The sequence below is a fragment of the Micromonospora sp. NBRC 101691 genome (genome assembly GCF_030269285.1).
Classification (GTDB): Bacteria; Actinomycetota; Actinomycetes; order Mycobacteriales; family Micromonosporaceae; genus Micromonospora; species Micromonospora echinospora.
In genome coordinates this window covers 1-57,671 of record NZ_BSTB01000001.1, presented here as the reverse complement: position 1 = coordinate 57,671, position 57,671 = coordinate 1, and the positions used below count along the sequence as shown (strand labels likewise).

Sequence of the window (57,671 nt, the reverse complement as noted above, 5' to 3'; positions counted from 1 at the left end):
TGGCGGCGGCCGGCGGAGCGGGCGACCTCTACGCCGCCCTGGCCCGGGACGCCTTCGGCGGTGACCGGGCCCGCGCCAAGCTCGCCCTGCTCGGGGCGATGTACGGGCAGACCGGCGGGTCGGCGGTGCCGGCGCTGGCCGTCCTGCGCCGGCACTATCCCACCGCGTTCGGGTACGTCGAGGCGGCGGCCCGTACCGGGGAGGCCGGCGGGCTGGTCCGCTCCTGGTTGGGCCGGACGTGCCCGCCCGGCTCGGTCGGCTTCGGCGACGATCCGGCGGGGGAGGAGGGCGGCGGAGACCCGCAGGGCCCCCGGGCCCGGGCGGCCCGTTCCCGGGGGCGGTTCACCCGCAACTTCGTCATCCAGGCGACCGCCGCCGAGTGGGCGTCCACGCTGCTCGCCACGCTGCGGACGGGCCTGGCCGGCACCGACGCGGAGCTGGTCTTCTTCCAGCACGACGAGGTGGTCGTGCACTGCCCGGCGGGGCAGGCGGAGGCGGTGACCGGGGCGGTGGGCGACGCGGGCACCCGGGCGGCGGCGCTGCTGTTCGGTGACACCCCGGTCCGGTTCCCGCTGGACCTGTCGGTGGTCGACTGCTACGCCGACGCCGACTGACGGTCAGGTCGGATGCGTCTGGGTTGTACTAAATATCCGATTCGCCCCCGCCACCGATCAGGGGCGGTGGTCGTTGCACCCGGTGTGCGAATCGCAGGAATGATCATCGCCGCGGGTGGCGGCCGGCGGATCGGCGGCCCCGAGGCGCTGCTGCGCCTCGGGGAGCGCCCCCTGGTGGACCGGATGGTCGCCACGATGATCGAGGCGGGCTGTGACCCGACCGTGGTCGTCCTCGGCGCGGCCGCCGACGAGGTGCGTCGGACCGCTGAGCTGGACGGGGCGACGGTGGTGGTCAACCAGGCCTGGGGCACCGGCGTCGGCTCGTCCATCCGGGCCGGTCTCGCCGCACTCACCGACGACGCCATCGAGGCCGTCGTGGTGGTCCCGGTGGACATGCCCGGCCTCACCGTCGAGGCGGTCCGCCGGGTCGTCGCGCTGCCGTACCCGGACGTGCTGGTCTGCGCCACCTACGGCGGGCTGCGCGGCTACCCGATGCTCTTCGGCCGCCGGCACTGGGCCGGCATCGCCACGCTGGCCCGCGCCGACGTCGGCGCGCGGCCGTACCTGCTGGCCCACAAGGACCTGATCGTCGACATCGCCTGCGACGCGGTGGCCGACGGCAGCCGGGTCGACTCCCCGGAGCTGATGACGCTCTACGGGCTCAGCGTCCCGCCGCAGCGGATCGGCGCCTGAGCGGGGGCGGGGTACGGGTCGACACGGACGCGACGGTGTGAACGGGGTGGGGCGGGACGAGGCGGGTGGTCCGCCGGATCCGACGGTCGAGTTCTTCCAGCGGATCGGCCAGGGCCGCCCCGCCATGCTCTCGGACACGGTCACGGCGACCCTGCGCATCGAACTCGACGACGGGGGGAGAACCACCAACTGGTTCGTGTCCGTCGACCGGGGAACCGTCCGGGTGGCGGCGGAGCGGCGTGCCGCCGACGCCGTGGTGCGGACCAGCAAGGAGTTCTTCGACCGGCTCGTCCGGGGCGAGGCGAACCTCTTCGCGGCGCTGGTGCGCAACGCGGTCGTCAACGAGGGCGACGTCACGGTGCTGGCGCATCTGCGGAAGCTGCTCACCGGGATGGCGCACATGCAGGACCCGCCCTGGGTCAACTCCGGCGGGCGTGGGCGGGGATGAACGGATTCGTCAACAACCTGGACGGCATCAACTTCGTCGTCAGCGACGGCAACGGAGACATCCACCCGTCCCGGACCTACCCGACCGGTCTCTTCTCGTACGACACCCGGTTTCTGTCGACCTGGCGGCTGAGCATCAACGGCGAGTCGTTGAACGCCCTGTCCAAGGACGATCTGCAGTACTTCGAGTCGCGGTTCTTCCTCGTCCCCGGGGCGCCGACCCACTACGTCGACTCCACGATCTCGGTGGTCCGGCACCGCCTGCTCGGTGGCAGTTTCAGCGAGAAGCTGATCATCCTCAACCACGGCGGCGAGCCGGCGGACCTGACCGTCTTCATGGAGGTCGGTTGCGACTTCGCGGACCTCTTCGAGATCAAGGACGTCCGGCCGAAGGTCGGCCGGGTGGTCACCTACGTCCAGGACGACCGCCTGCACTTCCGTTACGAACGGGAGGGCTTCCGGCGGGAGACGGTCATCTCGACCAGCGAGCCGGCCAAGCTGGACGGTCGCGGGATCACCTTCGAGATCCGGGTGCCCCGCCGCAGCACCTGGAGCACCCGCCTGCACGTGGAGGCGCTCGTGCAGCCTCCGCCGGTGTGGTCCGGCACCAGAGCCTCCCTCCAGGTGCACGCCGGGCGGGTCGGCAGGCGGATGCGGGAGGAACTCGACGAGTGGATCGCCCGGGCGCCGCGCCTGGTGGGTGGGTGGAAGGACCTGGACGAGGCGTACCAGCGGAGCCTGGTGGACCTGGCCGCGTTGCGCTACCCGCCGTGGGGGCTGCCGGGGAGCGTCCCGGCGGCCGGGCTGCCCTGGTTCATGTCCGCCTTCGGCCGGGACAGCATCTTCACCTCCCTCCAGACGCTGCCGTTCGCACCGGAACTCGCCTCCGCGACCCTGCGCGTGCTGGCGGTCACCCAGGGCGCGGCCTTCGACGACTTCCGCGAGGAGGACCCGGGAAAGACCATCCACGAGGTGCGGTTCGGGGAGTCGACGGCGTTCGAGGAACAACCCCACTCGCTCTACTACGGATCGGCCGACTCGACCCCGCTGTTCCTCGTCCTCCTCGACGAGTACGAACGCTGGTCCGGTGACGCCGACCTGGTGCGCGAGTTCGAGTTCGAGGCACGGCTGGCCCTGAACTGGATGGACACCCACGCCGACCTGGTCGGCAACGGCTACATCTGGTACGAGCGGCGGAACACCGTGAACGGCCTGGAGAACCACTGCTGGAAGGACTCCTGGGACGCCGTCTCCTACCGCGACGGCACGATACCGGCGCCGCCCCGGGCCACCTGCGAACTCCAGGGCTACGCCTACGACGCGAAGCGCCGCGCCGCCCGCCTCGCCCGGGAGTTCTGGGGCGACCCGGCGTACGCCGACGCGCTCGACGCGCAGGCGGCCGACCTCCGGCGACGCTTCAACCGCGACTTCTGGGTGGCGGACGGCGAGTACTACGCCCTCGCCCTCGACCCCGAGGGGCGGCCCGTCGACGCGCTCTCCTCGAACATCGGTCACCTGCTCTGGAGCGGCATCGTCGAGCCGGACCGGGCCGCAACGGTCGTCCAGCACCTGCTCGGCCCGGACCTCTTCTCCGGCTGGGGGGTGCGCACCCTCGCCCGGAGCGCGGAGCGGTACAACCCGATCGGCTACCACGTCGGCACGGTGTGGCCGTTCGACAACTCGGTCATCGCCTGGGGCCTGTGGCGCTACGGTTTCCGCCGGGAGGCGGCCCGCGTCGCGAAGGCGGTCATCGACGCCGCCCGGTACTTCGACGGCCGGCTCCCGGAGGCCTTCGCGGGCTACGACCGGGAACTCACCCGCTACCCGGTCCAGTATCCGACCGCCTGTAGCCCGCAGGCCTGGTCCACCGGGGCGCCCCTGCTGTTCCTCCGGACGATGCTCGGCCTCGAACCGGACGGCGAGCGGCTGACCTCCGATCCGGTGCTGCCCGAGGGGATCGGCCCGCTCGGTCTGCTCGGCGTTCCCGGCCGGTGGGGCCGGGTCGACGTCGTCCCGGCCGGCAGGTGACCTCGCCGGGACGGTACGGCGGCGGCACCGACGGCCAGCTTCGACGGTTGATCCTCGCGCTGGCCCTGCTGTCCGCGCTGGCGCTGTCGGCCTGCACCCGGCCGGCGCCACCCCCGGCTCCGCCGTCGCCCACCCCGCCCGCCTTCGCCAGCGAGATCCGGCCGGTGACCGAGGCGGACGTGGCGGGCAGTTGGCGGCCGGGCTGCCCGGTGGGCCCGGAGCGGCTGCGGCTCGTCCGGCTGACCCACTGGGACTTCGCGGGGCAGCCGCGCACCGGCGTCCTGGTCGTGCACGAGGCGGTCACCGCCGACGTGGTCACCGTCTTCGACGCCCTGTTCCGGCAGCGGTTCCCGATCCGGCAGATGCGACCGGTGGACGTCTACGGCGGTGACGACGCCGCGTCGATGGCCGCCGACAACACCTCCGGGTTCAACTGCCGCCGTGCGGTGACCGAGGGGGCGGCGAGCTGGTCGACCCACGCGTACGGGCGGGCGATCGACGTCAACCCGGTGGAGAACCCGTACCTTTTCGGCGGTCGGGTGCTCCCGCCGGCCGGCGCGGCGTACGTCGACCGTGGCGCGTACCGGCCGGGGATGGCGGTGCCGGACGGCGTCCTCGTCCGGGCGTTCGCGGCGGTCGGCTGGTCCTGGGGTGGGGTCTGGTCCAACCCCGACTACCAGCACTTCACCACCGAGCGCTGACGCCGCAGCCGCGCCCGCCCGCCCTTCCCCACGGGCGCGACGGATCGAGAGCTGTCGGCGTTGCTCTTGACATTGATGAATGAATTCGCCAGTATCCGAAAATGTTGTAAGCGCTTTCAGTCTGCGCCCGTCCCGGCCTGTCGACGCAAATGGCCGAACGCGGGCCGGTTGCATTGGAGGTTGTCCCATGGCGACGTGGACGCGGCCCCTGGCCGCGCTCGGACTCGCCACTGTCCTGCTGGTCGCCGGCTGCGGCCGGGACGAGGACGGTGGCGCGGAGGGCCCCGGTAGGAGCATCGGCGAGGGCAAGGCGACCGGCGAGGTCACCGTCTGGGCGATGGGCACCGAGGGCGAGAAACTGGGCGTCCTCGCCGACGCCTTCATGAAGGAGAACCCGGACGCCACGGTCAAGGTGACCCCGATCCCGTGGGACGGAGCGCACGACAAGATCGCCACCGCGATCGCCGGCCGGCAGACCCCCGACGTCAGCCTGGTCGGCACCACCTGGATGGGGGAGTTCGCCAAGACCGGAGGGCTCGACCCGACCCCGGCCGACCTGGTCGCCAAGGACGACTTCTTCCCCGGCGCCTGGGAGACCACCGTGGTCGACGGCACCTCCTACGGCGTCCCCTGGTACGTCGAGACCCGCCTGCTCTACGTCAACAAGGCGGTCGCGGCGAAGGCCGGGATCACCACCGCCCCGCAGACCTGGGAGGACCTGAAGACCGCGATCACCCCGTTGAAGACCAGGGGCGGCGCGAAGTGGGGCGTCTCCTTCCCGGCCGGCGGCCCCGGCTCCTGGCAGGCGGTGCTCCCGTTCGTCTGGCAGAACGGCGGGGACGTCCTCTCCGGCGACACGTTCGCCCTCGACAGTCCCGCCACCGTCGAGGCGCTCGGCTACTACCAGTCCTACTTCACCGAGGGCCTGAGCCCGAAGGACCTACCCCAGGGCACCCTCGAACCGGAGTTCGTCAAGGGGAACCTCGGGGCGTTCGTCTCCGGCCCCTGGCACATCAACCTGCTCTCCGAACAGGGCGCGGCCGACAACTTCCAGCTCTGGCACATGCCGAAGCGGCAGGCGGCCACCTCGTTCGTCGGCGGCGGCAACCTCGCGGTCTTCAAGGACGCCAAGAACCGCGACGCGGCCTGGAAGTTCGTCGAGTACCTGTCCCGCCCGGACGTGCAGATCACCTGGTACCGGACGGCGTCGGACCTGCCATCGGTGACGAAGGCGTGGGACGACCCGGTGCTGGCCGGCGACCCGCACCTGGCCCTGTTCGGCAAGCAACTGGAGGACGCCAAGTCGCCCCCGGCGATCGCCACCTGGGAGCAGGTCGCGGTCGGCATGGAAGCCGAGGTGGAGAAGCTCACCAAGACCGGTGCCAGCCCGCAGGACGCGGCCCGCGCGATCCAGCAGAAGGCCACCTCGATCGGGACGGGAGCCTGACGTGACCGCACCGGGCCGCCACGCCGGGCGGGGCGGCGCGACCCACCGGGGGCTCACCGGCTGGATGTTCGCGCTGCCGTTCGCCGTACCGTTTGCGATCTTCCTGGTCGGCCCGGTGCTCGTCTCGCTGCTGATGAGTTTCACCGACATCCGCCTGGCCGACCTGCGCACCCCGCTGGCGGTCGAGTTCGTCGGACTCGACAACTACCTGCGCCTGGCCGACGACGAGGTGTTCCTGAAGTCGATCCGGAACACCGCGCTGGTGGTGCTCCTCGGCATCCCGCTCACCCTGGGGCTCGGCCTGGCCGTGGCCCTCGGGCTGAACTCCGGGCTGACCCGGTTCAGGGCGCTGTTCCGGGTCGGCTACTACCTGCCGGTGGTGACCAGCATCGTCGCCGTCTCGGTGGTCTGGCGGTTCGTCTACCAGAAGGACTCCGGCCTGGTGAACGGCTTCCTCGGGCTGTTCGGGGTCACCGGCCCGAACTGGCTGGAGAGCACCCACCTGGCCCTGCCCGCGCTGATCGTGATGATCGTCTGGCGGGGCCTCGGCTTCCAGATGGTGATCTTCCTGGCCGGGCTCCAGGCCATCCCCGAGCAGCTCTACGAGGCCGCCCGGATCGACGGGGCCAGCGCCTGGCAGCAGTTCCGGCACATCACCCTGCCGATGCTCAAGCCCACCCTGCTGCTCTCCACCGTCATCGGCACGGTCGGCCTGATGCTGGTCTTCGAGGAACCCTTCGTGATGACCCAGGGCGGGCCGCTGCACTCCACCGTCTCCGTCTCGCAGTACGTCTACAGCCAGTTCGGGTTCGGCAACTACGGCTACGCCTCCGCGATGAGCTACGTGCTCTTCCTGGCCGTCGCGGCGCTCGGCGTGGGCTGGTTCCGCCTGCTCAAGTCGGACTCCTGAGGAGCGGCGCATGGCCACCCCCGTGATCGACGACACCACCGTCCGGCCGGCTCCGGCAGCGGGCCGGACCCGCCGTTCCCGCGACCGGGTCGCCGCGACCGTCCTGCACCTGCTGCTCGGCGGCGGGCTGCTGCTGATGGTCGGCCCGTTCCTGTGGATGCTGGTCTCGTCGCTGAAACCCGAGGGCGAGGTCCGCCGGGTGCCGCCGACCTGGTGGCCGGAGGCGGCCACGCTGGAGAACTACCGGGAACTGTTCGGCCGGCTGGACTTCCCGCAGTACTTCACCAACTCGGCGGTCGTCGCCACCCTGGTCACCGTCGGCAACGTGCTGATCTGCGCGGCCACCGGGTACGCCCTGGCCAAGCTGCCGTTCCGGGGCCGGCGCGGGCTCTTCGCCGCCGTGGTCGGGACGATCATGGTGCCGCCGGTGGTCTGGTTCATCCCGGTCTTCGTGCTGGTCAGCAACCTCGGCCTGGTCAACACGTACGCGGGCCTGGTCCTGCCGAACATCGCCCAGGCGATCAACGTCTTCCTGATGCGGCAGTTCATGCTCTCCGTACCCGACGAACTGCTGGAGTCGGCGCGGATCGACGGGGCCGGCGAGTGGCGGATCTTCTGGCGGATCGTGCTGCCGCTGTCCCGGCCGGCCATGGCGACCGTCGGCATCCTCACTTTCCTCGGCTCCTGGAACAACTTCCTCTGGCCGCTCGCGGTCGCCACCACCGAGGACAGGTACACCCTGCCGGTGGCGCTCGCGCTCTACAGCGTCGGGCAGAACGAGGCCCGGTACGGGCTGCTGCTGGCCGGTTCGGTCGTCGTGGTGCTGCCGATCCTGCTCGTCTTCCTGGTCCTGCAACGCCACTTCGTACGGGGTATCGCCACCACCGGTCTCAAGTGACCCACACCCGCAGGAGGTTCCGATGAAACGCAGGTCCGTGCTGACGCTGGCCGCCGGCGCGTCGGCGGCGCTGCTCGTCCCGTCCGGGGCGACCGCGGCCCCGGCCGGCCGGTCCGGCGACTCCGACCGGCGACTTCTGCTGCGCTACGCGGCCGACACCTGGCGGTCGATGACCGCCCTGGTGGACCCGGGCACCGGGCTGCCGGCGGACAACATCGACGGTGACCTGAGCACGGCCAGCCGGTCCCGGTACACCTCGCCGACCAACATCGGCTGCCTGATCTGGTCGGCGGTCGCCGCCCGCGAGCTGGGCCTGGTCTCCCGGGGCGAGGCCCGCCGCCGGATCCGCGCCGCCCTGGACACGCTGGCCCGCCTGGAACGCCACCCGTACTCCGGGATGTTCTACAACTGGTACGACCCGGCCAACGGGCAGCTGCTGCGCACCTGGCCGATCGACGGCTCGACGGTGCACCCCTTCCTCTCCAGCGTGGACAACGGCTGGCTGGCCGCCGCGCTGATGGTGGTCGGCAACGACGACCCGGCGCTGCGCGCGTCGGCCGGCCGGATCCTCGCCGGCATGGACTTCGGCTTCTACTACGACGCGAACGCCCGGGGCGCCGACTTCGGCGCCGGCCTGCTGCGCGGCGGGTTCTGGCCGGACCGCCCGCCGAACGGCGGCGTCGAGGACAACTACCGGGGCCGGGGCCCGAACGTCTGGTACACCGGCCACCACTACGGCACGCTCAACAGCGAGACCCGGATCGGCAGCTACGTCGCGATCGCGCTCGGCCAGGTACCCCGGGAGCACTACTTCGCCATGTGGCGCACCTTCGAGCCGAACTGCGACTGGTCGTGGCAGGAGATGAAGCCGGTCGGGGAGTACACCGAACACCTCGGCATCCGGGTCTTCGAGGGCGCGTACCGGCACCGGGGACGGCAGTACGTGCCGAGCTGGGGCGGCTCCATGTTCGAGGCGCTGATGCCGGACATGCTGGTGCCGGAGGCCCGGTGGGCGCCGGACAGCTGGGGCCGCAACCACCCGGTGTTCGTCCAGGGGCAGATCGACCACGGCCTGCACGAGGCCGGGTACGGGCACTGGGGCTTCTCGCCGTCGTCCGACCCGGCCGGCGGCTACCGGGAGTACGGCGTCGACCCGATGGGCCTGGACACCGACGGCTACACCAGCGACCAGGAACGCACCCGGGTCAACCTCGGCTTCGACGGCTGCCGCCCCGCCGACCCGCTCCCCACCGTCTACGGCGACGGCGTGGTGACCCCGCACGCGGTCTTCCTCGCCCTGCCGTACGCCCCCGGCGAGGCGGTCGACCAGCTGGCCCGGCTCCGCGCCGACTTCGACTGCTACGGCCCCGGCGGCTTCCACGACGCGGTGGCGGTGCGCAGCGGCGCCGTCGCCCACCGGTACCTCGCCCTCGACCAGGGGATGGTGCTGGGCGCGCTGGGCAACCTGCTCGGCGGTGACGCGCTGCGCCGCCGGTTCGCCGCCGGACCGGCCACCGAGCGGCTCCGCCCGCTGCTCGGGATCGAGGAGTTCGCCGTACCGGTCGGGTGACCGCCACCGAGGGGCCCGCGCGGTCGGGGAGGACCGGCCGCGCGGCCACGGGGATCGACGGCGCACCGCCACGAGGGGAGAGGACGAGGATGGGCAACGAGCAGGTGGCCACGCCGACCGGGGACGCCCGCGCCGACTGGGAGGCCCGGATCGGGCTGCGCCGCCACGGCGGCAGTGGTCGGGAGGCGCTTCCGCCACCGACCGGGCTGCGTGCCGTCGGCGGGCGGGGACAGGTGACCCTCGACTGGGAGCCGGTGCCCGGGGCGGTCGGCTATCTGGTCCACCGGGCGGACCGGCCGGACGGGCCGTACCTTCCCCTGGACCACCAGGGCGGCGACGTGCTGGCGGTGCCGCACCCGCCGTACGCGGACACCACCGGCGAGCCGGGCCGCACCTACCACTACGCGGTGGCCACGCTGGCCGACGTGGACGTGTGCGGGGAACCGGGGGCCGGCGTCGCCGTGGCGTCGACGCCCGACGGCCCGGCCGCCGTCCGGGTCGCCGTCGACGCCGCCGGAACCGACGGACCGGTGCACCGCCCGTGGCGACGCATGATCGGCGCCGAGCGCCTCAGCCACCTGCTCTGCGCCGACACCACGGGCGGGCGGCCGATCGGCGCGGAGTTCACCGAGGCACTGTCGATCATGCGCCGGGAGTTGGGCGTCGAGACGGTCCGCGCGCACGCCATCCTGCACGACGACGTCGGGGTCTACCGGGAGGTCGACGGCCGGCCGGTGTACGACTTCTCCCGCGTCGACCAGATCTACGACACGCTGCTCGGCCTCGACCTGCGCCCGGTCGTGGAACTCTCCTTCATGCCGGCCGACCTGGCCCGGGAGCCGGACAGGACGGTCTTCGCCTTCGACGCGATCATCTCCCCGCCCCGGGACTGGGACCGCTGGGCCGACCTGGTCCGGGCCCTCGTCACGCACCTGGTCGACCGGTACGGGCTGGCCGAGGTCCGCCGCTGGGAGTTCGAGGTGTGGAACGAGGCGAACCTGGAGGTGTTCTGGACCGGCACCCGGGAGGAGTACCTGCGGCTGTACGAGGTGTCCGCCCGCGCCGTCCGGGACGTCGACGCGGCGTTGCGGGTCGGCGGTCCCGGGTCGGCCGCCGCCGCGTGGAACGGCGCGCTGCTGGACCACGTCGCCCGCACCGGCGCCCCGATCGACTTCCTCTCCACCCACACCTACGGCAGCCCGCCGCTGGACCTGCGTCCGCTCTGCGAGGCCGCCGGCCGACCCGACCTGGAGCTGCTCTGGACCGAGTGGGGCATCACCCCCACCCACTTCAACCCGGTCACCGACGGGGTGTTCGCCGCCGCCTTCCTGCTGCGTGGCATGCGCTCCGCCGCCGGCCGGATCGAGGCGTTGGCGTACTGGGTGGCCTCCGACCACTTCGAGGAGCTGGGCCGGCCGCCCCGGCTGTTCCACGGCGGGTTCGGCCTGCTGACCGTCGGCAACCTCCGCAAGCCCCGGTACTGGGCGCTGGCCGCGCTCGCCCGGCTCGGCGACGACCAGTTGCCGGTGACCGTCGACGGCGACGGGGCGGGTTCCCTGGTCGAGACGTGGGCGGCCCGGCACGCCGACGGCCGGGTGCACGTCCTGGTCTGGAACGGCACCCTCGACCAGTCCAAGGCCGGCGGGGCGCCAGCGCTGGAGCGGGACGTGCGGGTCGACGTCGCCGGGCTCGCCGACCGGCCGTACCGGGTGACGCACTGGCGGGTCGACGCCACGCACTCCAACATCGAGGAGGTCTGGGCGCGGCACGGCGGCGGGGACTGGCCCGACGACGCGCAGTGGTCGCAGCTGCGGGCGGCCGACACCCTCGACCGGTACGAACCGGACACCGAGGCACACCCGGCGGACGGTGTCCTCGGCTGGGCCTTCCCGCTGCCCATGCCGGGCTTCTCCCTGCTGGAACTCGTGCCGCTCGACTGAGCCGCACGTGGCCGCCGGGCCGGAGGCCCTCGCTGTCTCCGGCCCGACGGCGGCCGGGGCGCTGCCGCCTCCGGCCCGACCGGCGGCCCGGGGCCAGCCGGCCCGGGAGGCACCGTGACCAGGTCGGACCCGTCCGGGCACCGTAGCCTGGAGCCGGAGAACGTCGACGACGCGGAGTGGTGGGGTGACGAGACCGGACAACGAGGCGGCCGGCCGGGCGGACGGTCCGCACCGCCGCCGCCCCACCGTCTACCAGGTGGCCGAACTGGCCGGAGTGTCCATCGCCACGGTCTCCCGGGCCCTGCGCGCCGACGAGCCGGTGGCGCCGGAGACCCGGCGGCGGGTGCTGGCCGCCGCGCGGACCCTGAACTGGTGGCCGAGCAGGGCCGCGCAGACGTTGGCCGGTGAGAAACACGACGCGGTGGCGATCATCATGCCCGACCTCGCCGGCCCCTACTACGCCCAGGTCGTCGCCGGCTTCGAGTCGGAGGTGGTCGGGCGGGACAGCGTCGTCATGGTGATGGCCACCCACGGCCGGGCCGCCTCCGAGCGGCTGGTACGCGACCTCGCGTCCCGGATCGACGGGCTGGTCGTGATGGGCGAGAGTGTTCCGGAACCGACCCTCCAGGAGATGGTCACGCAGGTGCCGGTGGTCCTGCTGGCCCGCCCGGCGCTGCCCGCCGTCACCACCGTGGTCTGCGAGAACGTGCAGGCGGCGGAGACCCTGACCCGGCACCTGTTCGACCACGGACGGCGTCGGCTGCGCTTCGTCGGCGACCCGGAGGGCACCCCGGACGTGCGGGAACGGTGGACCGGGTTCGTCCGGGCGCACACCGACGCGGGCGTGCCGCTGGTCGGCGGCCCGGTCGAATGTGAGCGCCTGGAGGCGGAGAGCGGCTACCGGGCGGGGCTGGAGGTCCTCCGCGACCCGGAGGTGGACGCCGTCTTCTGCGCCAACGACGAACTCGCCTCCGGGGTGTACCGGGCCGCCGCCGAGGTCGGGCGGACCGTGCCCGGGGATCTCGCGGTCACCGGCTGGGACGACGTGACCCTCGCCGCCCACCTGTCGCCGCGCCTGACCACGGTGCGTCAGCCGATGCGTGAGCTGGGGGCCGCCGCCGCGCGGCTGCTCTTCGACCAGATCGGCGGTGCCCGTACACCGACCACGGTGCAGCTCGACACCGAAGTGGTGATCCGGGCCAGCTGCGGCTGCCCCGGTTGACCGACGCCGGTGCTCCACCCCGGCGCGCGCGGTGATCGCCCCCGTGGTGCGGCATGTCGGGCGGTCCGCACGCGTGCAGAGGCCGACATGCCGCAATTCGAGTCGATCACGTGGCGGTCGGGCCGGGCCGCACGCCGGGTCAGACGTCGGTGGTGAAGCGCTCCAGCACCGAGGGGGCGACCAGGCCGATGGCGGCGAGGACGGAGACCACGGTGAGCACCGAGCGGACCACCACGATCTCGGTCTTGCCGCCGGCCCGCAGCGCGATGCTGTTCGGCAGGCCGATCGGCGTCCACATTCGGCGTTTGATCGGGATGGGCCAGAGGATCGGCACCCCGGCCTTGGTGACCATGTCGCCGATGATGTGCACGAAGCAGCCCACCCCCATGGCCAGCCCGATCATCGGGTAGCCCCGGTCACCGGGCAGGTTCGCGAAGGTGTACCAGGCGCCGGCGGCCGAGGTCAGCGTGACGATCACCCAGCCGGCCCGTTCCGCCCAGCGGTCGAAGAGGCCGCGCAACGCCAGGCCGATCATGAAGAACAGGATGCCGACCACGGCCCACTTGCCGTACGCGGTGCAGAGCGCGGTGGTGCCCCAGCCGACCAGCACGGTGAACGGGATGGTGTGGGTCAGCGTCCGGTGCCCGTTGCTGCGTTTCGGGTCGCGGCTGAGCTTGGTGGCGTAGTACACGCCGAGCGACACCTTCTCGATCACCTCGGCTACGAAGAGCGAGAAGACCCCGAAGGTGCGGGCGACGGTGGCCCCGCCCTGGTTGCGGGTCACCTTGCCGGAGAGGTCGAGGTCGGGGAAGAGCGCGCCGCCCGCGCAGACCGCCGTGCCGACGGCGAGCGCCAGGGTGGACTGTTCGTAGTCGGCGAAGTGTTCCAGCGCCAACGACCCGGTCAGCCACACCGCCGCGCCGGAGAGCGCGTGCGACGGTCCCATCATGTCGGTCATCCTCCCCCGGAGATCGTGATCGACAAGTTACGGCACCGGGGCGACATCCTGGCTGTCGGGTACTCGTCCGTCGGCAGTGGAACCACACGTTCCGGCCGCGGCCCCGGGGGAGGCCGCGGCCGGAACAGGCCCGTCACCGCCGGCCGGTCCGGCCACCCGGCCAGCGCGGCGGAGGCTTCGGCTCCGCCGTCCAGCGGGGCGGGAGGCGCTCGGCTCCGCGGTCAGCCTGGCGGGAGACTTCCGGCTACCCGGTCAGCGGGGCGGGAAGCGCAGGACCCGGTCGTCGGTCGCGGCCGGGGAGCCGCGTCCGTCGCGGTTGCTGGTGGTGACCCAGAGGTACCCGTCGGGGCCGTACTCCACGGTGCGCAGCCGGCCGTACGTGCCGACCAGCTCGGCCACCGGCGTGCCCGCGCCGCCGGAGGTGGTCAGCGGCACGTTCCACAGCCGGGTCCCGCGCAGCGCGGCCACGTAGAGCCGGTTGCCGACGATCGCCGCGCCGCTCGGGGACGCCTGCGCGGGCGACCAGACCACCAGCGGGTCACGGAACCGGGGGTCGTTGGCCCGGCCCTCGACGATCGGCCAGCCGTAGTTGCCGCCCCGCACGATGACGTTGACCTCGTCCCACGTGTTCTGCCCGAACTCGGTGGCGAGCAGCCGGCCCTGGGCGTCCCAGGCCAGACCCTGCACGTGGCGGTGACCGAGGCTGTAGACCAGGGAACCGGCGTACGGGTTGTCCGCCGGGACCGTGCCGTCCGGACGCATCCGGAGGATCTTGCCGTTGCGGCTCTGGAGGTTCTGCGAGGTGGACGTCTGCCCCGCGTCGCCGACCCCGGCGTAGAGCATCCCGTCCGGACCGAAGGCGATCCGGCCGCCGTTGTGAATGCTGGCCTTGGCGAGTCCGGTGAGGATCGGCTGCTGGGTCTGGGGCGTGCTGAGCCGGAAGCGGGCGATCCGGTTGTCGGTCGAGGTGGTGAAGTAGACGTAGACGTAGCCGTCCTGGGCGTGCGTGGGGGAGACCGCCAGCCCGAGCAGCCCGCCCTCGCCGCCGGGGGCGACCCCGGCGATCTGGGTCACCGGCGTGGGCGCCTGGCCGGGCCGCACCCGGACCACCTGGCCGGAGTTGCGTTGTGCGACCAGGGCGGAGCCGTCGGGGAGGAAGTCCATCCCCCACGGCACGGTCAGGTTGCTGGCGACCACCTGCGGTCGCGTGAAGTCGAAGTCACCGAGGGCTTCGACCGTGGCGCTCGGACCCGGCGCATGCTGGGCCGGGTCGGCGAGCGCTGCGGCCCCGCCCCCGGTCAGCGCGACACCCATCGTCGTCGCTGCCACGATCATCAACCGGACTCTCACGACAAACACCACCATTCTATCAGCGATTTCCGTCAATATATATCGCAACGAGTGATCAAATCGATACGGAAAGCGCTGTCCCCCGGTGGCCCGGCATCGCATACCATCGCTTCTGGTCGATGTCTTGGGAGGACTGCGGGACGACGGGGACCGCAACCGGGGACCGACCGGGAAGGCAGCAGATGCGGACTCCACACGTCACCCCGCGCCGGCACGACGCCCCACGTCGCCTCGGTGCCCTCGCGCTGGCCGTCGCGGTCGGGACGGCGTCGCTGGTCGGTGTCAGCGCACCGGCGGCGGCCGAGCCGGCGACCATCCTCGGGGCCGGCACGCCGACCGCGATCCCGGGCAGCTACATCGTGGTACTCAAGGACAGCGTCGCGCTCCGGGACACCGGCATCCTGACCCGCGACGGCCGGGTGCCGCGCGGCACCCTGTCCGCGCCGGCCCGCGAGGCGGCCCGGGACGCGGTGGACTGGACGGCGAAGACCCTGGCCGACCGGCACGGCGCGACCGTGGGCCACCGGTACAGCGCCGCGCTGCGCGGCTTCACCATCCGGGCCAGCGAGTCGACGGCCCGGCGCATCGCCGCCGAGGAGTCGGTGGCCTTCGTGGAGCAGAACCGCCGCACCCGGCTCGACGACGACCGCACCGCCCCGGTCACCACGCTGGGCACCCAGCCGAACCCGCCGTCGTGGGGGCTGGACCGGGTCGACCAGACCAGCCTGCCGCTGAACAGCACGTTCAACTACCCCTCCTCGGGCGGTCAGGGCGTGCACGCGTACGTCATCGACTCCGGCATCCGCCTCACCCACCAGGACTTCGGCACCCGGGTCGTCAACGGCATCGACGTGGTGGACGGCGGCACCGCCGACGACTGCTACGGGCACGGCAGCCACGTCGCCGGCACACTGGGCGGCACGACGTACGGGGTGGCCAAGAGCGTCACCCTGGTCGCCGTACGCGTCTGGGCGTGCGACGCCACCGGCGACATCGCCACCACCACCCAGGCGATCGACTGGGTCACCGCGAACGCGCAACAGCCCGCCGTGGCGAACATGAGCTTCGGCAACTCGACCACGCTCAACCCCGGCGCGTACGAGGCCGCGACCACCGGGCTGATCAACTCGGGCGTGACCGTGGTGGCGTCCGCCGGCAACGACGGCGGGGACGCCTGCGTGAAGACGCCGGCGTTCATCCCGGCGGTGCTCACCGTCGGATCGACCTGGCCCGACGACGGGGCGGCCTGGCTGAGCAACCACGGCCCCTGCGTGGACCTCTTCGCGCCCGGCCAGAGCATTGTTTCCGCCGGCCACACCACCGACACCGCCTGGACGACCAAGACCGGCACCTCGATGGCCGCGCCACACGTGGCCGGTGCCGCGGCGTTGATCCTCGCCGCGAATCCGACCTGGACGCCGGCGCAGGTGCACGCCCAGGTGATCGCCAACTCCACCTCCGGCGTGGTGTTCGGCACGCGGCCGAACACCACCAGCCGGATGTTGTACGTGCCCTCCTGACCCCTGCGGCGCTCCACCCGCCCCCGGCTCTCCCGGCCGGGAGAACCGACCAGTGCCCCCGTTCGGCCGTTGCGAAGCCCGGCCGAGCGGGGGGCACTGTGGCGTCCGGTCGACACCGACCGCGGATGCCGGTGCTGGTAGGGCCGACCTGTTGATCACACACGGTGGTTTGGCTGCCCGCTATCGTTGCCTCGGCGGTATTTGCGGCAGCAACTTGTAATCGGATCTTGACGAAGTGTGGCAGCCTCCCTAGCTTTCGTGATCACGTGCTGCGTGACGGGGGAGGCCCACAGTGGTCGATGGTGCGGGTGCGTCGTCGGTGTTCGCGTCCTTGAACAGGACGACCCGGCGACTCTGCCTCTTCTGGGTCGTCCTGTTGACGGTCACCCTGCTCCCCGGGTCACCGGCGCAGGCACGTCCGTCCGCACCCGGGCTGCCGAAGGACCGGGCCGTGCCGGTCGAGCGGCTCGCCCCGAAGAAGCGGGGAGTGTCCCCCTCGGACCGCCAGCAGTGGTCACCCCAACAGGTTTCCCTGCCCGGGGCAGCCTCCGCGGTCGTTCCGGTGGACCGGACGCCGGCCGCTGGTGGCGAGGTGGAGCGGACCCGGTGGGTGACCTGCCGGTCCGACTGACCCCCGACCCGGCCTCCTCGGTGCCGGCACCGCAGCAGCTCCAGGTGAGTGTCACCGACCAGAGCGAAGCACAGGAGGCCGGCGTTCCGGTCCTCCTGCGGCTCGACCGCCTGGACGACGGGCTGACTCGCTCCCGGGTACGGATCGAGGTGGACTACTCGGGCTTCCGTGCAGTGTATGGCGCGGACTGGGCGTCGCGCCTCCGGTTGGTGCGGATGAAGCCGTGCGTGGGAGGGCAGGCTGCGGACACCACCGCATGTGGCGTCGACACCGTTCTGCCGTCGTCGAACGACACCAACCCGGGCGTCGTCTCAGCGGCTCTCGACCTGGCAACGCTGACCGACGCCGGTACCACGTCGGCGAATCCGGGTGGCGGCGAGGCCGTCGCGGACGCCGTGCTGGCCCTCTCGGCCGGCACCGACAGCGAAACGGGTTCCTTCGCGAAGACGTCGTTGTCCGAGTCGTCCGCCTGGCAGGCGGGACAGTCGTCCGGCGACTTCGGCTACTCGTACCCGCTCGAACTGCCGGCGGCTCCCAGCGACCTCGCGCCGGAGGTTACCTTCGGCTACTCCTCTGGCTCGGTGGACGGCCGGACCAACGCCGAGAGCGGACAGACGTCCTGGCTGGGTGAGGGTTGGAACTACGAGCCCGGTTACGTCGAACGGTCCTACCGGTCCTGCAAGGACGACCAGCTCCCCGCCCCGACCTTCAGCAACGCCACCGGCGACCTGTGCTGGCGGGAGGAGAACGCGACGCTGGTCTGGCAGGGCCGGTCCACCGAGCTGATTCGCGACAGCGCGACGGCGACGTGGCGGCTGGCCGAGGACGACGGCAGCCGGATCGAACTCCTCCAGAACGGCGTCGACTGGAACGATGCCCTCAACGTCTTCTCGCCCGGCGACTTCGACGGCGACGGGCACGCCGACGTCATGCTTCGGTACGCCTCGAACCTGAACCTCTACCTTCTGCGTGGCGACGGTGCCGGCGGCTTCCTGAACAGTGGCAAGGCCACCCTGATCGCATCGATGACCGGCGCCAACCTGGTCTTCTCTCCTGGGGACTTCACGGGCGACGGCAACGTCGACGTCCTCTGGCGTCGCAGCTCCGACGGCACGCTGTGGATGCTGCGTGGTAACGGCACCGGCGGCTGGCTCAGTGGCACCAGCCTGCAGATCGGATCGTTCAGCGGTGCCAACGCGACCTTCGGTCATGGCGACTTCAACGGCGACGGCAAGGTCGACGTCCTGTGGCGCAGGTCGTCCGACAGTGCCCTGATGATGATTCGAGGCAACGGAACCGGCGGTTGGATCACCGGACAGAGCGAATTGATCGGCTCAGGCTGGGGCGACTTCGACCAGCTGCTGTCACCGGGTGATTTCACCGGTGACGGGAAGGTCGATGTCCTCGTCCGCCACGCGACCACCAAGAACCTGTACCTCTTCGCCGGAGACGGAACCGGGGGCTGGCTCTCCTCCAGCGGTACGCAGGTCGCCACCGGTCCGAGCACTGCCGACGTCGTCTTCTCCGGTGGGGACCATGACGGCGACAGCGAGCCGGATGTTCTGTGGCGCGACGGAACCAGCAAGGATCTCTTCCTGCTTGCCGGCAACGGGACCGGCGGTTGGAAGGCCCCCGCTACCTCGGTCAACATCTCGGTGGGCCTGCGGCACCAGAACGGCGACGACAACGGGGAACACTGGCGGCTGACCACCCCCGACGGGGTGCAGTACTACTTCGGCCGGGACCGGCTGCCCGGCTGGGTCTCCCTCAACCGCGAGACGAACTCGGTCTGGACCGTGCCGGTGTTCGGCAACAGCTTCGGGGAGCCCTGCTACCGCAGCGCCGGGTTCACCGCCTCCCGATGCAGCCAGGCCTGGCGCTGGAACCTCGACCACGTCGTCGATCCGCACCAGAACGCGATGACGTACTGGTACGACCGGGAGCAGGCCCGTACCGGTCTGGCCAACAACGCCAGCTCCACCGCCATCTACGAACGTGGCGGCAACCTGCGGCAGATCGAGTACGGCCTCCGCGTCAGCCAGGAGATCACCGGCAACCCCCACATGCGGGTGATGTTCGAGCCCGAGGACCGTTGCCTGACGTCGTGCTGGTCCGGGACGACGCCGAACGTGGCGAACTGGCCCGACACCCCCTGGGATCTCCACTGCGCCACCTCGGCGACCTCCTGCGCCGGCAACATCAGCCCGTCCTTCTTCACCACGAAGCGCCTGGCGAAGGTGACCGCCCAGGTGTGGAACGGCACCGCCCGGGTTCCGGTCGACGAGTGGACCCTCACCCACCAGTTCCCGGCCACCGGCGAGGCCTCGGTCAGCCCGGCCCTCTGGCTGTCCACCATCGTCCGCACCGGCAAGGACGGCGGTGACAAGGCGCTGCCCCGGATCGACTTCGGTGGCACCCGGTACGCCAACCGCACCGACCACAACGTATCCGCCGGCGTGCCGCTGGTGAACCGGTACCGGATCACCCGGGTCAGCGACGAGCACGGCGGCGAGACCACCGTCACCTACCAGGGATCCGACTGCACCGTCTCGTCCCAGGCGGCCCCCTCCGCCAACCCCAAGCGCTGCTTCCCGCAGTACTACTACCCGCCGCTGGCCCCCGCGCCGGGTTGGTCCTGGTGGAACAAGTACCGGGTGTCGAAGGTCGTCGACAAGGACCTCGTCGGCGGCAGCCCGGACGTCGAGCAGAGCTACGACTACTCCACCAACGGGTCCTCCTCCACCGTGCTGTGGCACCACAGTGACGGGGCGGCCACCTGGTCGACCCCGCTGGAGAAGCGGTCCTGGTCGGACTTCCGGGGCTGGCCCACGGTCACCGTCACCACGGGTGTCGACGGACAGACCCGGTCGCAGACCCGGTCGCTGTACTTCCGGGGCATGGACGAGGACCGCACCGACGCCGGTGAGGGCCTCCGGGACGCAAAGATCACCAACTCGCTGGGCGAGGTCACCGAGGACCACTCCCACCTTGCCGGCATGCTCCACGAGGAGATCGAGTACGACGGTGCCGGCGGTATAGCGCTGAGCAAGACGATCACCACCCCGTGGCAGCACCGGACCGCTCACCGCCAGTCGGCCGCCGCTGACGCCCAGCCGTCCAATGCCTACGCCTACTACACGGAATCGGCCACGACGCGGGAGATGACCTGGCTGGCCGGCTCGTCGAGCTGGCGTACCACCCGGAGCGTCAACACCTACGAGACGACGTACGGCAGCCTCACCAGGACCGAGGACCTCGGCGACGTCGCCGTCACCACCGACGACACCTGCACGACCGTCCAGTACGCCCGGAACCCCGACGCGTGGCTGATCGACTTCCCGTCCGAGACGACCACGACCAACTGCGCCGCCACGCCCGGCCCGGCCGACACCCTCACCGGCAGCCGGACCTACTACGACGGCAGCACCACGCTGGGGGAGATGGGCAGCCGGGGCCTGCCCACCCGGTCGGACGAGATGTCCGGTGCCAACGGCAGCACGCCCACCTGGCTGAAGCGCTCCACCGCGACCTACGACGCACTTGGCCGCCTGCTGACCGAGACCGACGCCCTGGACGAGACCACGACCATCGCGTACACCCCGGCGTCGGGTGGCCGCGTCACCAGTGTCAGCGAGACCAACCCGAAGTCGCAGACCACCACGGCGACCCTGAACCTGCGCGGGCTGCCGGTCACCGTGACCGACGCCAACAACAAGACCACCACCACCAGCTACGACCCGCTCGGCCGCCAGTTGAAGGTGTGGCTGCCCGGCCGTACCACCAGCGACGTGCCGAACCAGGAGTTCGTCTACGGCACCGACAGCCCCAGCGTCGCCCACTACCTGCAGACGAAGACCCTGGGGCCGAACGGCAACCAGATCAGCGCCTTCGAGATCTACGACGGCCACCTGCGCCTGCGGCAGACCCAGGCCACCGCCCCGGACGGCAAGCGGGTGATCTCCGACGTCCGGTACGACTCGCGTGGCCTGGTGGTGAAGGAGTCCGCGTTCTACAACAACGCCAGCGCGCCGACCGGCACCCTGGTGACGTTCGCTGACGCTGATGTCCCCACCCAGCGTCGCTACGTGTACGACGGCACCGAGGACCTCACCCGCGACGCGCTCTGGTCGCTGAACGCCGAGAAGTGGCACACGACCATCACGTACGACGGCGACCGCACCAACGTCGACCCGCCGGCCGGCGGCATCCCCACCACCACGATCGAGGACGCTCTCGGCCGCACCACGGCCTTCCGGCAGTACCACGGCACCGGCCCCAGCGGCACCCACGACGAGACCACCTACGCATACGACCGGCTCGACCAGCTGACCGCCGTCACCAAGGCCGGCAACACCTGGACCCACACCTACGACCGGCTCGGCCGCCTGACCGCAACCGACGACCCCGACGCCGGCGACCAGACCTTCGGGTACGACGCCAACGATCAGCTCGTCACCTCGACGGACGGTCGTGGCGAGGTACTGCACCGCAGCTACGACGAACTCGGTCGGCTGACCGCGCTGCGGGACGACAACGCCACCGGCGCCCTGCGGGCCTCCTGGGTGTACGACAACCTCGCCAAGGGCTACCCGACCTCGGCCACCCGGCACCACACCTCCGGCAACTACGTCCGGCAGATCGCCGGCTACACCGACCTCTACCAGCCGAGCGGGGTCACCGACACCATCCCGGCCAGCCAGGGGCTGCTCGCCGGCACGTACACCACCGGCTACGGCTACCACCCGGACGGCACCCTCGCCACCACCGACCTGCCGGCGAAGGGCGGCCTGCCGGCGGAGACGGTCACTGGGACCTACACCGACCAGGGCTACCTCTCCGGCGTGAGCGGGCTCTCCACCTACCTGGCCAGCGCCCAGTACCACTGGCACGGCGCGCTCAAGCAGCAGACGCTGGGCAGCGGCACCAAGCGCACCCGGATCACCACCACGATCGAGGACGCCACCGGCCGCCTTACCAAGTCCGAGGTGCACACCGAGAACCAGATCACCCCGGACACCTGGGTCGAGCGACTCACCGAGCAGTACAGCTACGACGCCGACGGCAACGTCCTCGGCATCTCCGAGACCAGCGGCACGACCGTCGTGGCCAACCAGTGTTTCGGCTACGACTATCTCCAGCGCCTGACCGAGGCGTGGACCACCACCGCCGGCACCTGCCAGGCCAACCCCAGCCAGGCGATCGTCGGCGGGGCGGACGCCTACTGGCACTCCTACACCTACGACACCGCAGGTAACCGGGCCACTGACACCCGGCACAGCGCCGGGGGCGACACCACCCGCACCTACACGTACCCCGCACCGGGGTCGGCCCGCCCGCATGCGGTCACCGGCATCACCACCAGCGGTGGCGGACCCACCACCAGCTACACCTACGACAACGGCGGGTTCCTGGCCACCCGCACCGGCGGTGGCACGCCCAACCAGACGCTGACCTACGACGCCGAAGGGCTGCTCGCGCAGCTCACCAACGGCACCACCGTCCACACCTACCTGTACGACGCCGAAGGTGGGCGGCTCATCGTCGACAACCCCGGAACAGAGAAGATCCTCTACCTCGGGGAGAGCGAGTACCGGCTTAGCCACACCACCGGTCAGGTCACCGCTACCCGCTACTACCCGAACGCGGTACGCACCACCACCGACGGCCTCACCTGGATGGCCGCCAACCACCACGGCACCACCCAGTTGGCGATCGACTCCGGTGACCTGAGCGTCACCCGGCGGCGGATGACCCCGTTCGGCGAGAACCGTGGCGCGCCGCCGGGCACTTGGCCGGACGACAAGGGCTTCGTCGGCGGGACCATCGACCCGACGGGCTACACCCACCTCGGGGCCCGCGAGTACGACCCTGCAACCGGCCGGTTCCTCTCTGTCGACCCGCTGGTCGACTACGGCGACCCGCAGAGCCTGAACGCCTATTCGTACTCGGGCAACAACCCCGTCCGCTACTCCGACCCCGACGGCCTGCGCCGCATCGAACACGCGGGCGGCGGCGCGGGTGGTGGTGGCGGCGCGAGAGGTTCGCTCGGTGGGGGCTTCAGCATCAAGCCATCGTCGTTCTTCAAATGGGTGAAAAATCGCTTCCGCTTCAGTGGTAGAAGCTTGAAGGGGTCCTCCCACTCGAGTTCTGTGACGAGCGCCGAGATGAGGGCGATGCGCTCGCGCTCGATGAAGAAGTCGCCGGCGAAGAAGCCTTCGTCGCCGACCTCGAAGGGGAAGAGCCCTCGCTCTGGGAGCAAGCCGAAGCCGACAAAGAGCACCAAGCCCTCCAAGTCAACCAGCAATTCTTCCAAGTCGACGGGCAAGCCCTCGTCGAAGGGCAAAGTTAAAAACGCTATCAAGAATCAGATCAGGGAGGAGATTAAGGAGACCGTCAAGGACGAGGTGGTCGGCGGCCTGCCTCCCTGTGGTCACAGTTTCGCCCCGGACACTGAGGTGCTTCTCGCTGACGGCGACACGCGGCGGATCGACGAGATCGCCGAAGGCGACCAGGTGCTGGCACACGACCCGGAAACCGGGGAGACCAGTGCCGAGGTCGTGACCGACCTGCACGTGAACCGGGACGCCGAACTGACCGACCTGTCGGTACGCACCGAGGGCGGCGAGTTCGTCACGCTGGAGACGACCGAGAACCACCCCTTCTGGAGTGAGAGTCGCCAGGAGTGGGTAGACGCGGGTGAACTCCGCCCGACCGAGCTGCTCAAAACCTCCACCGGCGAGATCGTCTCGGTCGCCAAGGTCCACACCTTCCTCGGTGACGCGACCATGCACGATCTCACCGTCGCAAACGTCCACACATACTATGTGCTGGCAAGTGTCACCGCAGTCCTCGTGCACAACTGCAATGATCGAACCCATGACAAGGCTCGGGGGGCTGAAGGCGTCGCCGAAATGACCTCGACTCTTGAGCGGTTCCACCGGCGGTCGGATATCTACAGCGAAAGCTATGGAAATGGATTCGAGCTCTGGACACCCTACGGTGTTCGCCAGGTAGATATCGCGGTTAGGAACAGGAGGGGGGGTCTCGATCTCTTTGAGGTTAAGGTAAATAAATCGAATTATACCAAGGGGCAGCGGAGGAAGGACCTTTGGCTGGAGCAGACTTACGGCTTCAAAACAACAGTTCTTCGTCGCAGTACGGCTTGCCCTATCTGCTTGCCGAGATTCCCTTAGGAGGGTGTTGTGAGTAGCGACTTTGGATTCTGGAAAGGTGGTCTGGGCGATGCCGAGAGGATCTTCGACGGTATTGCTGAGGGTGATACTGGCGATCTTGTGGCCAGTGTCGACTTGCTGCGGTTTCGAGAGGAGTTGCTAGCTCGTTGGCCGGATATGCGCAACGAGCTGGAGCCGTCGGAATATGATCTTGAGGAGAGTCCGGAAGATCTCTCGAAATACGTACTCCTGACCCTTTCGGTGCGACAGTTGGAACACCTTCCTGAGGTTTTGAAACTCGCAAAGAAACATGGCCTTGTTGGTTACAGTGGTGTGGCAGGTAGGCCAATTTAGTGGTTCTTCAGATGATGACTCTTACCGCATAACGAGCAGGCTTTTCCGTCGAGATTGGCGGCCTCCGACGGTACGCCCGGCAGGGGCGCGATCGCCTCCCGGCAGGACGAATCTCCACAGTAGTCAGAGCGGGAGACACGTGACTCGAATCGGCGGCTGATCCGTGTGCAGGTCCCGATGTGTCGTACTTCCCGCGCCGTGCTGTCTGCCGTTCGAGGCGGCACCTTTTTGGGGTCACCACGTCCGCTGAGGCCGTCCGGGCTAGGTCTGGCCCGCTCGGTCGCGGCTTGTTGCGGCGATACGTCGTCGTGGGCGGCACGGAGGGCGTTGCGGGCGGTGGTCCCGACCGGGCAGCGCCCGTCGGCTCCGGGCCGATGGCCGTGAACAGCGTCGACGGTCATGGATCTCACTCCGGCGGGCCTCCACCCGAGGTGCGCATCGGTGTCCCCGAACGTCGAGCGGCAGAGGACGCACTCGAAATTCATCTCGACGAGGAAAGGCTGGACGTTGACGAGTTCGAGCGGCGGATCGCGGCATGCCAGCAGGCGGGCAACCAGACGGAGTTGCTCAGGATCTTCGCTGATCTTCCGGCACCTCACCCGCAGATGCCGTCCTCTGCCGATTCTGCCGCCGAACCTGACGAGGACATCCCGCCCGGTGCTCTGGCAGGCTGTCTGACGCTGGGGCTGGGACTGCCGGTGGCCATCGTGTGTGGAGTTGTCTACGGCACATGGTGGGCGCTGGCCGTGCCGGTGGCGGTGACCGTGGCGATGGCCTACGCCGAGCACCTGCGCCGGCCCTCACCGAACCGCACCCGCGACGGTGACCCGCGCGCCTCCGGCTGAACGAACCCCTGCGGAGAAGGTCAGACGGCGAGCAGGTTGCCCTCCGGGATGGCGATCTTCGACCGTACGCCGGCCAGGGGAGCGGCGGCCCGGCGGACCCGCAGCGGCACGTGTTCCCGGCGGGCGGTGGCGTAGCTGGCGGCGGTGGAGGCGGCGATGGTCGACCAGCCGTACCGCTCGCCGACCATGGTGCGGGCGCGGCGGGCGACCCGGCGGGCGAACACTTCGTCGCCGACGAGCCGGCCGACCGCGTCGGCGAGCGCGTCGGGGTCGCTGTGCGGGAAGGTCATGCCGGTGACGCCCGGCTCGACGATCTCGGCGAGTCCGCCGGTGGCGGCCACCGCCAAGGGTGCGCCGGCCGCCGCCGCCTCCAGGGCGACCATGCCGAACGGCTCGTAGAGGCTGGGCACCACGGTCGCGTCGGTGGCCCCGAGCATCGCCGGGAGCTGCGACTCGGTGAGGAAGCCGGTGAAGCGGACCGTGTCGGTCAGCCCCAGGCCGTCGACCCGGGCCCGCAGCTCGTCCTTGTACGGGCCGTCCCCGGCGATCACCACGCGCAGGCCGGGGTGCCGGTGGCGCAGGTGCGGCACGGCCTCCACCAGGTGCTGCACGCCCTTCTCGTAGACCAGGCGGCCGGCGTACCCGACGAGGGGGCCGTCGGCGGCGAAGCGGGCGCGGGCGGCGGTGACCGCGCGCGGGCGGGCCTGCCAGGCGCGGGCGTCCACCCCGTTGGGCACCACGTCGACCCGGCCGGCGGACACGTCGAAGAGGGTGGTGACCTGGTCGCGCATGTAGCCCGAGCAGGCGATGACCCGGGTGGACGAGTTGCTCAGCCAGTGTTCGACGCCGTGGATGGTGCGGTTCATCTCCTCCGGCAGCCAGCCCTGGTGCCGGCCGGCCTCGGTGGCGTGGATGGTGGTGACCAGGGGCAGGTCGAGGTGCTCGCTGATGGTGACGGCGGTGTGCGCGACCAGCCAGTCGTGGGCGTGCACCACGTCGTACTCGCCGGTGTCGGCGGCGCGCAGCGCGGTGCGGGTGAGCGTGTGGTTGAACGCCATCGTCCAGGCGAGCAGGGCCGGGGTGGCCAGGGGGAAGGCCACCGGGTCCTCGGGGGCACGCAGGATCCGGACGCCGTCGGCGTACTCCTCCAGCGGCGCGCCCTCGACGTGCCGGGTGACCACGGTGACCTCGTGCCCGGCGGCGGCCAGGGCGACGGAGAGGGCGTGCACGTGCCGGCCGAGTCCACCGACGAGCACCGGCGGGTACTCCCAGGAGAGCATCAGCACCCGCTGCGGCCGGGCGGAGTGGATGTCGATCACGTCGGCGTCCGGTGACATGCGGTCCCCCTGGAGTTGTCCCCTGCGCGCGGCGACGGCCTCCGCTGTCCGGAGTCCCCGTCGCCGCGCCCTGGTCGGGGCCAATCCTGCCGCCGGCTCGCTAACCTGCGGCGACGCCGCCGTTGCGGCTCTGTAAAGCGGGCCTATCGGGTACGGCGGGCGCGCAGCAGCTCGGCGACCGACCACGCCTGGAACGGGCAGCCGGTCGCCCCGTACGGCGGCAGCCCGTCCGCCGTCTCGCTGACCGAACCCAGGCCGTACTCGGTGAGGTGTGCCTCGATGCCCACGAACAGCTCGTCGACCGGGACCTTGCCTCGTCGGCAGGCGTCCGCGTACGGCCCGAGCAGCCACGGCCAGACCGTCCCCTGGTGGTAGCCGCCGTCCCGCTCGGCCGGCGTGCCCCGGTGCCGGCCGGTGAAGCCGGGGGAGTCGGGGGAGAGGCTGCGCGGCCCGAGCGGGGTGAGCAGCCCGGCGGCCACCCGGCGCAGCGTCGCCTCGTCCGGCTCCAGCGGCGCGTGCGGCAGTGACCAGGCGAGCAGCTGGTTCGGGCGGAGCAGGTCGTCGTCGTGGTGCGGCGCGCCGCCCAGCGGGTACGCCGGCGCGGGCCCGTCCACCACGTCGTAGAGCCAGCCCGTCGGGGCGGGGAACCGCTCCCGGAACGCGGTCACCGCCCGTTCGTGCAGCCGTTCTAGCTCCCCGATGTCCTGCCCGGCCAGCTCGGTCAGCTCGACGAGTCCGGCCAGCCCGTTGATCCACAGCGCGTTCACCTCGACCGGCTTGCCCGTCCGGGGCGTCACCGGCGCCCCGTACACCCGGGCGTCCATCCAGGTCAGCGCGACACCCGGGGTGCCGCCCTGGGTGAGCAGGCCGTCGGCCGGGTCGACCGCGATGCCGTACCGGGTGCCGGCCAGGTGCGCGTCGACCACCCCGCGCAGCGCCGGCAGCAGCTCGTTGCCGAGGTCGGTGTCCCCGGTGAGGGTGACGTGCCGGTTCACCGCGTGCAGGAACCACAGGGTCGCGTCGACGGTGTTGTACTCGACCCGCCCGGTGTCGGCGGTGTTCGCCAGCATCCCCTCCGACAGGGTCGCCGCGTACGACCGCAGCAGCTCCCGTCCCTCGGTGGCCCGGTTCGTGCAGAGGAACAACCCCTCGTACGAGATCATCGTGTCCCGCGACCAGGCCCCGAACCACGGGTAGCCGGCGACCACGTCGACCGGCGCCTGGTCGGTGCGCACCACGAACGCGTCGGCGGCCAGGGTCAGCGTCGCCTCCACCGCGTCGGCCGGCCGGGCGGCGGCCACCACCCGCCGGTTGCGTCGCCGGGCGGTCGCCACCACCTCGGTCGCCGGTGGGGGCGTGACGTCGAGCTGGTCGGCCCAGGCCAGCACGGAGACGGTGTCGCCGGGGCGCGCCAACTGCCCGGCGAACCGGCCGGCGTACCAGAGGTCCTCGTCCGGGTGCAGGCCCCGGGCGGCCTCCTCCCGGTGGCGCACGCCCAGCCACCACTGGCCCTCGGGCGTCCAGTCCGGACCGGCGAGGCGGAAAGCGCCCTCGATCACGGCCCCGCCGTCGACCGGTTCCATCCGGGGCGCGGGGCCGTCCGCGCGGCGCTCCCCGTGCGCGTCCCGCCAGGTGCAGACCGCCGCCAGCTCCAGGCGCACCGGACCACCGGAGACCAGCCGGTGCACCACCGCCACGCAGGGACGGCCGGGCAGCATGGCCAGCTCCCGCTCGATGACCGTGTCGCCGATCCGCCACCGCCACCGGGGCAGCCCGTCGACCAGGGCGAAGTGCTCCAGCAACTCGTACCCGCGCGGGTCGACGTCGCCGGAGGACCACTCGTGGGCCCCGAGGCGCACCTGCGCGCCGGAGGGGAGCAGCACGGAGGCGTCCAGGCTGGCCAGCCCGACCCGCCGGGTCGCCGGGGTGTCGCCGGCCACCACCAGCAACCCGTGGTAGCGGCGCGTGCGCAGGCCGCTGACGGTGCCCATGGCGTACCCGCCCCGGCCGTCGGGCACCAGCCATTCGCGGGTGGCCCCGCTGGTGAGCTCGCCACAGACCTGCGGGCCGAAACCGATGTCGATCAACATTCCTCCAGCAGCGACGTGCAACACGCCACGACGACGGTGGGTACGGTGGTCAAGTGACCGCGCGGCGTCGAAGATGTGCGGGTGATCACTGACGTGACTCCTCCCATGGCACCGCCCCCCGACGCCGAGCGGATGCGCCTGGCCCAGGCCGACTCGGGTGAGCAGGACTGGCGCGCATGGGGCCCCTATCTCTCGGAACGGGCCTGGGGGACGGTGCGGGAGGACTACAGCGAACACGGTACGGCCTGGGACTACTTCCCCCACGATCATGCTCGGTCCCGAGCGTACCGGTGGAGCGAGGACGGCATGGCGGGCGTCTGCGACGACCGGCAGACGTTCTGCTTCGCGCTGGCGCTCTGGAACGGCCGGGACCCGATCCTCAAGGAGCGGATGTTCGGCCTCGGCGGCGACGGCGGCAACCACGGCGAGGACGCCAAGGACTACTGGTGGTACGAGGACTCCACCCCCACCCACTCCTTCATGCGCTGGCGCTACCACTACCCGCAGGCCGCCTTCCCGTACGACGAGCTGGTCGCGGTGAACGGGCTGCGCGGCCGGGACGACACCGAGTACGAGCTGGTCGACACCGGCATCTTCGACGACGACCGGTACTGGGCGGTGACCGTCGACTACGCCAAGGCGTCCCCGACCGACCTGTGCATGGTGGTCACCGTGGCCAACCGGGGCGACCGGGCCGCCCGGCTGCACGTGCTGCCCACCCTGTGGTTCCGCAACACCTGGGGCTGGGGGCTGCCCGGCAGCGACCGGGTGCCCACCCTGACCGGCGAGGACGGCCGGCTGGTCGGTGAGCACCGGGTGCTCGGTCAGCTCGTGCTGGCCGGGGACGGCACACCGACCCCGCTGCTCTGCGACAACGAGAGCAACGCCGAGCGGCTCTGGGGGCTGCCCGGCCGGTCCCGCTACCCGAAGGACGGCATCAACGACCACGTGGTCGACGGGGCCGACACGGTCAACCCGGAGCGCGTCGGCACCAAGGGCGCGCTGCACTACGTACTGGACGTGCCGGCCGGCGGGCGACGGCAGATCCGGCTGCGGCTGACCCGTACCGCGCCGCCACCCGCCGGCGCGACCGCCCCCGCCCTCGACCTCGGGGCCGGCTTCGAGGCGACGGTGCGGACCCGGCGCTTCGAGGCGGACCGGTTCTTCGCCGACGTCATCCCGGCCGCCGCCAGCGAGGACGAGGCCCTGGTGGCCCGGCAGGCCATCGCCGGACTGATGTGGGGCAAGCAGTTCTACCACTTCGACGTGAAACGGTGGCTCGACGGCGACCCGGGCTCCACCCCGCCGCCGGCCGGACGGCGGCACGGGCGCAACAGCGCCTGGTGGCACATGAACAGCTTCGACGTCATCTCCATGCCGGACCCGTGGGAGTACCCCTGGTACGCCGCCTGGGACCTGGCGTTCCACTGTGTCAGCATCGCCCGGGTCGACCCCGGCTTCGCCAAGGAGCAGTTGCTGCTCCTGCTGCGTGAGTGGTACCTGCACCCCAACGGGCAGATCCCGGCGTACGAGTGGGCGTTCGGTGACGTCAACCCGCCGGTGCACGCCTGGGCGGCGTTGAAGGTCTTCGAGATCGACGGCGGCCGGGACCACGGCTTCCTCGCCCGGGTGCTGCACAAGCTGCTGCTCAACTTCACCTGGTGGGTCAACCGCAAGGACACCCTGGGCAGCAACGTCTTCGAGGGCGGCTTCCTCGGGCTGGACAACGTCGGCCCGTTCGACCGGTCGGCCGCGCTGCCGGTGGCCGGGGTGCTGGAGCAGTCCGACGGCACCGGCTGGATGGCCATGTACGCGCTGAACCTGCTCGACATGGCGGTCATCCTCGCCGAGCGGGACCGGGCGTACGTCGACGTCGCGACGAAGTTCTTCGAGCACTTCGCGTACATCGCCGCCGCCGCGTACGACCAGGGGCTCTGGGACGACGAGGACGCCTTCTTCTACGACGTGCTCCGGCTGGCCGACGGCACGAAGGTGCCGCTGAAGGTGCGCTCGGTGGTGGGGCTGCTGCCGTTGGCGGCGACCACCCGGCTCACCGCGCGGACCCTGCACCACCTGCCGGAACTGGGCGCGCGGCTGCGCTGGTTCCTGACCAACCGGCCGGAGTACGCCGACGTGGTCGGTGCCCGCCGGATCGGCCCGGACGGCCGGCAGCAGCGGTTGCTGTCGATGGTCGGTCCGGAGCAGGTGGTCCGGCTGCTCGCCCGGATGCTCGACCCGGAGGAGTTCCTCTCCGAGTACGGGCTGCGTACCCTCTCCCGGGCCCACCTGGACGAGCCGTTCTCGGTCACCCTCGCCGGGCAGGAGTTCAGCGTCGGGTACGAACCGGCCGAGTCGACCAGCGGACTGTTCGGCGGCAACTCCAACTGGCGCGGGCCGATCTGGATGCCGACGAACTTTCTACTGGTCAGCGCGTTGCGCGACTACGCCGCGTTCTTCGGCGACGACCTCCAGGTGGAGTACCCGACCGGTTCCGGCGTGAAGCGCAGCCTCGACGAGATCGCCGACGACCTCTCCGCCCGGCTGATCGCCCTGTTCACCCGGGACGGCTGGGGGCGGCGGCCGATCTACGGGGCCTGCCAGCTCTTCCAGACCCACCCGGACTGGCGGGACCTGATCGCCTTCCCCGAGTACTTCCACGGGGACAACGGCGCGGGGCTCGGCGCGTGGCACCAGACCGGCTGGACGGCGCTGGTCGCCGACCTGATCCTCACCCTGCGCCGCTGAGGCGGTTGCAGTGGTTGCAAGGGTGGGGCGAGGCGGTGTGTGTGGGGTGGTGCGTGTGAGGTGGTTGCAGGGGTCCCCTCCTCATCAAAATGCGGTAACAGGGGGCCCCTGCTATCACCCCACCCCACCCCACCCCACCCGGCTCGCCCCGCCCGGCTCCGGTCCGGTCAGCTGATCATCGACAGCAGTTCGCGGCAGGCCGACTCGCAGGAGCGGCAGGCCTCGGCGCAGATCGCGCAGTGCTCGTGCATGCCGGCGTGGCTGGCGCACTCGTCGCCGCAGGCGCGGCACGCGGTGATGCAGGACGCCAGCAGGCTCCGGGTGATGTTGGCGTCGTAGCCGGTGTGCCGGGACAGCACCCGGGCGGCGGCCGTGCAGATGTCCGCGCAGTCCAGGTTCGTCCGGATGCACTTGGTCAGCTCGGTCACCGCCTCCTCGCTCAGGCAGGCGTCGGCGCACGCGGTGCAGGCCTGGGCGCAGGCGTTCAGCTCGTCGATCACCCGCGCGAGTCGTACGCGGTCCAGGTTGATCTCCGCCGGGTACGTCCTGAGCATCGGGTTCGTCATCGTTGTCACGGTCTGTCACCCCTCCCCGGGTCGTCCTCGTCCTCCCCGACGCGATACCCGTTGCGGGGGCCGGAAACCGGGATGAGCCCGACCGGTCCGGCCGAGTACGGTGTCCCGGGCCGCGCGGGAGGGGTGGAAACGTGGAGCAGGGGCAGCGTCACCACGGCAGGGTGCTCGTCTTCGACGCCGACGACACGCTCTGGGAGAACAACGTCCTGTTCGAGCGGGTCATCGACGACTTCCTGGCCTGGGTGGACCATCCCACCCTGGACCGGGCCGAGATCCGCGCCATCCTCGACGACATCGAGCGGGCCAACACCGTGGTCCACGGGTACGGCAGCAAGGTCTTCCTGCACAGTCTGGGGGAGTGCCTGGAGCGGCTGCGGGAACGCCCTGCCACCGAGCGGGAGCGTCGGGAGATCGACGACCTCGCGGTGGCGCTGGCCCACCACGAGGTGGAGTTGATGCCGGGCGTCGCCGATACCCTCGACGAGTTGGCCGGGCGGCACGAACTGCTCCTGCTCACCAAGGGTGATCCGGAGGAGCAGCAGCGCAAGCTGGACGCCTCCGGACTGCTGCACCACTTCCGTGCCGCGCACGTGGTCATGGAGAAGGACACCGACACCTACCGCCGCCTGGCGCGGGACCACCCCTTCGACCCGGCGGTGGCGTGGATGATCGGCAACTCCCCGAAGTCGGACATCCTGCCGGCACGGGCGGCCGGGATGGGGGCGGTGTTCATCCCGAACGACGACACCTGGGTGCTGGAGCACGCCGAGGTGGATCCGGACGACGCCGGGGTGCTGCACCTCACCGCGTTCCCGGAACTGCTCCGGCACTTCTGAACCGGGGTGGTGACGTTCTCCGGCCGGTGACGTGAGATCGTGGAGCCCTCCCACCTCGTCTCCTCCCACAAAATCGCGGATTCTGTTTTTCGACCCCGAACAGCGTCGGTGCGCCCGTTCTCGTTACATCGACATGCCGGTTGTCGCGGTAGATGTTGCTCACCATTTCGGGCGGCCGGATCTTCTTGTCCGTGGAATCGCCTTCTGCCTAATCTTGGGGCCGCGTTGCGGCTCGTCGGGGTGAGCCGGGGACGCGGCAGGAGTCCGGTGGTGGAGCACCGTGGAGCTGAGTGCATGCGGGCCGCCTCGCCACATCGGGTCCGACGTCGGGCGTCGTGCCACGCCCGGGGCCCTGAGCGGCGAAACCGCTGCCACGCCGGGCGACTGGAGGTCAGGGCCGGGGAGTTGCGGACCCGGTCCTGACCGACCATCCCGCCCTTCTTCCCGGAGTGGTCGAGGCGCGGATCTGATTTCCGGCATTCGCCAGCCGACCGATTACGTGCCCGCGAATGATGAGCCTTTTTCGGGTTGGTGCCGGGTGAAGACCGAAATGGCTGCCGGTCCGCCGCTGTCCGGCCTGGTGACCGCCGTCGGGAACCGCGCCGCAATCTGCGATGGTTCCGCTGCAGAGGAAGGCGGGGGACTGGAAATGCAGACGCCTTCCTCGTCGGGGGCGCGCGCCCCCGGGGTGGGTCCGCTGGTGCGCGGGGCGCGGTCAGCTGGTCGGCGTGCAGGTGACCGTGGGCAGGACCGGACTGCCCGATCCCGTGTACCCGAACGTGGCGATGGCGGTGGGTCCGAGCGTGGGGGCGTGCGTGGGCGGGTCGATCGTGTACTGGGTGCCGAATTTGGTGAACGTGGCGTCCCAGCCGGTGACGGTGCCCGACAGCACGGTCAGTTTGGCCTGCCACGCGATCCGGTCGGAGCTGATGTTCTTGATGGTGATCTCTGCCTGGTAGCCGTTGGCCCACGCGACCGTCGAGGTCGTGATGAGGCAGCGCAGTGGTGGCTCGTCGGTCGGGGCGGCGGTCGCGGGTGTGGCGGCGGGCGCCACGGCGATCGTTCCGAGTGCGGCAAGGACGGCGAAGCGTGCCCGGAGAGCCATGCTCGAAATATATTCCCGTCTATGTATCGCGGTAACCCTACGTTCGGGTGAGCCTGGCGACGGATCCCCGCGCACGTGGCCGGAGGACGCGCTACCTCCCGCACGGGCAGCGGCGGGCCGGGCGGGCGCTCACCCGCTCCGGGCCCCTGCCCGTCACCACTGGACGCCCGAATGTGACTGCCGGGCGGCGGGACCGGGTCCACCCGCAGCCGCTCGGTGAACCGGCCGGTCGGCCGCCGCGAACCGGACGTCGACACCCGGGCGTACGCGTCCGGGCTCGTCGCGCGGTGGAGTGCCGGGCCTGAGAGGTCAGTCGGCGTCGCCGCGCACGATCGCCACGGCGACCCGGCAGAACTCGTCCATGTCCGGGGTGAAGCCGGCGGCGATGTCGGGGTGCAGCCCGGCGCGGGTCTCGTCCAGCAGCCGCTGGCAGACCTGTTCGACCGGCTCACCGGCGTAGTCGGCGCGGACCCGGTCGCTGGCGGCCCGCAGCGCCGATGTGAGCTGCTCCTCCAGTGGGCCCCGCAGTTTCTGCTGCACGGGGTCGAGTCCCCTCGGGTCGAGGGTGACGTGTGGCTCCGGCATCGGCGCTCCCTTCGTCGGCGTCCGCGGTACCCCACCGCGGGCGTCGGTCAAACCACGGTCGGTGTCTCCGCGACCCGCACCCGGTACGAGTACTCCGCCGCCGGCTCCTCGGTGTACGACAGACGGCGGATCTGTCGGTCGTCGGCGTAGAGGGCGACGTCCACCAGCACGCCCAGGTGGGCCAGGCCGATGGTGGAGACGCGCTTCCTGGCCTGGAGGACGGCGCAGACCCCGCCGAGCAGGGTGCTGGCGTCGGAGGTGCGGTGCCCGGGTGGGCAGCGCAGGGTCAGGTCGATCTCCACCGGCCCGGTCGGCGGCGTCCATCCGGTGCGCTGCGCGGCGGCGGAGGCAGCCCGGAGCAGCGCGCGGACCCGGGTGGCCTGCCGGTGGCCGGCGGTGACGGCGGACAGGGCCTCGGTCCGGACCGGAGGCAGGCCTCCCACCTCGAACGTGAGGGCGAGAGCGTGGGTGTCCTGCACGACGGCACCTCCTCTGCTCGGATCCTGCCCAACCGGAGGTACGCGGGACGGGAGATCCGGCGATCATCCACCGATCGGGCCGGCGGGTCCCCCGGTCAGCGCTGCGGGGCGAAGGCGCAGAACTCGTTGCCCTCCGGGTCGGCCAGGATCCACCAGTCGATGTCGTCGTCCGGTTCGCGCAGCAGGGTCGCGCCGGCGTCCAGCAGCGCCGCGCAGTCGTCGTCGGTGAGGTCGACGTCCCAGTGCATCCGGTTCTTGACCGTCTTCGGCTCCGTCACCGGCGCGAAGACCCAGTACTCCCAGGGGAAACCCGTCGCGCCGGCGACCGAGGCGGCGCCGTTCCGGTCACGCTCGACCCGGCCGCCGACCACCCCGGCCCACCAGGTGGCCTGCGCGGTGGCGTCCCGGGCGTCGACGACCAGTTCGAACGGACCCGGTACGGTGCCCGGCCGGGGCGCAAAGGCACGGAACTCGTTGCCGTCCGGGTCGGCGAGCACCCACCAGCGCACCTCGTCGTCCGGTTCCCGGACCAGACGGGCCCCGGCGGCCAGCAGGTCGACCGGGTCGGACCGGTGCAGCCGCAGGTCCAGGTGGACACGGGTCCTGCGGGCGCGCGGTTCCGGAACCCGGTTCACCCAGATCGACTCGGGTCCGGGTCGGCCGGGTCGGCCGTCGACGCGGGTGTCGCCGTCGCGCAGGTCGACCACGTCGGCGTGGAGGATCCGGGCCCAGAAGCCGCCGAGGGCGTGCGGGTCGAGGGCGTCCAGGCAGAGGTCCTTGAACCGGGCGAGCGGCAGCCCGTCCCCGGAGATCCGCCCGGGAGCCCGACCGGGGGCGGAGGTCACCGCCGGCCCCGCTTGATCTCGTGGAAGGCGGGCATCCGCACCAGCGGCAGCAGCGCGTCCCACAGAAGCAGAGCCTCCTCGGCGTCGGGCACCTCGGTCACGATCGGCCCGTGCACGCCCCGGTCGGCGTCGGGCAGGGTCAGCACCGGCGAGCCGATGTCCGGGCCCGCCGAGGCGTACGCCAGCGCGTGCGACTCCCGTACCGCCTCGTCCCAGCGGTCGTCGTCGAGGGCCGGCGCGTCCGCCCGGAGGCCGGCCGCGTCGACGGCGTCGGCGACCGCCCGGTCGGAGAGGGGGTTGCCGGCGTCGTGGCTGCGTGCGCCGAGCTCGGCGTAGAAGCGGGCGGCGTCGTCACCGCGTCCCTCGGCGCGCAGCGCCTCGACCAGCCGCAGGGCCCGGCTGGAGGCGGCGATCGCCTCGGCGAACTTCGGGGCGCCCCGGCCCTCGTTGAGGATGGCGAGGCTGAACGCCCGCCACTCGATACGCAGGTCGCGGGCCTGACCCACGGTCACCAGCCAGCGGGAGGTCCGCCAGGTGTGCGGGCAGGCCGGGTCGAAGAAGAAGGTGACGTCCATCGGCCGAGCGTAGACGCCACCTGATCTCCCCGCAGGTTCGAGGTTTCGTCCGTTAATGTCCGGTTATTGGGGCACCGGGGTCGCTCATGTTTCGCCGCCGGACGTTACGGGCAGTGAGGGGGCCACGAAACGCCCGTGGGACGACCGGCGATCCGCAACCGGTGCCGTCCCGCATCGTCTCGCCGCGCGCCGGGGCGCGGTTCCCATCCCCGGTACGTGCCGTAGGAGAGGGGGAGGGGCGAATGAGCGAGCCTGACGGTGCCGGCGTCCGGCGCCGGTCCCGGGCCCGCGCGGTGGCGGTGGCCACCGCGTTGACGCTGCTGGCGCCGACCGCCGCGTGCAGTTCCGGTGGGGACGGCGGACCGCCGACGATCAACCTGTACTACCCGCCGGAGCAGAACCTGCAGAAGGTGGTCGACGACTGCAACGCGCAGGCGCAGGGGCGGTACCGGATCGCGTACCAGGTGCTGCCCCGGCAGGCCGACGAGCAGCGGGTGCAGATGGTCCGGCGGCTCGCCGCGCAGGACAGCGGCATGGACGTGCTCGGTCTCGACGTGACCTGGACCCAGGAGTTCGCCAGCGCGGACTGGATCCGGGAATGGACCGGCGAGGACCGGACCGAGGTCGAGCAGGGCACCCTGGAGGGCCCGTTGGCCACGGCCCGCTACGAGGACAAGCTCTTCGCCGCGCCGAAGAACACCAACGTGCAACTGCTGTGGTACCGCGCCGACCTGGTGCCGCAGCCGCCGAAGACCTGGGACGAGATGATCGAGCAGGCCCAGGCGCTGAAGGACCAGGGCAAGCCGCACCAGGTGCTCACCATGGGCGCGCAGTACGAGGGCCTGGTCGTCCTCTACAACACCATGGTCGCCAGCGCGGGCGGTGAGATCGTCAGCTCCGACGGCGAGAAGGCCGTGATGGACGACGGCGCGGTGCGCGCCCTGGAGCAGCTCAAGCGGCTGGCGACCTCGGGCGTGGTCTCCCCGTCGTTCAGCAACGCCACCGAGGACCCGGTCCGGTTGGAGTTCCAGTCCGGCAACGGCGCGTTCCAGGTCAACTGGCCCTTCGTCTACCCGGCGTTGCAGGAGGCCGACCCGGAGCTGGCCAAGCAGGTCAAGTGGGCCCGGTACCCGGGGGTCGACCCGAACACGCCGAGCCGGGCCACCATCGGTGGGATCAACATGGCGGTCAGCGCCTACTCGAAGTACCCGGAGGAGTCCTTCGACGCGGCCAAGTGCATCCGCAACGAGCAGAACCAGAAGTTCTCCGCCGTCAACGACGGGGTTCCGCCGACCATCGAGGCGGTCTACGACGACCCGGAGATGGCCGAGGCGTACCCGATGAAGGAGACGATCCTGGAGGAGCTGAAGGAGCCGTCGACCCGGCCCCTCACCCCGGCGTACCAGAGCATCTCCACGGTGATGTCGGCGATCCTCTCCCCGCCGTCGGGCATCGACCCGGAGCGGACCGCGGACGAGTTGCGCGGGGCGGTCTCCGACGCCCTGGAGTCGAAGGGGGTCCTGCCGTGACCGGCACGGAGGTGACCGAGAAGACCGGTCGACACGCGGCCGGTCCCGGCCGGTCCGGGCGTCGGGGCAGGGCGGCGCTGAGCGAGAACAAGAAGGCCGAACGGAAGCTCGGCTGGCTGCTGTGCGCTCCGGCCGCGCTGGTCATGGTCGCGGTGACCGCGTACCCGATCCTGTACTCGGTCTGGCTGTCGTTGCAGCGCTTCGACCTGCGGTTCCCCGACGAGCGGGAGTTCGTGGGGCTGGAGAACTACGCCACCGTGCTGACCAACGAGTTCTGGTGGACGGCGTTCGGGGTGACCATGCTGATCACGGTGGTCACGGTGGCGATCGAGCTGGTGCTCGGCATGGGCCTGGCGATCCTGATGCACCGTACGCTGGTCGGCCGGGGCATCGTCCGGACCGCCGCGCTGATCCCGTACGGGATCGTCACGGTGGTGGCCGCGTTCTCCTGGCGCTACGCCTGGACGCCGGGCACCGGCTACCTGGCGAACCTGTTCGGCGAGGGCGCGCCGCTGACCGAGCGGGCCAGCTCACTGGCGATCATCATGCTCGCCGAGATCTGGAAGACCACGCCGTTCATGGCGTTGCTGCTGATGGCGGGGCTGGCGCTGGTGCCGGAGGACCTGCTCAAGGCGGCCTCCACCGACGGCGCGACCGCCTGGCAGCGGTTCACCAAGGTGATGCTGCCGGTGATGAAGCCGGCGATCCTGGTCGCCCTGCTGTTCCGCACGCTGGACGCGTTCCGGGTCTTCGACAACATCTACGTGCTCACCGCGGGCGGCAACGAGACCTCGTCGGTGTCGATGCTGACCTACAACAACCTGATGCGGGGGCTGAACCTCGGCATCGGATCGACGATGTCGGTGCTGATCTTCCTCACCGTGGCGGTCATCGCCTTCGTCTTCGTGAAGCTGTTCGGTACCGCTGCCCCCGGCAGCGACGAGGGGGAGAGGCGCTGAGATGGCCGACACCACCACCCGTGCGAAGCTGCGCTGGGGCCTGCTGGACGTCATCGTCGTGGTCTTCGCGCTGATCCCGGTGCTCTGGATCGTGTCGCTGTCGTTGAAGACCCCGGCGACGCTCACCGACGGGAATTTCATCCCCCGGGAATGGACCCTGGAGAACTACCGGACGATCTTCCAGACCGACCAGTTCGTCCGGGCCCTGGTCAACTCGATCGGGATCGCCCTGATCGCCACGTTCATCGCGGTGGTTCTCGGCGCGATGGCCGCGTACGCGATCTCCCGGCTGGACTTCCCGGGCAAGCGGCTGCTGGTCGGGGTGTCCCTGCTGATCGCGATGTTCCCGCAGGTCTCCCTGGTGTCGCCGCTGTTCGAGATCGAACGGCAGCTCGGCATCTTCGACACCTGGCCGGGGCTGATCCTGCCGTACATCACGTTCGCGTTGCCTCTCGCGATCTACACGCTGTCGGCGTTCTTCAAGCAGATCCCGTGGGACCTGGAGAAGGCGGCGAAGATGGACGGCGCCACGCAGGGCCAGGCGTTCCGGCGGGTCATCGCCCCGCTGGCCGCGCCGGGGCTGTTCACCACGGCGATCCTGGTCTTCATCTTCTGCTGGAACGACTTCCTCTTCGCCATCTCGCTGACCTCCACCGAGCGGTCCCGGACGGTGCCGGTCGCGCTCTCCTTCTTCACCGGCGAGTCGCAGTTCGAGGACCCCACCGGGGCGATCTGCGCCGCCGCCGTGATGATCACCATTCCGATCATCCTCTTCGTCCTCTTCTTCCAGCGCCGCATCGTCTCCGGCCTGACCAACGGTGCCGTCAAGGGATAGGTGAACAACTCGTGGCTGAGATCGTGCTCGACAAGGTGAGCAAGAAGTTCCCGGACGGCACCGTGGCCGTCTCCGACGTCGACCTGGAGATCGCCGACGGCGAGTTCGTGATCCTGGTCGGCCCCTCCGGCTGTGGGAAGTCCACCACCCTCAACATGATCGCCGGACTGGAGGACATCAGCTCCGGTGAGCTGCGCATCGGTGGCCAGCGGGTGAACGACAAGGCCCCCCGGGACCGGGACATCGCGATGGTGTTCCAGTCGTACGCGCTGTACCCGAACATGACCGTCCGGGAGAACATGGCCTTCCCGCTGCGGCTGGCGAAGCTGGACAAGGCGACCATCGACCAGAAGGTCGAGGAGGCGGCGAAGGTCCTGGAGCTGACCGCGCTGCTGGACCGCAAGCCGGCCAACCTCTCCGGCGGTCAGCGGCAGCGGGTGGCGATGGGCCGGGCCATCGTCCGGCAGCCGAAGGCGTTCCTGATGGACGAGCCGTTGTCCAACCTGGACGCCAAGCTGCGGGTGCAGATGCGCACCGTGGTCTCCCGGTTGCAGAAGAAGCTCGCCACCACCACCGTCTACGTCACCCACGACCAGACCGAGGCGATGACCCTCGGCGACCGCGTGGTGATCATGCGCGGTGGGGCGATCCAGCAGGTGGGGCCGCCGCAGCAGCTCTACGACCACCCGCGCAACCTCTTCGTCGCCGGGTTCATCGGCTCGCCGTCGATGAACTTCCTGCACGCGGCGGTGGAGGAGGGCCGGCTGCGTACCGCGCTGGGTGACGTGCCGCTCGGCGACCGGATGCGGCGGGAACTGGAGGGCGCCGACGCCCCCCGGGAGCTGATCCTCGGTATCCGGCCGGAGCACTTCGAGGACGCCGAGCTCGTTGACGACGACACCCGCCAGCGGGGCATGGAGTTCGAGGCGCCGGTCGACATCGTCGAGTCGATGGGCTCGGACAAGTACGTCTACTTCACCGTCGAGGGGGAGCGGGCCAGCGCGGCCGAGCTGGAGGAGCTGGCCGCCGACACCGGCGCGGACTTCGCGGGGGCCGGCTCCAGCCTGGTGACCCGGCTGTCGGCCGAGTCGACGGTGACCGAGGGCGAGAACCGGCGGGTCTGGTTCAACCTGGAGAAGATCCACCTGTTCGACCCGACGAACGGGCGCAACCTCACGCTGCACGAGGGCCGCTCGGCCGGCGCGCTCGCCGGCTGAGGTGCCTGCAGGGGCCCCCTGTTCGGCAGAAAGCGGTAACAGGGGGCCCCTCCTCACAACTCTCCCGGCGCTCGGGAGCTGTGCTCAGGCGCGCTCAGGCGCGGCGGCGGGCCGGCTCCGGGACGTCGGCGTCGATCCGCTCCCGGCGTACCCGCTCGTCGATCGGCTGGTCCTCGACGACCTCGTCCCGGGCCAGCCGGACCCGCTCGACCGGGACCTGGTCCTTGCGGATCACCGGGTGCTCACGCCGCAGCGTCAGCTCCCGCTCCGCCTCGCCGATGTCCGGGCGCACGTCCCGGTCGGTCGAGGTGACCGGCGTTCGTTCCACCCGCACCTCGTCGTGCTCGACCGGGACGGTGGTGTGCACGTCCTCGGTGACGACGTACTTGTGCAGTCGGGCGCTGCCCGCCGGCTCGCTCTCCGTGCCGACCCGCAGCCGCTCCTCGGAGCGGACGAGCTCCTGCTGGTCCTGCGGCTGGCGGCGTCCCTGCGGGCGGGGCGGAGGCTTCGGCTTGGGAGTCGGCTGGCCCATGCCGTAGTGCGCGTAGAGCTGGGCGATCTGGTCCGCGCCGATGGGCTGGTCCGTGCCGGTGTCGACCGTCGGCGCGCTCTTGACGGTCGCCTTGTCGTACGGCAAGGAGAGACGGCCCTCCTCGATCCGGGCCGTGGTGAGCGGGGCCATCGACTCGTGATGCCCCATGACACCCGTCTTCACGCTGACCCAGGTGGGCTCTCCGGCGGCGTCGGCCCACACCTGGCCCACGCTGCCGACCCGGGCGCCCGACCGGTCCTGGACGTCCTGGCCGTACAGCGAGCGGACCTGCTGTTCGGTGAGATTCATGGTCGTCCTCCTTCTCGGGTTCACGGCCCGCGTACCCGGCGGGCCCCGGCCCACACCCACCGCTGCCGGCCCGGTTCGCGGAGCCCCGCCGTCGCCCCGCCGCCTCGTCGCCGCGCCGGGGGTGCGGCGTGCCGTGGGAGCCCCGGTTGAGGCATGAGCGCCGCCTGAACGGGGACTCGCCGCACCGACGTGTTCGTGACGTGTGCGACGAGAGGACTGTCATGACGACCTCCAAGCGTCCCGTCCGGGCCGGCACCGCGCCGTACGACCAGCCGGTGCGTGGTGCCCCGACGGAGGCCAAGACCAGTGCCGCGGCGACGTTCGCTCTGGTCTTCGGCGTCGCCGCCCTGATCAGCGTGTTGACCGCGATCCTCGCCTCGGTCGGCCTGGTGCTCGGCATCATCGGCATCGTGCTCGGCGTGGTCGGGTTGCGGATGGCGACCCGACCCGGAGTGACCGGGCGCGGGGTGGCCATCGGCGGCCTGGTGCTGAGCATCCTGGCGGTGGTGCTCGGGCTGGCGCTGGCCGCCGGGGTCAGCACGTTCGTCAACAACGAGGGGGCGGTCGACCGGCTGGAACGGCGGGTGTCGGACCTGCGGGACAAGCTGCCCCGCTGAGCCGGGGGCGGTGCCACGCCACCCGGGCGGACGGCACCGCCGTCGGGCGGGCGGCACTGTCGTCGCGGCGTCCGGGACGGGATAGGTTGCCTCCTGTGACCGCTCCCCGCCCGACGCCGCCACTCGGGACCCGGCCCCCGGTCGACCCCGACGCCGTCCCGTCCAGTCGTCCCGGTCTGCCGGTCTGGCCGCTGTACCTGATGTTCGGATTGGCGCTGGTCTGGTGGCTGCTCGGCGGGCTCTACCTGCTCTGGGCGCCGCTGGCGGTGGTGCTGGCGGCGGTCCTGCTGGTCCACGGCCGGGTGCGTCTGCCCAGCGGGTCCGTGCTCTGGATCCTGCTGGTGGCGCTCATGGCGCTCAGTTTCCTCCGGCTCGGCGGCAACGGGCTGGTCGGGTACGTGCTGCGGTTCGGGTTCGTCGTGGCGGCGTTCATCGTCTACCTCTACGTGTACAACGCCGCGCGCAGCGGGGTGTCGTGGCAGGCGCTGTTCCATCCGTTCTGCCTGTTCTGGCTGACGGTGGTGGCCCTGGGGTGGCTCGCGGTGATCGCCCCGAAGCTCTCCCTGACCACCCCGGTCGAGATGCTGCTGCCCCGGAGCATCTCCGGGGAGCGGATGGTGCAGGCCCTGACCCACATCAAGGCGACCGAGCACAATCCGCTGAGTCGTAACCCGTACTACCGGACGGCGGCGCCGTACCCGTACACCAACAACTGGGGCACCGGGTTCGCGGTGATGGTGCCCTGCGTGCTGGCGTACATCACGTCGTTCCGGCGTGGTCTGATGCGGACGGCGCTGATCGTGTCGTTGCCGTTGGCGTTGGTGCCGGCCTTCCTCACCCTGAACCGGGGCATGTTCGTGGGGGTCGGCATCGGCCTGTGCTACGTCGGTGTGCGCGCGTTGCTCCGGGGCGACGTGCGCATCATCGCCTCCATCGGGGCGGTGGCGGTCGTGGCCGTCCTGGTGACGTTCTTCGTGCCGGTCGGCGACCTGATCAGCAACCGGGTGGAGAACACCGACTCGACCACCGACCGGTTGGACATCTACCGCCGGACGCTCGCCGCCGTCGCGGAGTCACCGCTGCTGGGTTACGGCGCCCCGCAGTTCGTGGACACCATCAAGGTGGCGGAACCGCTCGGGACGCAGGGCCAGATCTGGCTGATCATGTACAGCCACGGCGTCCCGGCGTTCCTCGCGCTGGTGCTGTTCTTCGTCGTCGTGGCCCGGCGGCTGGCCACCGCCGTGTCGCCCGGGGGCGTCTGGCTCAGCGCCGTGCCCGTGGTGGCGTTGGGGGTGACCCCGTTCTACGGCTACACCGACATCAACCTGTCGGTGATGTTCTTCGCCATCGGTCTCGCGATGGCGGCCGTCGACGGGCCGGTCAACCGGCCCACGCTCCGGCCGACCCGGACCTGACCGTGCACCCGGGTTCGTGCGACGTCCCGGCCGGACCGACCAGCCCGCCGGTCCGGGCGCCCGCCCGGGCGGCCCGCCCCCTGATCGCGCTACGCCAGCACCGGGGCTGACGGAGCGCGATCCCCCGTTCAGGTTCGCCGACCCCGGTCGATGACTGACGTCGACCGGCGCCGATGGAAGAAGCATCACGCCGGACGGGTCGGCCGGACGCCGAGCGGGCCGGAACTTGCGGAAAACTTGAGCACAAATCCATCGATGACGGTCAAGGCAGTGGGTAATCCTCAGGAAAGGCCGGATCCGCGGCCAGTCCCCGATGGTGGCGTCACTGACCAGCGCGGCGTCGAGCATGCCAGCCCGACCCGGTGACCCGCGTGGTGTTTCACGCAGCGGTCACCGGGTAGTCGCCGGAGCTGATCAGCAGAAGGAGGGGACCCCCGATGGACGGTCAGGTCAAGGTCGCGGTGATCTACTACAGCGCGACGGGCATCACGTACCAGATGGCGCAGGCGGCGTGCGAAGCCGCCGGTGAGGCCGGCGCCGAGGTGCGGCTGCGCAAGGTGCGTGAGTTGGCGCCCGAGGAGGCGATCCGGTCGAACTCCGGCTGGCACGCCCACCACCTGGAAACCCAGGACGTGCCCGAGGCTGAGCTCGACGACCTCTCCTGGGCCGACGTGGTGATCTTCGGCTCGCCCACCCGGTACGGCATGGTCGCCGCGCAGCTCAAGCAGTTCATCGACACCAGCGGGCCGCTCTGGGCGCAGGGCGCGCTGGCCGACAAGGTCTACACCGGGTTCTGCTCCACCGCGACCGCGCACGGTGGCCAGGAGGCGACGCTGCTGTCGCTGTACACCACCTTCTACCACTGGGGTGGGATCGTGGTGACCCCCGGCTACACCGACCCCAGCCAGTTCGTCTCCGGGAACCCCTACGGCGCCTCCCACACCAGCAACAACGGCGAGGTCGCCCCGGACCACGTCGCGCTGGCGGCGACCGCGCTGACCGCGAAGCGCGCGGTGCAGATCGCCACCCGGCTGAAGCAGGGCACGGCGGGCTGAACGGTGACCGGTGGCCCGGACGGGGGCTCTCGGCCCGTCCGGCACCACCGGTCGCGTCCTGCCCTACCCCCGTCGCGGCGACATATGCGCCGGCGTCGGCAGCAGATGACCGAGCAGGTCGGTCAAGACGGTCATGCCGTCGGCGCTGAGCACCGACTCCGGGTGGAACTGCACCCCGGCCAGACTCCGGCCGCGCACCGCGTGGACGGCCCCGTCCGCCCCGTCCCGGGCCACCTCCACCGGCCCGTACGCGGTGTCCAGCCGGTCGGTGTCGGCCAGCGCGGTGAACGTCGAGTAGAAGCCGACCCGCGCGACGGTGCCGAACAGCTCCACCTCCCGCTGGAGGCCCTGGTAGGGGGACGCGCGGCGGTGCAGCCGGAACCCCAGCAGGCCACACAGGAGCTGGTGGCCGAGACAGACCGCCAGGGTCGGCCGGCCGGCGTCCAGCAGGGTCCGCAGCGTGCTCCGCAGCGCCACCATCTTGTCGCCGTCGGCGCGCGGGTCACCGGGGCCGGGTCCGACCACCACCAGGTCGTGGCCGTCGACCGGGCCGGGCCGGTGCCACGGCCGCAGCTCGACGCCGAGCCCGAGGGCGGTGAGCTGGTGGGCGAGCATGCCGGTGAAGGTGTCCTCCCCGTCGACGATCAACGCCCGGAGGCGGGGCGGGACGGGGGCCGGGGCGCGCTGGTCGAGCCAGAAGCGGGCCAGCCGGTCGTTGCGGGCGGCCAGCGCGGCACGGACGTCGGCGTCGTCGGCGAGGCGGGTCACCGGCTCCGGGCCGGGCGTCGGGGCGTCCGGGCGCAGGCCGAGCGCGGCGAGCACCCCGGCGGCCTTGGCGTGCGTCTCGGCCACCTCACCGTCGGCCGTGGAGTGGCGCACGAGCGTCGCCCCGACCGGCACCCGCAGCTCGCCGTCCGGGGTGAACTCGGCGGTCCGGATGAGGATCGGCGCGTCCAGCGTCTGCCGTCCGGCGGTGTCCCGGCCGAGCAGCGCCAGCACTCCGGCGTAGTACCGGCGGCCGGTGCGTTCGTGCCGGGCGATGACCCGGCAGGCGTTCTCGATCGGGCTGCCGGTGACGGTCGGGGCGAACATCGTCTCCCGCAGCACCTCGCGGACGTCCCGGGTGCCCCGGCCGGCGAGCAGGTACTCGGTGTGCGCGAGGTGGGTCATCTCCTTCAGGTACGGCCCGACGACCTGGCCACCCTGTTCGGCGACGGTGGCCATCATCTTCAGTTCCTCGTCGAGCACCATGTACAGCTCCTCGACCTCCTTGTCGTCGGCGAGGAACCGCAGCAGCGCGTTCCGGTCGGCGACCCCGCCGGTGTACCGGAAGGTGCCGCTGATCGGGTTCATCATGACCAGCCCGTCGTCGACGCTGACGTGCCGTTCCGGGGTGGCGCCGACCAGGACCCGGGTGCCGGTGTGCACCAGGAAGGTCCAGTAGGCGCCCCGTTCGGCCACCAGCAGCCGGCGCAGCGCGGCCAGCGCGGCGGTCAGCGGCGGTCCCTGCACCCGGGCCCGCAGGGTGCGGTGGACGACGAAGTTCGCCCCCTCGCCGCGCCCGATCTCCTCGCGCAGCACCCGCTCGACGATCGCGGCGTACTCCTCGTCGTCGAGGTCGAACGCGGCCCCGGTGGTGACCACCGGGGTGTCCGGCAGGGCACGCAGCGCCTCGGTCAGGGGGCTGCGTCCCGCTCCGGTGATCTCCAGGCACTCCAGCGGGGTGCCGTCGTCGACGCAGGCGAAGCCCCGCTCGGTGATCTGCCGGTACGGCACCAGGGCGAGCGTGCGGGGGCCGGGGTCGCCGGCGGGTAGCGGGATGTCGGCGAGCCGCCCGACCGGGCGTACCGTGCCGGTGAACAGCTCCAGGTGGTCGCCGTCCGCGCGGCGCAGCAGCGCGAACGGGCCGGGGTCGCCGCCGGCGGCCACGACGGCGGTCAGCGCGGTGAGGTCGGTCATCGGTGGGTGTCTCCTCGGGCCGGGGCCGCCATGGGCGTCCGGGGCCGGTGGGAGCACCGGTGGCCGCCTCGGGGGCGGCCAGGTGGGGAAGTTATCCGCGCTGGGGGACCGCCGGGTCGGCGGGCCACCAGGAGGTCAGGTGCGCGGTCACGTCCGTCAGCCTACGCGGTGGGCCGGGCGGTGGGGAAGGCACCGGCAACCGGGCGGGGCGGGGGTGTCCGGTCCGGGCTTCGGCGGGTGGCGGGTTGGGTACGGTGACCGGCGATGAACATTCTCGCTCTGGACCTGGGCACCTCGTCGGTGCGTGGGCTCGTGCTCGACGAGCGGACCGTGCCGCTGCCCGGCGCGCTGGCCCGACGCAGGATGCGGCTGGCGGTCGGCGACGATGGCGAGGGCACGCTGGACGCCCCCGGATACCTGGCCTGCCTGATCGAGTGCCTGGACGAGTTGCAGGCCGCCGGGCACCTGCGCGACGTCGGCCTGGTGGCGATCTCCGCGCAGTGGCACTCGGTGCTGCCGCTGGACGCCGCGGGTGAGCCGCTCGGGCCGGTGCTGACCTGGCTGGACACCCGCCCGGAGCCGCCCGGCGACCGGCCGGGGCCGGCCGACGCCGACGCCTTCCACCAGCGCACCGGCACCTGGTGGCACCGTTGCTACTGGACGGCGCGCCTGCCCTGGCTGCGGGCCCGGACGCCGGCGGCCCGGTTCGTCGGGCTGGCCGAGTACGTCCTCGGCGCGCTGCTCGGCGAGGTGCCGATGTCCGTGTCGCAGGCGTCCGGCACGGGCCTGCTCGACCTGTGTCGTCTCGTCTGGGACGCCGAGGCGTGCGAGCTGGCCGGCGTCCGGCCCGGGGAGCTGCCGGGGCTCGCCCCGGCCGGTTGGCGGGGGCGGCTGCTGCCGGAGTTCGCCCGGCGTTGGCCGGGGCTGGCCGGGGCGGCGTGGAGCGCGCCGATCGGCGACGGCGCGGCGTCCAACGTCGGGTCGGGTTGCGTCGACCCGCGACGGGCCGCGGTCACGGTCGGGACGTCCGCGGCGGTACGGCTGGTCCAGCGGATCCCGGCGGGCGCACCGCTGCCGCCCCTGCCGGAACGGCTGTGGCGGTACCGGGTCGACCACGACCACGTGGTGACCGGGGCCGCGTACTCCTCCGGCGGCAACCTGTTCGCCTGGGCGAAGCGGGAGCTGCGCCTGCCGGAGGGCGCGGAGCTGGCCGCCGCGCTGGACCGGTTGCCGCCGGGCGGCGGCGTGCCGGCCGACCCCCGGTTCGGCGGTGACCGGCCGCCCGGCCTCGCCCCGGCCGGCACGGGGACGCTGGGCGGGCTGACCTTCTCCACCACGGCGGTGGAGATCCTGGCCGGACTGATGACCGGGGTCTGCGCCCAGGTCGCCCGGGACCTCGCCGAGATCGAGTCCACTGTGCACCAGCCGGTGGAGGTGGTGCTCGGTGGGGGAGCGGTGGCCGCGTCGGCCTGGTGGCGGCGGGCCTTCGCCGCCGCGCTCGCCCCCCGTCCGGTGGGGCACCAACCGAACCCGGAGATCGGTGCGACGGGCGCTGCCCTGGTCGCCCTCGGCCGGTTGGCGGATCCGGCCGACCCGACGGTCATCGGCCGGACGGATGATCGGCGCTCACCGGGGCCGGCAGGAGGATTACGTCCCTGAGTCTGTCGTATGGCTGGACCGTTGACAGTATGTTCTGGCCTGGTTGGATGAATTCCGCTCCCCGACTCGCGGCGGACGCGAGGCACCTAGGAGGCGTGTGTGGGGACGGGTCCGCACCCGGTGGAGCACGCGGTGTCGAACCACCGCCGCCGCCGACTCGACGTTCGGGTGGTACCGCACCGGCGTCGATCCCCGTTCCGCCTGCGGGACTGGCGGATGCGGTCCAAGCTCGCCGCCGTGCTGCTCATCCCGTCGGTGGCGTTCCTCGTGCTGGCCGGGGTGCAGACCCGGGGCCTGGTCGGCCAGGCCGGGGTGCTCAACGGCTTCGCCGAGCAGGTGACCATCGGTCGGGAGATCACCGACATGACGCACCAGCTCCAGCAGGAACGGGACCGCACCGCCGGTGAGCTGGCCGGGATGCGGGTGACCGGGGTGGAGTCGGTGCGCAGCGACCCGGTGGCGACGCTGAAGCCGTTGCAGGCCGCGACGGACGCGGCGATGCAGCGGCTCCGGCGGGCCGCCGAACCGCTGGCGGACGCCGACGCGGCGTGGCGGGTGTCGTACTCGGAGGTGCTGGAGGCCTACGAGCAGGTCGTCTACATCCGGTCGGCGATCGCCCCGGGCGTGCTCAGCAGCGAGACGATCCTGGGCAACTACCACCGGCTCATCGACGAGCTGCTCAACCTGCTGGCCGAGCCGTCACCGGGGCCGGACGCGCCCGCGCTCAGCGACGCGGTGCTGCGGTACGTGCAGCTGGCCCGGGTCAAGGAGCTCTCCTCCCGGATCCGGGCGCAGCTCTACGTCGCCGGTCGCGCCGGCCGCTACGGCGCGGAGGACCAGGTCTTCCTGACCGACCTGCGGGCCCAGCAGCTCACCGCGCTGGGCGCCTTCCGGGTGGCGGCGACCGCCGACCAGATCCGCCGGTACGACCAGACCTCGCTGGATCCGGCGTTCGTGTCGGCGACCCGGCTGGAGGAGCAGAGCCTGCCGGTGGGCGGGGCCGACCCGGCCGTCCTGCCGGCGACCCAGTGGTGGGCGGCCAGCGAACAGCGCCACGAGCTGTTGCGGCAGGTCGAGGCGGGGGTGCTGGAGGACGCGGCGACCCAGGCTGACGAGGCGCGCGGCGCGCAGCTGCGGCACACCCTGCTGGTGCTCGGTGGGATCGCCGCGGTGCTGCTGGTGGCGTTGCTGATCTCGATGCTGATCGGCCGGTCGATCGCCCGGTCGATGCGGCTGCTGCGGGGGCAGGCGCTGCGGATCGCCCAGCTCGAACTCCCCGAGACGCTGGAACGGCTGCGGACGGTCAGCGGTGGGGTCCCCGAGATCGAGGTGGCCCCGGCGGTGGTCCGCTCGCTCGACGAGATCGGCGAGCTGGCCGAGGCGTTCGTCGCGGTGCACCGGAGCGCGGTCAGCGTCGCGATGGAGCAGGCGACGATGCGTCGCAACGTCAACGCCATGTTCGTCAACCTGGCCCGGCGCAGCCAGGTCCTGGTCGAGCGGCAGCTGGAGCTGCTGGACGAGCTGGAACGGGAGGAGAGCGACCCGGACCAGCTGGAGAACCTGTTCAAGTTGGACCATCTGGCCGCGCGGATGCGTCGTAACGACGAGAGCCTGCTGGTGCTCTCCGGTGCGGAGACGCGTCGCCGGTGGAACTGGCCGGTCGGGCTGGGATCGGTGCTGCTCGCCGCCGGTGCCGAGATCGAGCAGTACCAGCGGGTGCGGCACGAGTCCGTGGCGGACCTGTACGTCGTCGGGCACGTGGTGGGGGAGCTGGTGCACCTGCTGGCCGAGCTGCTGGAGAACGCCACCGCGTTCTCCCGGCCGGACACCGTGGTGCGGGTGACCGTCCGCGCGGTGGCCGGCGGCGCGGTCGTCGAGATCGCCGACGAGGGGCTGGGCATGAGCCCGTCGGCCCTGGCGCAGACGAACCGGCTGCTGGCCAGTCCGCCGCCGGCCGACGTGGCGGCTTCCGAGCGGATGGGGCTGTTCGTGGTCGGGCACCTGGCGGCCCGGCACGATATCGATGTTCGACTGTGTGAGCGCGTGCCGGAGGGGCTGGTCGCCCGGGTGATGCTGCCGGCGGTGCTGTTGGCGTCGGCTCCGGAGCGGGGCGTGCACGCCACGGCGTCCCGACGGATGCTGACCGCCGCGGTGGCCGGCGCGGTGGGCGCGGCCCCGGTCACCCGACGGGCCGGTGCGGGCACGGGTACGGCCGAGCCGGACCGGGGCGACGCCGGTCGGGTCGGGTTGCCGGTCGCGGGACGGCGGCCGGACCAGCCGGCCGGGCCGCGACCGGTGCCGACGCGGGCCGAGGACGTCCTCGCCCCGCGGAACGGTTCGGCGGCGTCGCAGCCGAGCACCTGGTGGTCGCGGAAGGGGCCGCCGGCCACCACGTCGGGGGTGGGGACGCCCGCGCCCCCGGCGACCCCGGTGACCGGCGGGGTCAACGCGCGCGGGCTACCGGTGCGGGTGCCGATGGCGCAGCTCGCCGCGGTGACCCGGCCGGCGCAGCCGGCCGCGCCGACGCCGCGCCACGACCCGGACCCGGAGGCGGTCGGCGGCATGCTGTCCCGGCTCTACAGCGGGGTGCGCCGGGCCGAGGCCGAGGACGACACCAGGGAGATCACCATGCCGGACGACACCCGGGAGATCCCGGTGCCCCCGGCCGGCGTACGCAGCGAAGGGGAGCAACATTGATGACGCTGAGTCAAGAGGCACGTGATCTGAGCTGGCTGGTCAGCGCGTTCACGGAGCGGGTGCCGGGTGTCGCGCACGCGATCGTGGTCTCCTCCGACGGGTTGCTGGTGGCGATCTCCGACCACCTGCCCCGGGACCACGCCGACAAGCTGGCCGCGGTGACCTCCGGGCTGATGAGCATCGCGGCCGGGGCGGCCCAGATGTTCGACGGCGACATCGTCAAGCAGACGGTGGTGGAGATGGGGCGGGGCTACTTCCTCGTCATGCAGATCCGCGACGGCTCGATCCTGGCCACCCTGGCGGCGGGGGACGCGGACATCGGCGTGGTGGGGTACGAGATGGCCCGGCTGGCCAAGCAGGCGGGGGAGATGTTGACACCGGCGCTGCGGGCGGAGTTGCAGCAGGCGCTGCCGCGCTGACGGGGGCGGGCCGGCGTCGGTGTTCGTGCCGCGCCGGCCCGGCGGCCGTGGGCGGGGTCGCCACGACGGGCCCGTCGTCCTGTTCCGCCGGGCCCGTCCCCACGGCACGCGTTCAGATCGCGTTGTCGGCGATCACCTGGCGGTACCAGTGGGCGCTGCGCTTGAGGACACGCCGCTGGGTGGGGTAGTCGACGTAGATCAGGCCCCAGCGCTGGGCGTAGCCCTGCTCCCACTCGAAGTTGTCCATCAGCGACCACACGTGGTAGCTCTCCAGCGGCACCCCGGCGGCGACGGCGCGGTGGACGGCGGCGAGGTGGTCACGGAGGAACGAGACCCGGCCGGCGTCGTCGACGGTGTCGTCGGCGGTGAGGGCGTCGGGGGTGGGCAGGCCGTTTTCGGTGACGGTGATCGGCACCGGGCCGTAGTCGCGGGTGACCCGGGTGAGGATGTCGTACATCCCGTCGGGGAAGATCTGCTGCCAGGCGGCCACCGAGGTGGGCCAGCGCCGTTCGGTGCCACCGGTCGCGGTGACGTAGATCGGGGTGTAGTACTGGACGGCCAGCAGGTCCACCGGGCTGGCGATGGTCTCCAGGTCGCCGTCGCGGATGCCGCGGACCAGCCGGCTGTCCGGACCGAGGTCGGCCAGGACGTCGGCCGGGTAGCTGCCGGTGAAGATCGGGTCGAGGTAGAGGCGGTTCTCGTACCCGTCGTAGAGGCGGGCCGCCGTGGCGGTGGCGACGGAGTCGTCGGCCGGGTAGCACGGGTGCAGGTTGAGCGCGGGGCCGATCCGGCTGCCGCTGCCGGTGTCGCGCAGCTGTCGGACGGCGAGGCCGTGCGCGAGCTGGAGGTGGTGGGCGACCAGGTAGGCGGCATCGCTGTCCTGCCGGCCGGGCGCGTGGTGACCGGTGAGGTAGCCGTTCTGGACCACGGTCTTGGGCTCGTTGACGGTCAGCCAGGTGGGCACCCGGTCGCCGAGCGCGTCGAAGACGGTGCGCGCGTAGTCGGCGAAGCGGTGGGCGGTGTCCCGGTTCTCCCAGCCGCCGGTGTCCTGAAGGGCCTGCGGGAGGTCCCAGTGGTAGAGGGTGGCCATCGGGGTGATGCCGCGCTCGTGCAGGCCGTCGAGGAGGCGGCGGTAGAAGTCGAGACCACGCTGGTTGGGCGCTCCGGAGCCGTCGGGCTGGACGCGCGGCCAGGCGATCGAGAAGCGGTAGCTGCGCAGCCCGAGGTCGCGCATCAGGTCGAGGTCGGCGGGGTAGCGGTGGTAGTGGTCGGCGGCGACGTCGCCGGTGTCGCCGCCGTGGGTGCGGCCGGGGACACGGCTGAAGGTGTCCCAGATCGACTCGCCCCGACCGTCGTCCTTGGCCGCGCCCTCGATCTGGTATGCCGACGTCGCCGCGCCCCAACCGAAGTCCGGCGGGAACTCCAGGCCGAGCCGGGCGTCGCCGGCGGTGTCCGGGACCGGGCGGGCGCCGGTGGTCGTGGCGGTGCCCGGGGCGACATCCGGGAGAGGGGCGTCCCCGGCGCGATCGGTGGCCGCCGGGGTGACCGGGGTGGCGGTCGCCTCGGCTCCGGCGGCGGCGCCGGTGGGGGCGGCGCCCTGTGACGGGCGCTGCGTGACTATCGACATAGGACGTTCTCCTCGTGGAAACGGGCCCCGCCACCGAGCGGCCGGGAGCGCTCCCAGCATAGGGCAGGGTGAGTCGGCCGCGCTGCGCTCCGGGGGCTCCGGCGCTGGTCGCGGCAGGCGGGGGCGGGGCGGGGATCACGGCGTCGCCGGATCGTGCGGGGCGGATCCGGGCGCCGACAGCGAACGAGGCCGTCCGGGCGGCGCAAGCGCCAGTCCCGTCGGCCTCTTTTCCCTCGATGGGTGGGGGTCTAGTGTGTGGGGACGGGGAGGGCAACCCCCGTCCCCACATCTGGTGCATGTGCGCGTACGAGCGGAATGGGCGTCCTGTCGTACGCGCCGCGCGGGAGCCGGGCCACGCGAGTGGCTCTGGTTCCACCTCCCTTCGCAGTGGATGGGATCCGGCTGGCGGCGGAGTCCGGGCTGGCCCGCCGTCAGCCCTTCCGGGCTGGCACCGGTCCGTTCCCGGGAGAACGGTCCGGAGTGGACGAGTAGTGCGTGAGCATCATCGATGGAAGCGCTCCCATCGATGATGCTGCCGACTGTAACGCCCGTCACGGGTTTGTGAAAGACCCAAAATGAGATCGAAACATTTTGGGGCGTCTACCTGCGGCGACGCGCGCCGGTCATCGGGCGTTCACTCCCGGTCTTGTTACGGGAGCGCTCCCATGCCAGACTGCGACTACCGCGGAGCCAGAACGCGCGAGTGCGGGTCGCCGAGGGCAGCCGGTCTCCTCGACCGGACGGCATCCCGACGGGCACGTCGAGCGAGCAGCTCGTCGTCCCCTCAGCCCGGTCCGGGCGGGCCGACCCCCATCACCGCGCCTCCCACCCCCCGCGCACCTGTCGCGTGGAGGCGCCCGCCGTGGCCCCACCGGCCCCGGCCTGGTCCGAGGAGACATCGCGCACATGAGACAACTGGCCAGACGTCGCCGCACGGCGATGCTCGCCGCCACCACGCTGGCCATCGGCGGGGTCGCCCTGCCGGCCGGCGTCGCGCAGGCCGCACCGGCCTGCGACGTGGTCTACGCGACCAGCGACTGGAACAACGGCTTCACCGCCAACGTCACCCTCAAGAACCTCGGTGACCCGATCAACGGCTGGACGCTGAAGTTCAACTTCCCCTCCGGCCAGCGGCTCGTCCAGGGCTGGTCGGCCCGGTGGAGCCAGTCCGGCACCGAGGTCACCGCCACCAACGAGTCGTACAACGGCAGCATCCCGACCGGCGGATCCACCAGCATCGGCTTCAACGGCAGCCACACCGGCACCAACACGAAGCCCACCTCGTTCTCGATCAACGGGGTGACCTGTGGCGGCACCACGCAGCAGCCGCCGACGGTGGCGCTGTCCGTGCCGGCCGGCCCGTTCGAGGCCCCGGCCGACGTGCCGCTGACCGCGACCGCCAGCGACCCGGACGGCACGATCAGCAAGGTCGAGTTCTACCGCAACGGCCTGCTGGTCAACACCGACACCACCGCCCCGTACGGCTACACGCTGGAGGACCTGCCGGCCGGCAGCTACACCGTCCAGGCGAAGGCGTACGACAACGCCAACCTGACCGCGACCGCCGAGAAGGCCTTCACGGTCTCCCCGGGCAGCGGCCCGATCCTGGTGGCCACGCCGTCGTCGGTGAGCGTGAACGAGGGCGGCAGCTCCTCGGTCAACCTCAAGCTCAGCGGCCTGCCGTCGGCGAACGTGCCGGTGACGCTCACCCGGAGCGGGGACACCGACATCAGTGTCGCCCCGACCTCGGTGACGTTGACCCCGAGCAACTGGAACACCGGTGTCAACGTGGCGGTCAGTGCGGCGGAGGACTCCGACACCGCCGGGGGCACCGCGACCATCACCGCCTCGGCGACCGGCTACGCCCCGCTGGCGATCACCGCGACCGAGATCGACAACGACACCCCGGGTGGCGACAACGTCTACACCGCGCGGTTCCTGGAGCAGTACGGCAAGATCAAGAACTCGGGGTACTTCAGCCCCGAGGGCGTGCCCTACCACTCCATCGAGACGCTGATCGTCGAGGCGCCCGACCACGGGCACGAGACCACCAGCGAGGCGTTCAGCTTCTGGCTCTGGCTGGAGGCCAGCTACGGCCGGGTCACCCAGAACTGGGCCCCGTTCAACAACGCCTGGACGGTGATGGAGAAGTACATCATCCCGTCGCACGCCGACCAGCCCACCGCCGGCTCGCCCGGCACGGCCCAGTACGCCGCCGAGCACGACCTGCCCAGCCAGTACCCGTCGGCGCTGGAGCCGAACATCCCGGTCGGCCAGGACCCGCTGCGCGGCGAACTCCAGTCCACCTACGGCACCGGTGACATCTACGGCATGCACTGGCTGCTCGACGTGGACAACGTCTACGGCTACGGCCGGTGCGGCGACGGCACCACCAAGCCGGCGTACATCAACACCTTCCAGCGCGGCACGCAGGAGTCGGTCTGGGAGACCGTCCCGCAGCCGTCCTGCGACACCTTCAAGCACGGCGGCCAGTACGGCTACCTGGACCTGTTCGTCAAGGAGCAGAACGCCCCGGCCAAGCAGTGGAAGTACACCAACGCGCCGGACGCGGACGCCCGCGCCGTGCAGGCCGCGTACTGGGCCCTCACCTGGGCCAAGGAGCAGGGCAAGGCGGCCGACGTGGCGGCCACCGTGGCCAAGGCCGCCAAGATGGGCGACTACCTCCGGTACGCCATGTTCGACAAGTACTTCAAGAAGATCGGCAACTGCGTCGGGGCCGCCGCCTGCCCGGCCGGCTCCGGCAAGGACTCCGCGCACTACCTGATGTCCTGGTACTACGCCTGGGGCGGTGCGTACGAGGCCAACCAGAACTGGTCGTGGCGGATCGGCTCCAGCCACAACCACTTCGGCTACCAGAACCCGTTCGCGGCCTGGGCGCTGACCAACGTCAACGAGCTCAAGCCGAAGTCGCCGACCGCGAACGCGGACTGGGCGAAGAGCTTCGAGCGGCAGCTGGAGTTCTACACCTGGCTCCAGTCCGCCGAGGGCGGCATCGCCGGTGGCGCCACCAACAGCTGGGGCGGCCACTACGGCACCCCGCCGGCCGGCACCGCCACCTTCTACGGCATGTACTACGACGTCGACCCGGTCTACAACGACCCGCCGTCGAACCAGTGGTTCGGCATGCAGGCCTGGTCGATGCAGCGGATCGCCGAGCTGTACCTGGTCACCGGTAACACCAAGGCCAAGGCGCTGCTCGACAAGTGGGTGCCGTGGGCGATCGCCAACACCACCGTCGGGGCCAACTGGTCGATCCCGTCCGACATGAAGTGGACCGGCCAGCCCAACAACTGGAACCCGACCAGCCCGCAGCCGAACACCAACCTGCACGTCGAGGTCACCGTGAAGGGCCAGGACGTCGGCGTCGCCGCCGCCTACGCCCGCACGCTGATCGCGTACGCGGCCAAGTCGGGCAACGTGGCGGCCAAGAACACCGCCAAGGGTCTGCTGGACGCGCTGCACGCGGCGAGCGACGCCAAGGGCGTCTCGATGCCGGAGAAGCGTGGCGACTACCGGCGCTTCGACGACGTCTACGACGCCAGCACCGGCCAGGGCCTCTACGTCCCGCAGGGGTGGACCGGCAAGATGGCCAACGGTGACGTGATCGCCCCGGGCAAGAGCTTCGTCGACATCCGGTCCTTCTACAAGAACGACCCCGACTGGCCCAAGGTCGAGGCGTACCTCAAGGGTGGCCCGGAGCCCGTGTTCAACTACCACCGGTTCTGGGCGCAGGCCGACGTGGCCATGGCGTACGCCGACTACGGGAACCTGTTCCCGAACGGCTGACGCACCGCACTCGGGCGGGCGTCGAGGCGTCCGCCCGGGTGACCGGTCCTCCCGGGTGGACGGTGTCCACCCGGGAACCGGACCGGGCCGACGAGGGGATCAGCGGCCCGGTCCACGCGGGACGCCCGACACCCACGGTCGGGCGGTGGTGGGCCGGCCGGTCGGCACGGTGCCGGCCCACCACACCCGCCCCGTGCCGTCGCCGTCCTCGATTCCGGGTGGAAAACCTGCCCGGTGCGGGAGGACAGAAAGCCCGCGACGGAGTACCGTAGATTGCGGAGAGGCCGCTCCCCCCGTGGCGGCCTCTCCCTTTTTTCGTGCTCCCTCCCGCACGGCCCCGGCGGCGCGCTGCGGTGGTGCGGCCCGCGCGTGCGCCGGCCGCAGGCGGCGCACCTCGTCGTCCCCGCCCGGGCCGGCGGGGACGACGAGGGTCGACTCAGAGGGTGGTTTCGCCGTTGAGGCCGAAGTAGTCGTGCCATTTTTGGCCGGGTGTGAAGGTGGTGCCGGTGGAGAGTCCGACGTAGACGTCGTTGGTGGTGTTTTTGGTGAAGACGATGATGTCG

The 57,671-nt window shown here is 71.5% G+C and carries 42 protein-coding genes (1 of these 42 running past the window's edge); 29 read left to right on the top strand and 13 right to left on the bottom strand.

Annotated features, from left to right (window positions below):
• The 11 genes from QSK20_RS00210 to QSK20_RS00160 form a co-directional block, all read left to right on the top strand.
• Window positions 1–614, top strand: the 3' end of a protein-coding gene (locus QSK20_RS00210) for a bifunctional 3'-5' exonuclease/DNA polymerase (RefSeq protein ID WP_285786511.1). It extends 1,066 nt beyond the left edge of the window; 614 of the gene's 1,680 nt are visible here — the last part of the coding sequence; its start codon lies beyond the left edge, outside the window; its stop codon occupies window positions 612–614.
• A 99-nt stretch (window positions 615–713) separates the two neighbouring features.
• Window positions 714–1,307, top strand: coding sequence for a nucleotidyltransferase family protein (locus QSK20_RS00205; RefSeq protein ID WP_145836058.1), 594 nt, complete (start codon window positions 714–716; stop codon window positions 1,305–1,307).
• Between the two features lie 37 nt (window positions 1,308–1,344).
• Window positions 1,345–1,755 (top strand): SCP2 sterol-binding domain-containing protein, encoded by a 411-nt coding sequence (locus QSK20_RS00200; protein ID WP_285786510.1) that lies wholly within the window; start codon window positions 1,345–1,347, stop codon window positions 1,753–1,755.
• A complete protein-coding gene (locus QSK20_RS00195) occupies window positions 1,752–3,782 on the top strand; it encodes an amylo-alpha-1,6-glucosidase (protein WP_285786509.1) in 2,031 nt (676 codons plus the stop codon). Before QSK20_RS00200 ends, QSK20_RS00195 begins: the two co-directional genes overlap by 4 nt.
• Window positions 3,779–4,483: a M15 family metallopeptidase gene (locus QSK20_RS00190; RefSeq protein ID WP_285786508.1), complete on the top strand. Its 705-nt coding sequence runs from the start codon at window positions 3,779–3,781 to the stop codon at window positions 4,481–4,483. The genes QSK20_RS00195 and QSK20_RS00190 overlap by 4 nt, the downstream gene beginning before the upstream one ends.
• Before the next feature lie 187 nt (window positions 4,484–4,670).
• Window positions 4,671–5,930 carry a sugar ABC transporter substrate-binding protein gene (locus QSK20_RS00185; protein ID WP_285786507.1) on the top strand — a complete coding sequence of 420 codons (1,260 nt, stop codon included), beginning with the start codon at window positions 4,671–4,673 and terminating at the stop codon, window positions 5,928–5,930.
• 1 nt (window position 5,931) lies between these two features.
• Window positions 5,932–6,840 (top strand): carbohydrate ABC transporter permease, encoded by a 909-nt coding sequence (locus QSK20_RS00180; protein WP_285786506.1) that lies wholly within the window; start codon window positions 5,932–5,934, stop codon window positions 6,838–6,840.
• A 10-nt stretch (window positions 6,841–6,850) separates the two neighbouring features.
• On the top strand, window positions 6,851–7,738 hold the full coding sequence (locus QSK20_RS00175) for a carbohydrate ABC transporter permease (protein ID WP_285786505.1): 888 nt from the start codon (window positions 6,851–6,853) through the stop codon (window positions 7,736–7,738).
• Window positions 7,739–7,760: 22 nt separating this feature from the next.
• Entirely contained in the window at window positions 7,761–9,308 is a 1,548-nt protein-coding gene (locus QSK20_RS00170) for a glucoamylase family protein (protein ID WP_285786504.1), read from the top strand.
• 89 nt (window positions 9,309–9,397) lie between these two features.
• Window positions 9,398–11,248, top strand: a complete 1,851-nt coding sequence (locus tag QSK20_RS00165; protein WP_285786503.1) for a GH39 family glycosyl hydrolase — start codon at window positions 9,398–9,400, stop codon at window positions 11,246–11,248.
• 184 nt (window positions 11,249–11,432) lie between these two features.
• Window positions 11,433–12,470 carry a LacI family DNA-binding transcriptional regulator gene (locus QSK20_RS00160; protein ID WP_285786502.1) on the top strand — a complete coding sequence of 346 codons (1,038 nt, stop codon included), beginning with the start codon at window positions 11,433–11,435 and terminating at the stop codon, window positions 12,468–12,470.
• Between the two features lie 139 nt (window positions 12,471–12,609).
• Here QSK20_RS00160 and QSK20_RS00155 read toward each other — a convergent pair whose 3' ends face one another.
• On the bottom strand, window positions 12,610–13,419 hold the full coding sequence (locus QSK20_RS00155) for a metal-dependent hydrolase (RefSeq protein WP_285786501.1): 810 nt from the start codon (window positions 13,417–13,419) through the stop codon (window positions 12,610–12,612).
• Between the two features lie 261 nt (window positions 13,420–13,680).
• Window positions 13,681–14,763, bottom strand: coding sequence for a PQQ-dependent sugar dehydrogenase (locus tag QSK20_RS00150; protein WP_285786500.1), 1,083 nt, complete (start codon window positions 14,761–14,763; stop codon window positions 13,681–13,683).
• 197 nt (window positions 14,764–14,960) lie between these two features.
• Here QSK20_RS00150 and QSK20_RS00145 point away from each other — a divergent pair, with 197 nt between their 5' ends.
• From QSK20_RS00145 to QSK20_RS00125, 5 genes are all read left to right on the top strand, one after another.
• A complete protein-coding gene (locus tag QSK20_RS00145; RefSeq protein WP_285786499.1) occupies window positions 14,961–16,298 on the top strand; it encodes a S8 family peptidase in 1,338 nt (445 codons plus the stop codon).
• A 331-nt stretch (window positions 16,299–16,629) separates the two neighbouring features.
• The gene (locus tag QSK20_RS00140) at window positions 16,630–16,929 is read left to right on the top strand and encodes a hypothetical protein (protein WP_285786498.1); all 300 of its coding nucleotides are present in this window, start codon (window positions 16,630–16,632) and stop codon (window positions 16,927–16,929) included.
• A complete protein-coding gene (locus QSK20_RS00135) occupies window positions 16,905–24,122 on the top strand; it encodes an FG-GAP-like repeat-containing protein (RefSeq protein WP_285786497.1) in 7,218 nt (2,405 codons plus the stop codon). The genes QSK20_RS00140 and QSK20_RS00135 overlap by 25 nt, the downstream gene beginning before the upstream one ends.
• 9 nt (window positions 24,123–24,131) lie before the next feature.
• Window positions 24,132–24,455 (top strand): hypothetical protein, encoded by a 324-nt coding sequence (locus tag QSK20_RS00130; protein WP_285786496.1) that lies wholly within the window; start codon window positions 24,132–24,134, stop codon window positions 24,453–24,455.
• A 374-nt stretch (window positions 24,456–24,829) separates the two neighbouring features.
• Window positions 24,830–25,300, top strand: a complete 471-nt coding sequence (locus QSK20_RS00125) for a DUF1707 SHOCT-like domain-containing protein (RefSeq protein ID WP_285786495.1) — start codon at window positions 24,830–24,832, stop codon at window positions 25,298–25,300.
• Between the two features lie 20 nt (window positions 25,301–25,320).
• Here QSK20_RS00125 and QSK20_RS00120 read toward each other — a convergent pair whose 3' ends face one another.
• The gene (locus QSK20_RS00120) at window positions 25,321–26,637 is read right to left on the bottom strand and encodes a glycosyltransferase family 4 protein (protein WP_285786494.1); all 1,317 of its coding nucleotides are present in this window, start codon (window positions 26,635–26,637) and stop codon (window positions 25,321–25,323) included.
• A gap of 143 nt (window positions 26,638–26,780) precedes the next feature.
• Window positions 26,781–28,724 carry an amylo-alpha-1,6-glucosidase gene (locus QSK20_RS00115; RefSeq protein ID WP_285787157.1) on the bottom strand — a complete coding sequence of 648 codons (1,944 nt, stop codon included), beginning with the start codon at window positions 28,722–28,724 and terminating at the stop codon, window positions 26,781–26,783.
• Window positions 28,725–28,832: 108 nt separating this feature from the next.
• Between QSK20_RS00115 and QSK20_RS00110 the strand changes: the two genes are divergently transcribed.
• On the top strand, window positions 28,833–31,472 hold the full coding sequence (locus QSK20_RS00110; protein ID WP_285786493.1) for an MGH1-like glycoside hydrolase domain-containing protein: 2,640 nt from the start codon (window positions 28,833–28,835) through the stop codon (window positions 31,470–31,472).
• Between the two features lie 167 nt (window positions 31,473–31,639).
• Here QSK20_RS00110 and QSK20_RS00105 read toward each other — a convergent pair whose 3' ends face one another.
• Complete coding sequence (locus QSK20_RS00105; protein WP_285786492.1) at window positions 31,640–32,038, bottom strand: four-helix bundle copper-binding protein; 399 nt, start codon at window positions 32,036–32,038, stop codon at window positions 31,640–31,642.
• A 170-nt stretch (window positions 32,039–32,208) separates the two neighbouring features.
• Here QSK20_RS00105 and QSK20_RS00100 point away from each other — a divergent pair, with 170 nt between their 5' ends.
• Complete coding sequence (locus QSK20_RS00100) at window positions 32,209–32,883, top strand: HAD family hydrolase (protein WP_285787156.1); 675 nt, start codon at window positions 32,209–32,211, stop codon at window positions 32,881–32,883.
• 715 nt (window positions 32,884–33,598) lie between these two features.
• Here the strand turns inward: QSK20_RS00100 and QSK20_RS00095 are convergent.
• The 5 genes from QSK20_RS00095 to QSK20_RS00075 all read right to left on the bottom strand — a co-directional run bounded on the left by QSK20_RS00095 (window position 33,599) and on the right by QSK20_RS00075 (window position 36,472).
• Window positions 33,599–33,988, bottom strand: a complete 390-nt coding sequence (locus QSK20_RS00095) for a cellulose binding domain-containing protein (RefSeq protein ID WP_285786491.1) — start codon at window positions 33,986–33,988, stop codon at window positions 33,599–33,601.
• Window positions 33,989–34,297: 309 nt separating this feature from the next.
• Window positions 34,298–34,573 (bottom strand): hypothetical protein, encoded by a 276-nt coding sequence (locus QSK20_RS00090; RefSeq protein WP_285786490.1) that lies wholly within the window; start codon window positions 34,571–34,573, stop codon window positions 34,298–34,300.
• A 47-nt stretch (window positions 34,574–34,620) separates the two neighbouring features.
• On the bottom strand, window positions 34,621–35,052 hold the full coding sequence (locus tag QSK20_RS00085) for a RusA family crossover junction endodeoxyribonuclease (protein ID WP_285786489.1): 432 nt from the start codon (window positions 35,050–35,052) through the stop codon (window positions 34,621–34,623).
• Between the two features lie 95 nt (window positions 35,053–35,147).
• Window positions 35,148–35,897 (bottom strand): VOC family protein, encoded by a 750-nt coding sequence (locus QSK20_RS00080; protein WP_285786488.1) that lies wholly within the window; start codon window positions 35,895–35,897, stop codon window positions 35,148–35,150.
• The gene (locus QSK20_RS00075; protein WP_285786487.1) at window positions 35,894–36,472 is read right to left on the bottom strand and encodes a DsbA family protein; all 579 of its coding nucleotides are present in this window, start codon (window positions 36,470–36,472) and stop codon (window positions 35,894–35,896) included. The genes QSK20_RS00080 and QSK20_RS00075 overlap by 4 nt, the downstream gene beginning before the upstream one ends.
• 242 nt (window positions 36,473–36,714) lie before the next feature.
• Here QSK20_RS00075 and QSK20_RS00070 point away from each other — a divergent pair, with 242 nt between their 5' ends.
• The 4 genes from QSK20_RS00070 to QSK20_RS00055 are packed head-to-tail and all read left to right on the top strand — an operon-like array spanning window position 36,715 to window position 41,012.
• Window positions 36,715–38,001 (top strand): ABC transporter substrate-binding protein, encoded by a 1,287-nt coding sequence (locus tag QSK20_RS00070; RefSeq protein ID WP_285786486.1) that lies wholly within the window; start codon window positions 36,715–36,717, stop codon window positions 37,999–38,001.
• A complete protein-coding gene (locus tag QSK20_RS00065; protein ID WP_285786485.1) occupies window positions 37,998–38,960 on the top strand; it encodes a carbohydrate ABC transporter permease in 963 nt (320 codons plus the stop codon). The genes QSK20_RS00070 and QSK20_RS00065 overlap by 4 nt, the downstream gene beginning before the upstream one ends.
• A gap of 1 nt (window position 38,961) precedes the next feature.
• Entirely contained in the window at window positions 38,962–39,795 is an 834-nt protein-coding gene (locus QSK20_RS00060; RefSeq protein WP_285786484.1) for a carbohydrate ABC transporter permease, read from the top strand.
• An 11-nt stretch (window positions 39,796–39,806) separates the two neighbouring features.
• Entirely contained in the window at window positions 39,807–41,012 is a 1,206-nt protein-coding gene (locus tag QSK20_RS00055; RefSeq protein WP_285786483.1) for an ABC transporter ATP-binding protein, read from the top strand.
• A 94-nt stretch (window positions 41,013–41,106) separates the two neighbouring features.
• Here the strand turns inward: QSK20_RS00055 and QSK20_RS00050 are convergent, their stop codons facing one another.
• The gene (locus QSK20_RS00050; RefSeq protein ID WP_285786482.1) at window positions 41,107–41,853 is read right to left on the bottom strand and encodes a YsnF/AvaK domain-containing protein; all 747 of its coding nucleotides are present in this window, start codon (window positions 41,851–41,853) and stop codon (window positions 41,107–41,109) included.
• Between the two features lie 221 nt (window positions 41,854–42,074).
• Here QSK20_RS00050 and QSK20_RS00045 point away from each other — a divergent pair, with 221 nt between their 5' ends.
• The 3 genes from QSK20_RS00045 (at window position 42,075) to wrbA (ending at window position 44,940) form a co-directional block, all read left to right on the top strand.
• Entirely contained in the window at window positions 42,075–42,470 is a 396-nt protein-coding gene (locus QSK20_RS00045; RefSeq protein ID WP_285786481.1) for a DUF4190 domain-containing protein, read from the top strand.
• A gap of 95 nt (window positions 42,471–42,565) precedes the next feature.
• Window positions 42,566–43,885: an O-antigen ligase family protein gene (locus QSK20_RS00040; protein WP_285786480.1), complete on the top strand. Its 1,320-nt coding sequence runs from the start codon at window positions 42,566–42,568 to the stop codon at window positions 43,883–43,885.
• Between the two features lie 437 nt (window positions 43,886–44,322).
• Window positions 44,323–44,940, top strand: a complete 618-nt coding sequence (gene wrbA / locus QSK20_RS00035) for an NAD(P)H:quinone oxidoreductase (protein WP_285786479.1) — start codon at window positions 44,323–44,325, stop codon at window positions 44,938–44,940.
• Between the two features lie 63 nt (window positions 44,941–45,003).
• Here wrbA and QSK20_RS00030 read toward each other — a convergent pair whose 3' ends face one another.
• A complete protein-coding gene (locus QSK20_RS00030) occupies window positions 45,004–46,899 on the bottom strand; it encodes an anthranilate synthase family protein (RefSeq protein WP_285786478.1) in 1,896 nt (631 codons plus the stop codon).
• A gap of 264 nt (window positions 46,900–47,163) precedes the next feature.
• Between QSK20_RS00030 and QSK20_RS00025 the strand changes: the two genes are divergently transcribed.
• The 3 genes from QSK20_RS00025 to QSK20_RS00015 all read left to right on the top strand — a co-directional run bounded on the left by QSK20_RS00025 (window position 47,164) and on the right by QSK20_RS00015 (window position 51,674).
• Window positions 47,164–48,558 carry an FGGY family carbohydrate kinase gene (locus tag QSK20_RS00025; protein ID WP_285786477.1) on the top strand — a complete coding sequence of 465 codons (1,395 nt, stop codon included), beginning with the start codon at window positions 47,164–47,166 and terminating at the stop codon, window positions 48,556–48,558.
• A 216-nt stretch (window positions 48,559–48,774) separates the two neighbouring features.
• Window positions 48,775–51,255 carry a sensor histidine kinase gene (locus QSK20_RS00020; RefSeq protein ID WP_285786476.1) on the top strand — a complete coding sequence of 827 codons (2,481 nt, stop codon included), beginning with the start codon at window positions 48,775–48,777 and terminating at the stop codon, window positions 51,253–51,255.
• Window positions 51,255–51,674, top strand: coding sequence for a roadblock/LC7 domain-containing protein (locus QSK20_RS00015; protein ID WP_285786475.1), 420 nt, complete (start codon window positions 51,255–51,257; stop codon window positions 51,672–51,674). Before QSK20_RS00020 ends, QSK20_RS00015 begins: the two co-directional genes overlap by 1 nt.
• A 112-nt stretch (window positions 51,675–51,786) precedes the next feature.
• Here QSK20_RS00015 and QSK20_RS00010 read toward each other — a convergent pair whose 3' ends face one another.
• On the bottom strand, window positions 51,787–53,301 hold the full coding sequence (locus tag QSK20_RS00010; RefSeq protein WP_285786474.1) for a GH1 family beta-glucosidase: 1,515 nt from the start codon (window positions 53,299–53,301) through the stop codon (window positions 51,787–51,789).
• A 915-nt stretch (window positions 53,302–54,216) separates the two neighbouring features.
• Here QSK20_RS00010 and QSK20_RS00005 point away from each other — a divergent pair.
• The gene (locus tag QSK20_RS00005; RefSeq protein WP_285787155.1) at window positions 54,217–57,108 is read left to right on the top strand and encodes a glycoside hydrolase family 48 protein; all 2,892 of its coding nucleotides are present in this window, start codon (window positions 54,217–54,219) and stop codon (window positions 57,106–57,108) included.
• The last annotated feature ends 563 nt before the right edge of the window (window positions 57,109–57,671 follow it).

What these genes read in the sequence shown, in the direction of transcription:
- QSK20_RS00205 (WP_145836058.1), top strand. Translation starts at nt 714, where the DNA reads ATGATCATCGCCGCGGGTGGCGGCCGGCGGATCGGCGGCCCCGAGGCG.
- QSK20_RS00195 (WP_285786509.1), top strand. Translation starts at nt 1,752, where the DNA reads ATGAACGGATTCGTCAACAACCTGGACGGCATCAACTTCGTCGTCAGC.
- QSK20_RS00185 (WP_285786507.1), top strand. Translation starts at nt 4,671, where the DNA reads ATGGCGACGTGGACGCGGCCCCTGGCCGCGCTCGGACTCGCCACTGTC.
- QSK20_RS00175 (WP_285786505.1), top strand. Translation starts at nt 6,851, where the DNA reads ATGGCCACCCCCGTGATCGACGACACCACCGTCCGGCCGGCTCCGGCA.
- QSK20_RS00170 (WP_285786504.1), top strand. Translation starts at nt 7,761, where the DNA reads ATGAAACGCAGGTCCGTGCTGACGCTGGCCGCCGGCGCGTCGGCGGCG.
- QSK20_RS00165 (WP_285786503.1), top strand. Translation starts at nt 9,398, where the DNA reads ATGGGCAACGAGCAGGTGGCCACGCCGACCGGGGACGCCCGCGCCGAC.
- QSK20_RS00155 (WP_285786501.1), bottom strand. Translation starts at nt 13,419, where the DNA reads ATGATGGGACCGTCGCACGCGCTCTCCGGCGCGGCGGTGTGGCTGACC.
- QSK20_RS00150 (WP_285786500.1), bottom strand. Translation starts at nt 14,763, where the DNA reads ATGATCGTGGCAGCGACGACGATGGGTGTCGCGCTGACCGGGGGCGGG.
- QSK20_RS00145 (WP_285786499.1), top strand. Translation starts at nt 14,961, where the DNA reads ATGCGGACTCCACACGTCACCCCGCGCCGGCACGACGCCCCACGTCGC.
- QSK20_RS00125 (WP_285786495.1), top strand. Translation starts at nt 24,830, where the DNA reads ATGGCCGTGAACAGCGTCGACGGTCATGGATCTCACTCCGGCGGGCCT.
- QSK20_RS00120 (WP_285786494.1), bottom strand. Translation starts at nt 26,637, where the DNA reads ATGTCACCGGACGCCGACGTGATCGACATCCACTCCGCCCGGCCGCAG.
- QSK20_RS00110 (WP_285786493.1), top strand. Translation starts at nt 28,833, where the DNA reads ATGGCACCGCCCCCCGACGCCGAGCGGATGCGCCTGGCCCAGGCCGAC.
- QSK20_RS00105 (WP_285786492.1), bottom strand. Translation starts at nt 32,038, where the DNA reads ATGACGAACCCGATGCTCAGGACGTACCCGGCGGAGATCAACCTGGAC.
- QSK20_RS00095 (WP_285786491.1), bottom strand. Translation starts at nt 33,988, where the DNA reads ATGGCTCTCCGGGCACGCTTCGCCGTCCTTGCCGCACTCGGAACGATC.
- QSK20_RS00090 (WP_285786490.1), bottom strand. Translation starts at nt 34,573, where the DNA reads ATGCCGGAGCCACACGTCACCCTCGACCCGAGGGGACTCGACCCCGTG.
- QSK20_RS00075 (WP_285786487.1), bottom strand. Translation starts at nt 36,472, where the DNA reads ATGGACGTCACCTTCTTCTTCGACCCGGCCTGCCCGCACACCTGGCGG.
- QSK20_RS00070 (WP_285786486.1), top strand. Translation starts at nt 36,715, where the DNA reads ATGAGCGAGCCTGACGGTGCCGGCGTCCGGCGCCGGTCCCGGGCCCGC.
- QSK20_RS00060 (WP_285786484.1), top strand. Translation starts at nt 38,962, where the DNA reads ATGGCCGACACCACCACCCGTGCGAAGCTGCGCTGGGGCCTGCTGGAC.
- QSK20_RS00050 (WP_285786482.1), bottom strand. Translation starts at nt 41,853, where the DNA reads ATGAATCTCACCGAACAGCAGGTCCGCTCGCTGTACGGCCAGGACGTC.
- QSK20_RS00045 (WP_285786481.1), top strand. Translation starts at nt 42,075, where the DNA reads ATGACGACCTCCAAGCGTCCCGTCCGGGCCGGCACCGCGCCGTACGAC.
- wrbA (WP_285786479.1), top strand. Translation starts at nt 44,323, where the DNA reads ATGGACGGTCAGGTCAAGGTCGCGGTGATCTACTACAGCGCGACGGGC.
- QSK20_RS00030 (WP_285786478.1), bottom strand. Translation starts at nt 46,899, where the DNA reads ATGACCGACCTCACCGCGCTGACCGCCGTCGTGGCCGCCGGCGGCGAC.
- QSK20_RS00025 (WP_285786477.1), top strand. Translation starts at nt 47,164, where the DNA reads ATGAACATTCTCGCTCTGGACCTGGGCACCTCGTCGGTGCGTGGGCTC.
- QSK20_RS00020 (WP_285786476.1), top strand. Translation starts at nt 48,775, where the DNA reads ATGCGGTCCAAGCTCGCCGCCGTGCTGCTCATCCCGTCGGTGGCGTTC.
- QSK20_RS00015 (WP_285786475.1), top strand. Translation starts at nt 51,255, where the DNA reads ATGACGCTGAGTCAAGAGGCACGTGATCTGAGCTGGCTGGTCAGCGCG.
- QSK20_RS00010 (WP_285786474.1), bottom strand. Translation starts at nt 53,301, where the DNA reads ATGTCGATAGTCACGCAGCGCCCGTCACAGGGCGCCGCCCCCACCGGC.